Raw genomic sequence first — 40735 nt, 5'->3', positions numbered from 1 at the left:
TCCTGCCCGATATCATTCAGGCGCGGAGTCGCAGGTCAGGCAAAAACTGGGAAGGTGCCGCCCAGGAAACGCTTACGGATACGGTCCGGTTGACGCAGATGAAGCAGTGGCCTGTGCGGGAGATAGGGCAACCTTCTGGGCGACAGGAGAAGTCGGGCCCGAGCAAAGGGTGCCGATCTCGATACCTATACCGGCAGCATACGGCGGCAAACCGAGGCCGCACTCATTCTCAGCCACGCTGGCGTGGTTTACGCCCGTCGCTGCGGCGCGCCGGTCTTACCGGTCTGTCAGGATGAAGATACTGGACCCGGATGGGATTGCGCAGCTCAGCGTAAAAGCGCACCCGGATCAGCCAGATTTCAACCAGACCAACCGCGGCACTGTGTACACTCGCTCCTGGCGCGGCGAAAAAGCGGCGATTGTAACGGCAGATATGACCATCCCGCTTTGGATACAGCGCGAACCGGATCAGGGAGAGCGGTTGGATGAACCTGTTACCTTCGGTCTGGCCGTAACCATCGCAATGCCCGGGGTCACAGAGATCTACGAGCAGGTGAGGGACCGCTTGCGCGACGAACAGCGTGCTCAGGCAAGATAGAAGCTACACGCGCTTCTGATGCAGCGCTAAGGCCGGGCAACGGCTTCCAGAAGGTGGAGGAATGTCAGCCGCGTTTTCAAAGCCAGTGCGAAATAGGCCTCTCTCAGCCGACTTCTTTCTCCGCACATGTGTTGATCAGAAACGAAGCTGCGGTTTAAAGGATCGCAGCGGGTATCGGGCGAAGCCAAAGTGAGCTTGAGCAGCTTCGAAGGCTCCTGGCTGAAAAGCTTCGAAATTTGAACAAATTTTGAAACACTCAGGCTGTTAACCCCGGCTTCATATTTCTGCATTTGTTGGTAGCTGACACCGACTTCGTCTCCCAGATCTGCAAGCGATATCCCTTGTGCACGACGAAGATCGCGGATTTGCTCGCCCAATATGATGTCGATGTCTCTGTGCATGCCCTCGCTCATCTGGTTGATCGGGTAGATGCTGCGAAAACGGTTTGCCATTTCGCTCCCCTGATCTGTGATCGGGGAGTTGAGAAGTCTTCAAGACAGAAAGACCGCTTACACCTTTGGGCCGCGAGGCCTTGGACATGCGCGTAAGCCTCCCCGACCGAAGAGGTCGAGGAGTGCGGGTAACGGCTGCACTACAGAGAGCCGCTGTCTTGAAGGGGTTCTCACGCCCCGAGCCGCACGTGAGGTGCGACCCGAGCGATACAATACCAATCACCGCGCAGTGTTCAAGGGAGCCGGTTGGTCAGAGAACTGCCGCCAACGCGCAATCACATAGGGTGAGCCGACCTTGATCGGTCGTTCTCCTTATTGAAATGTACCGTTTTGCCACCATCGTTTTCCGACCTGGTTGGCCTTCGAGTTGGCGGATAGGGTTGCCCCGCCGCCGCTGCTCGCAACGATATCCTCCGCCCGATCCTACGCTTGGGTCGAGCCGCCTGTAGACGCTGGACAGGATGTCATGCCGAAAGTCGGGTCGAAGCGAAGATGAGGTCCTTGAAAGCGTTCGGTGAACGGATCGCATCACGAGATCCGGACCGTCTGGCGGCCGCTATTCGCGGCGCAACCTCTCCGGGGCAGTTCAGGACATCGAGCACAGTGCAGGGGTGCCGAGCAGCGCCACACCCATCAAGACCGGGTTCAATGCGGAGCTGACCAATCCGGTGCTTGGTTCATCGCTCCAGGCCAGAAACTTGGCGGCCCGACTGGCACCGAGGGGGTTATGCACCGAGATCGAGGTGACGACCAGAATGCTACGTGTCGGCTTAACATAGAGCATTTCCGTTACCATCACGTCGCCGTTTGCCCGAGGGTTGAGCAGATACAGCGAGACGGAGTTCGCCGTCCCGATGACGCCGGGATGGCTCGCCAGGAACAGCGTGTGTGAGGGCTATGTCGATGCCCATGTCCGCCGACTGGAGGCGCTGCGCCGGGCCGGGATCGTCGAACGGATCGACGCAGACCAATGGCGCATCCCCGATGATCTGGTCAACCGCGCCGCCGCCTACGATGCCGGCCGCGACCGGCAGGCCAGCGTTCGCGTCCTGTCCCCGGTTGATCTAGGCAAGCAGATCGGATCGGACGGCGCGACCTGGCTGGACCGGCGGCTGATCCATGGCGAGACGGCCGACCTTGCCCCGACCGGCTTCGGCCAGCAGGTGCGCGAAGCGATGGACCAGCGCCGCGAGCATCATATCGAACAGGGCGACGCCACCCGAGCGCGGAACGGCCGCATCTTCTATCGGCGCAGCCTTCTCGCCACTCTGCGCGAGCGCGAGGTTGCCCGCGTCGGCGCAGAGATGGCCGAGAGCAAGGGGCTGCCGTTCCGCGCCGCCACGGACGGCGAGAACGTCAGCGGCAAGTTCACAGGCACCGTGCAGCTATCAAGTGGCAAGTTTGCCGTGGTCGAGAAATCCCATGAATTTACTTTAGTCCCGTGGCGGCCGGTCATCGACCGCCAGCTCGGCCGCGAGGTCATGGGCGTCGTGCAGGGCGGTTCAGTGTCGTGGCAGTTGGGCCGGCAGAGGGGGATTTCGCTGTAACGAAAGACCACTTCGGGGAGACAGAGAAGTGACAGCTCATCCTTCTCATTATAGCTGTCAAAATATAGTTTCAGGAAACTGGCGCATGACAACGTCAGGTCATAAGGTTCGTAGATTATCGATAACAAAGTCGGCACGCTGCTCGACCCCCACCAGCGGGAGCTTGACTATCTGATAGCCAAGCCTGCTGTAAGTCTCTGCCATAACCTTGGCGGTCGCCTCGGCCTCTTGCCTGCCCTGTTTGCGCTCAGTGTCCTGCGTGAAGATGGCGTCCCAATACGGGGCGAGGAAAACCCGCTTATTGTAAGGGTAGGTTTTGGCCGCCGCTTCGAAATGAGCAGGCACAGGTAGCCCGCAGAGTGTGAGATAACCAACAACATCCGGTATTCCACGATCCATAAGGACAGGCTCATCACTTTGAAGAGCGTCCTGATAGGAACGCAACTCCCAGCCCAACATGAGTTCGGCGAAGAGTGCGCGATCCGCCCAAGGCAAAGCTTTACCGCCGATCTTGATCTGGTCTCGAATGATCGCCCTGCCGGCCTCGGGCATGGTGCGTAAGCCACGCTGTGCCATGGCATCGATCAGACTGCTTTTGCCGGAACCGGGACCACCAGTCACGACGATCATGTGTTCAGCATTTGTCATCTATGCCACGAAGATCGGATAGAGTGAGACAACCAGCAGCGTTGCCATGGTGAGATTGAAGGCGCGCAGCTTCATAGGCTCCGTAAGAAGCCGGCGGAGGCCGACACCGAACGCCGCCCAGATGCCGACGCAGGGCGCGTTGATCACTGCCATCAGCAGCGCAGCTGCGGCCACGGACGACAGCGAGGGGGAACCCGGAAGATAAGTGGCGACGGCACCGAGCGCCATGACCCATGCCTTGGGGTTGAACCATTGGAACGCAGCAGCGCCAATGAAGCCCAAGGGTCTGGCAGCCGATCTTTCTGCATCCTCCGGTGCTGCGGCCCCGGCGATCTTCCATGCCAGATACAGAAGATAGGCGCCGCCTACCCACCGCAGGACGATGTTGAGCATGGGATACGCCTCGAAAATCACTCCAAGGCCCATCCCGATGATGACGACCATCGCGGCGAAACCAATGCTGATGCCCGCAATATGTGGCAATGTCCGCCGAATGCCGAAATTAACACCGGATGCGAGCACCATCATGTTGTTCGGTCCGGGCGTGACCGATGTTACGGCTGTGTAGAGACACAGCGCCAGAAATGCTTGCAAGCCGAACAAGTTGGGCGCGGTTAATTGTGAAACATCTGTCATGACTTGACGCGATCCGCGACGTCAAAAGGAAGTTTTTGGCGCGACTGGCACCAATGCTTCGACCGGCCGCCATCCTCCATTTTCATGATCCGCCTCATTGTTGAGGCTTCAGAAATCGGCCGACCATGGTCGTGATCAATTTGCGGCTCTCCTCGAAGTCAAGGTCCGCTGTCATCAACGGCAGCATCGGCGCGGCATCAAGGACCGCCACCAAAACCGCGCTCGTGTGCTTTGGATCAAGACCGGAATCGACTTCGCCACGTGCCTGGCCGGCTGTCAGCGCTTCTGTCAGCAATGTTCGAACACCATCGGTGTTCTCTTTGAGGATGGCTCTGATTCTTTCGTTGCGTCCCGCTTCTGCCAACAACTCGAACAGAATGCGGCAATGACCGAGATCATCCCACCCCTTCATGCTCCACAATTCCGATAGCAGAACAGTTGCCGTCTGTTCGCCTTCAGGGTGGCCGCTGAAATGGCTGTGGAGGCTGGCAAGGTAATCATCCGCCATCTGCTCAATGATCGCGTCCTTGCTAGGGAAGTAGTGATAGAGGTGGCCGGGGCTCATTGCCGCCTCTTTGCAGATCATCGAAATCGACGCGCCTTGCAGACCATGGCGCAGGAAGCACCGATGTGCCGCTGCGAGAATCTCCTGCCGTCTGCCTTCATGCTGCTCGGGAACGCGCTTGCGGACCATGGGACCTCCATAAAGATAGAATGATCGCTCTAATATATCTTGACCGCACGCCGATCATAACTAGAGTGAGCATTCAATCTATGTCGGAACGGCTGGTGAGTCCAGTCCTATGCTGCCTCAGCCGGTCCGATTTCCAAGGTGCGAGGCCACATGAACAGACCCCTTCCGATCATAGCGACCAGCCTGGCTTGGCTACTGGCGGCTTTCTTTCTCTTCGGCGCTTACGGCAACATCTTCATCTCAGAGGAAAATGCGGCGGCCTATGTGGCTTGGGGTTACCCCGACTGGTTCCATTACATCACCGCCATTCTCGAGCTGGCCGCTGGGCTGTTGCTGATTCGCGCTGGCTCGCGGCCCTATGGAGCCGGGCTTGGGGCGATAGTGATGGCTGCCGCGTCTCTCACAACACTGGTGAACGCCGATTACGGCCATGCAGTCGCTCCCAGCATTGTCCTGCTCGTCTCGCTGGTCGTGCTGGGCCTGTCCTTGGCCGTCCGGCGCGCAGCCGACTGAACCTTCCCCTTTCGGAGAATCCCCGATGAATAGCTCACCTACTCCGGCCGGTTCGGCCGATCCCGCAAATGCGCCTGCGGCGCATCTGGACGGATGGTCCGATCTTCTGTCCGGCCGCCACCTCGCCATTGTTCTGGTCATGGCAAGCGGCGTGCTGCTCTATGCCATGAACCTCTATTTCACCGCCGCACTGATGCCCTCCATCGTCGCGGATATTGGCGGGCAGCAATATTATGCGTGGGTGACGACTGCGTTCGTTATCTCGGCAATCGTAGCCTCGCTGTTTGTCAGCCGTATCCTCGACTGGAAGGGGCCGGCGCTTGCCTATGTTACGGCGTTCGTCGTCTTCGCGCTCGGCGCAGCGGCCAATGCCGCCAGCCCAACGATGGAACTGCTGATCGTCGGTCGCGTCGTGCAAGGACTGGGCGGCGGTTTGCTGGCAGGGCTTGGCTACGCGGTGATCCGTGCCGCACTCCCCGAACGCCATTGGGCGCGAGCAACCGGCGTCGTGTCAGCCATGTGGGGCTTGGGAACGCTGTTCGGGCCGGCCCTTGGCGGTGTGTTCGCGGAACTCGGACTCTGGCGCTGGTCCTACGGTGCGCTTGCGGTGGTTTCGCTGCTGTTTGGAATCATCGCTCAGCGCGCGTTCGGCCGCATGGCCGGCTCGGGGCATCGTTCGCCTGTTCCCGTTGCCTCTCTCATTCCGCTTGTCCTTGCCACCATCGCTATCAGCCTCAGCGCCATCGTGCCGATAGGCTGGCCGACGCTGGCAATGGTCGGGATCGGTCTAGTGCTGCTCTGGCTGTTCGTCGTCGTGGAGCGGCGGGCAAAAGAGACCATCCTTCCGCACATCACCTATCGGCGCGGCAACTCCCTGAAATGGGTCTATCTCACGGTTGCTGCCTTGAGCGCGGGCGTGATGGTGGAGAACTTCATTCCGCTGTTCGGCCAACAATTGGCTGGCCTCTCCCCGCTGATCGCAGGATTTCTCGGCGCGGTTCTCTCGTTGGCGTGGGTCATCGCTCAGCTTTTCGTGGTGTCGGTCAAGAGTGAGAGCGGCCGCCGCCGGGCTATCCGCGTCGGCCCATTGCTGCTGACGGCCGGGCTGATCGGATATGGGCTTCTACAGGTCGCCGGTGCCGATATTGCGATGGTGCTGATTTGGGCGGCCGTCCTCGCATTCGCTGGCATCGGCATCGGACTGGCATGGCCGCTGCTCGGTGTGGCCGCGATGAGCAGTACCCACGACTCCGCCGAAGGGGGTAAGGCTGCCGCTGCGATCACCATCACACAACTTATTGCTTTCTCGATCACCTCTGCGCTCGCCGGCACGCTGATGGCGGCAGGCGGGGAATCTGCGGTGGATTCCGCTCGCTATGTTACGCTCGGCATCGCGCTTCTTACCCTGTTAGGCATCTTCGCCGCTGGCGTGGCAACGAAAAAGTAGCCTGCCACCATGCGACGGCGGCGTCTGAAAAATGCGCATCCGGATAGATCGTCTCAAATTCTCGGCGGTCGCATTCCCCTCGCGTCACTGATTCAGACGCTTGCCGTCGCCGAACATCTGAACTTCCGCCACGCCGCCAATGCGCTCGGCGTAGCGCAATCCAGCGTCAGCGCCCGCGTGAAGGCGCTGGAGGAAGACCTTGGCATCCTTCTGTTCGAGCGTCACGCACGCGGCGTCAGGCTGACCGAGGCAGGACGCCTTTTCGTCGAGCGGATAGCTGCCGGCGTCGATCATCTTGACCATGCGGTGAAGACAGCAGGCATGGCAGCGACAGGGAAATGTGGTCGCATCCGTATCGGCATCCATGCCCTGATCCCCGGCAGCTTCCTCGCCGAGCTGATCGCGCAGTATCGCAAAACCCATCCCGGCATCGAGGTCGAGATGAACGAAGGCACGGCCCGCGATGCGGTCATCCAGCTTCGCGCCGACCGGCTGGATGTGGTGTTCGTCGCGGGCAAGCTTGAATTGCCCGACTGCCATACCCGCCCGATCTGGACCGAACCGCTGGTGGCGGTGCTGCCGGAACAGCATCGTCTTGCCGGGCAATCGGCAATTACATGGGCCGATCTGGTGGGCGAGACCTTTCTCGTCCGCCATGGCGGCACTGGCCCGCAGGTTCATGACCACATTATGCTGCGCTTCGCCGGACGCTGGCCTGCGCCGCCAATCCTGCGTTTCGACGTAGGGCGCGGCATGCTGCTGTCCATGGTTGGGCAGGGCTTCGGCATCACCATCGTCGGGGCAGCCACGGCACTGCTGCCGACGACCGGCATCGCCTTCCGATCGTTATCCGACGAGCTGGAGCCGGTTGCCTTTACCGCCGTCTGGTCGCCGTTCAACCGCAGCACCGCGCTTCACAATCTGCTGTCGCTCGCCAGCGAAATGGGACGATCGGTTCGGGCGGACCGATTTTAGCCGCGATTCGATCCGGTCAGCCAGCATAGACCGAGCGACGTGCAGGGTGCTCGGCATCGTGGCCCCTGGGTAGAGGGCTATGAGAGTGGTATTGCGCCCGGCCAGTAGAAGGCATCATCGGTCGGACGCGGGCCGAAGATGGCCTGACCGACGCGCACCACATCCGCACCTTCCTCGATGGCCAGTTCGTAATCACCCGACATGCCCATGGACAGCCTGGTCAGCCCCGGATGGACAGCCAGCGCGCGGTCACGCAACTCGCGCAGCAGGCGGAAGCACGGCCGCACCCGCTCGGCGTCGGAGCTGAAGACCGCCAGCGTCATAAGCCCTTGTGGCTTGAGGCGCGGATAGTCGACCAGTCGCTCGACGAAGGGCAGAAAATCATCGGGATGCAGGCCGAATTTGCTCTCCTCGCCCGAGGTGTTGACCTGCACGAAGACATCGAGGTTGCGGTCCAGCGCGTCAAGGCGGCGGTTCAGTTCCTCGGCCAGCCGGATACTGTCCAGCGCATGGAACTCGGACGCGAAACGAACAAGGTATTTCACCTTGTTGGTCTGAAGGTGGCCGATGATGTTCCAGCGGATCGCCAGATCGGCCAGCGCAGCCTGCTTGTCACGCGCCTCCTGCAACTTGTTCTCGCCGAAATCGGTGATCCCGGCGGTGAAGGCGAAACGCAGGATATGGGCCGGAACCGTCTTGGTGACGGGCAGCAGGCGCACCGCATCGGCGCTGCGACCGCTGCGCAGGCTGGCGGCTGCGATGCGCTCCTGAACATTTTTCAAATTGGCGGCGAAGCGACTGGCGGGATCGTCGCCGAAGCGGGCGATGTCCTTTGGCGAAAGATCCGGCATCGGGGTGGCGGTCATTTAAGTGCTGGCCTCACTCATGCTGTTCAATATGGCAGCGGAAAACGCGCGACCAGTTGGCGCACACGGCCGGCGATCTGCCCGCGCTCGGAATCGAGCGTTCCTGCGCGTACGCCGTGAAGCGTATCGAGGATCAGGGATGCGATTTGGCGATACTCATCGGGACCAAAACCGCGCGAGGTGCCGGCAGCGCTTCCCACACGGATGCCGGAGGTCACCATCGGCTTTTCCGGATCGAAGGGAATGGCATTCTTGTTGAGCGTGATGCCGACCGACTCCAGCGCCTTCTCGGCGATATTGCCGGTCACACCCAGAGGACGCAGATCGACGACAGCGAGATGGCAATCGGTGCCGCCTGTGGTGATTGCCAGACCACCCTGGATCAGGACTTCCGCAAGTGTGCGGCAGTTCTCGACCACGCGTTGCGTATAAATCTTGAAGGATGGTTGCAGGGCTTCGCCGAAAGCCACCGCCTTGGCCGCGATCACATGCATGAGCGGGCCGCCCTGAAGGCCGGGAAACACCGCAGAGTCGATCTTTTTCGCGATCCCGGCATCATTGGTCAGAACGAAGCCGCCACGCGGGCCCCTCAGCGTCTTGTGCGTGGTGGACGTGACAATATCGGCATGGGGCATTGGCGAAGGATAGGCGCCACCAGCGACCAGCCCCGCGAAATGGGCCATGTCGACCATCAGGATGGCGCCGACATCGTCAGCGATCTCACGGAACCGTGCGAAGTCGAGTTCGCGCGGATAGGCTGACCCGCCGACGATCAGCAGCTTGGGGCGGTGTTCGCGTGCCGCTTCTGCGACCCGGTCCATGTTGATGAGGTGGCTGTCGGGCTCTACGCCATAGCTCGCCACGTTGAACCATCGCCCCGATATGTTGACCGGCGCTCCATGGGTGAGATGCCCGCCGGCCTTCAGGTCGAGACCGAGGATCGTGTCGCCGGGATTGAGGAGCGCGAGGAATACCGCCTGATTGGCCTGGCTGCCCGAATGCGGCTGCACATTGGCATGGGCGCTGCCGAAAAGCTGCTTCAGCCGCTCGATGGCGAGGTCTTCCACCACATCGACATTGGCACAGCCGCCATAATAGCGCCGGTGCGGATAGCCTTCGGCATATTTGTTCGTGAGGATCGAACCTTGCGCTTCCAAGACGCCGGGGCTGACGAAGTTCTCCGAGGCTATCAGTTCGATGCAATTACGCTGGCGGTTCTGTTCATCAGCAATAGCGGCGAATACCGGACTATCTCCACCCGACAGACTGATGCTTCCAACACTTCCTTCGGCAAGGGGCTGGCTCGGGGCGTAGGCTGTCGATGTTGCCATCGCTGATCTCCTTCAAGGTTCAGGCAGGGAGCGGCTCACCACATGGGCATCATGCGGAAGCCGGTTTGCCGGTCCCTATCACGAAAGTGGTCTGATATTCCCATCCACTTATGGGATCATATCCAGACCATTTAGGTAGGCATCCTCACCGACTGGAGTGCGTTCGCCAGTTTTCTGACTGCAACCTCAAGCTCCGCCGGCGTGTATGCGGCAAAGCCCATCAGGAAACCGGCCTTGCCGCCGCCCGTGGCATGTAGCGGCGACAGTCCCAACAACTCCACGCCGACACGGCGCGCGGCATCCACGGCCACGCGCTCGGGAATGTCGCAGGTCAGAACGCAGGGCATCTGCAAACCACCGATAGGAACACGAGGTTCGACAAAATCGGAAAGGTGTTTGCGGACCAAGCTAGAAAGCGCATCAAGCCGTTGCGCATAGATGCCGCGCATAGCCCGCACATGCGCGCCGAAATGCCCGCCTTCCATGAAACGTGCGAGAGTAAGTTGCGCTATGGACGCGGTGTGACCATCAAGCAGCGTGCGTGCGACCGTCATCGGCTTGACCAGTTGCGGCGGCAGCACGAGATAGCCGATCCGCAAGCCCGGAAAGAGCGACTTGGTGAAGGTGCCGATGTAGATGGTCCGATCATGCGGATCGAGGCCCTGAACGCAGGCGGTGGGCTTACCCGCATAATGGAACTCGCTGTCGTAATCGTCCTCGATGATCCATGCCTGATGCCGGGCCGCCCATTCGATCAGCGCAAGCCGACGATCCAGCGCTAGCGTCACACCGGTCGGGAACTGGTGTGAAGGTGTAAGGAAAACGGACTTCGCCCGACGCGGGTCGTCGATGATCGGCTCAACGACGATGCCCTGTCGGTCCACACGAACGGGTACGCATTCCAGCCCCGCCGCGTCGAACGCCTTACGTGCGCCGTAATAGGCCGGGTCTTCGATGAAGATGCGATCACCGGGATCAAGCAGCATGTTCGCGCAGAGCGTCAATGCCTGTTGCGAACTGGTCAGCACCAGCACGCGGTCGGCCGTGGCGCGCGCCCCGCGTTCGAGATTCACATAGTCGGCGATAGCCCGGCGCAGCGGCTCAGCCCCCTGCGGATCGCCATGCAGCAGCGCCAACGTGCCGGTTTCCTTCAACACCTGTCGTTCCAGCCGTTCCCAAAGCGGGAGGGGAAAGCTGCGCGTATCCGGCACTCCGGGTGCGAAGGGGCGCGGCATGAGTATCTCACGCACACCACCACTGCGGAACGTAGCGTCGCCGCGCTTACTAAGGTTTGGCGCTTGGTTGCGCATGAGAGCGTCGCGCTTGGAGCGCCGATGTCCGGGTGCGAACTCCGTCATTTCCGCCACGAAGCTGCCGCTGCCGACGCGCCGTTCAATGAAGCCCTCGGCATGAAGCTGCGCATAGGCGGATTCTATCGTGTCGCGCGAAACGCCCAGCGACGCCGCAAGCGCGCGAGAGGCTGGGAGCGCCTTTCCGGGGCCAATCGCGCCGTCAAGGATCAGTTGCCGGATCGCCCGCTGTATCCGCGCATGGAGCGGCATCGCCGAATGGGCAGGATGGGCGAGCCATGCCTTCACGGATTCGAGCTGTGAGTGCTTGAACAAATGGTCTGATCCTCTGGAAATAATTGGCGGGGAACATCAGGCCATTGACCGGCTAAATGTCAAGGCATGTTCGCGGCCTCGTGCCCTGTCGCCCTGCCTTGGAGAATTTTCGGAACCATGTCGTCCAGTCCGTCACCATCGCCTATCCGGTTGAATGATCTTACCCACCCCATCGTCGCCGGGCTGATCTCCGTCATCGTCAACTATGGCGGGACGTTCATTCTTGTGTTCCAAGCCGCGCGGGTTGCGGGCCTTAGCCCGGAATTGACGGCATCATGGGTATGGTCGGTATCGATTGGCGTCGGGCTGACCGGGCTGTTCCTGAGCTGGCGCTACCGCGAGCCGATCATTACGGCCTGGTCAACACCGGCTGCCGCCTTTCTTGTCACGGCGCTTGCCAGCACGTCCTATGCGGAAGCGGTCGGAGCCTACATCATCTCCGCTGCTGCCTTCGTTCTGCTCGGCATGTCGGGATATTTCGAGAAGGTCATCCGATTGATCCCGCCCGGCATCGCCTCGGGCCTGCTCGCGGGCATATTGCTGCAATTCGGAATTGGGGCCTTTGGTGGTGCGAGCGTCGATCCGCTGCTGGTTGGCCTGCTGATCCTTGCCTATGTGCTGCTCAAACGCATTTCCGCGCGTTATGCCGTGGTCGGCATCCTCGTAATCGGGCTTGTGTTTCTGCTCTTGCAGAATCGCGTCGATCTGTCGGGCCTGCAATTGAAGTTCGCCATGCCGATATTCACCATGCCGGAGTTCACGCTGAACGCGGCATTGAGCGTGGCGCTGCCCTTGTTCCTCATCACACTGACCGGCCAGTATATGCCGGGTATGCTGGTGCTTCGGAATGACGGGTTTAAGACGAGCGCCAACCCCATCGTGACCGTGACCGGCCTTGGCTCGCTTGTCATGGCCCCTTTCGGCTCCCATGCGTTCAACATCGCCGCCATCACGGCCGCCATCGCTACGGGCCGCGAAGCGCATGAAGACCCGTCGAAGCGGTGGATCGCTGGTATCGCGGCAGGCTGCTTCTATGTTCTGGTCGGCGTGTTCGGCGTGACCCTTGCGGCGGTATTCATGGCGTTCCCCGCCACGTTCATCACCACGCTCGCGGGCCTCGCGCTACTCGGCACCATCGGCGGCAGCCTCGCGGGAGCCATGGCGGAACCGGCATCGCGCGAAGCGGCGCTCATTACGTTCCTCGCCTCGGCCGCCAACATCAACATGCTCGGTGTAGGAGGCGCTTTCTGGGGGCTGGTGATCGGCCTCATCGCATACATGGTGCTGAACGGACAGCTTCCCCGCAAACGGCCTGTCGAAACTGCGATCAGCGAAGGCGCGGCAGAGTGATGACCATGCAGACCTCTATCATCTCGATCCAGAGTCAGGTTGTTCATGGGCATGTCGGCAACAGCGCCGCCGTCCTGCCCATGCAGGCGCGCGGGCTAAACGTGGCGGCGGTGCCGACAACCCTTCTTTCCAACAATCCGCATTTCGAGACTATGCGCGGGCGCGTGTTGGAACCGGAATTGGTGGGCGACCTGCTACGCGGCGTCGAGGAACGGGGGTTGATCGAAACGAGCCGCTACATCGTTTCGGGTTATCTCGGCTCGCGCGCCAATGGCGAGGTGGTCGCGGCGTTCGTGGAACGCGCCCGCCAGCTCAATCCCGACATCACCTATATCTGCGATCCGGTCATGGGCGACTCCAATCTCGGGGTATTCGTCGCCGAGCAGGTCATCGAATGTCTGCTGGACCATTTGGTGCCGCTCGCCGACCTCTTGACCCCCAATCAGTTCGAGCTTGGCTTGCTGACACAGAGCCAACCGACATCATGGCCGATACTGAAAGCAGAGGCAGCGAAGGTTCAGGCAATCCGGGGGGCGCGGCTCATTGTTACCGGCTGCACATTCCCAGACACCCCGGCCGGTTCGCTGGAAAATGTCGTGTTTGAGGATGGCACGTTCATGCGCCTGACCTCTCCCCGCCTGCCTATCGTACCGGTCGGCACGGGCGATTTGTTCACCGGGCTTCTAACCGCCAACCTTGCGCACGGCCGCAATCTGGTAGGGGCCGCCCGAAATGCTGCCGCCGTGGTTCTCGAAGTCCTCGGGCGCACCATCGCCGAGGGCGAACATGAAATGCAGCTCGGCAGCGTCATCGACGCACTGGTGGAGAACATCGAATGACGAGCGCACTTCTTGCCGTATTCCAACCGGCGTCCATGGTGTTCGAGCAGGGTGACGGCGCATGGCTTACGGCAACCGATGGACAACGCTATCTCGATTTCGGCGCGGGAATTGCCGTCAACGCCTTGGGTTATTCGCATCCTCATATCGTCGCGGCACTGGAGCAGCAGGGTCGCAAGCTAGGTGTTCAGTCCCGGCATCTGGTGGATCGGGTTTAGGATGAATCGATCCGGCTCTGATGTCCAGATTTTGCAGATGTATTCGTAGGGCGTGAGGCCGCTCAGCGTCTTGAGCCTTCGGGCGAAGTTGTAGGCTGCCAAGAAATCCGCGAGGTGCGTTCGAAGCTGGTCGTGGCTGTCGTAGTGGTATCGCTTGACGGTTGCGTCTTTGATCGTGCGGTTCATCCTCTCGACTTGGCCGTTCGTCCACGGATGGTTCGGCTTGGTCAGCCGGTGCTCGATCCCGTTGGCCTCGCAGATCATGTCGAAACGCATCGGCCGCGAATAGATGGTGTTCCTGTTGCGCGGCTGCTCTGCGAACTGGATGCCATTGTCAGTGAGAATGGTGTGGACCTGGTAGGGCACGGCTTCGAGCATGTGCTGCAGGAACTCCCAGGCGGTCTTTCTGTCAGCCGTTGCAACGAGTTGGGCGACCGCGAACTTGGCCGTTCGGTCAATGCCCACAAAGAGATAGAGCTTGCCCTCACCCGTCTGCACCTCGGCGATGTCGATATGGAAGAACCCGATGGGGTAGCGCTTGAACTTCTGCCGCTTGGGCTTTTCGCCCTCGACATCCGGCAGGCGCGAGATTCCATGGCGCTGCAGACACCGATGAAGCGCTGACCGCGTCAGATGCGGGACAGACGGCTGCAGGGCATAGAGGCAGTCGTCCAGCGGCAGCAACGTGTGGCGCCGGAATGCAACAACCATCGCCTCTTCTGCCTCGGTCAGCACCGTTGAGCGCGGTTCCGTCGGCCCGGTCTTCCTATCCTCGACCGTCGCACGCTTGCGCCACTTCGCGACCGTCTTGGGGTTGATGCCCAATTCCCGGCTCAGCTGCGCGAGCGAAGCCTGCGATCGCTGTATTGCAGTTCTGACGGCGTGCGTGGTCGTGGCGCTCCCGTGACGAACTTGTCCCATGCTGCATCCTTCCATTCCAGAGAAAGGATCGCACCATCAAACCGTGGGATCAAACACCTAGGGGACGGCTCTGTATCATCGGCATGGCGTGGATGCTTGCGCTGCTACATTCTCCGAGCAACGAGGAACCGTGATGCTGAGAGACCACCGCCCCGATTTGGTTTTCGTTGTCACAGGGGAGGTGTGGCTCGAGTTCCTGCGGGTTCGTGAGGAAACGGGCGATGCTCTATGCCTTGGCTTTTTGCAGACTTGCGAGGCCCATATGAAGGAAGCCGAAGACGCCGGGGACGATGAACGGCTGTGGCACTGGCGGGCCGTCATGAGCCTGGGCTGCCAATATGGTCTGTCGTTCGTCAGCGCCGTTGAGGTGGACGGCGAGGTTATGAGGGAAATGGAGAAAACCCCGATATTTACCTATCCCAACGATGCGGATCTGACCCGCGTGGTGATCGACGGGAAGCAGTTGGACTACGTTGCGCTCCGATCCGATGTTGCTTTACCGTTTTTCGAAACGATTGCTACACGTGAACCCGACCACACCGTCCGCATCACTCATAAAACAGACAAGGAGCAGTTCTATACCGTTATTGCTGAGGCCGATATCGCGGCGCTGAACGCGGCAATTCTGCGCCATATGCCAATCATCCCTGTCAAATTCGCCGCCGATACTTTGGTTCTGCTCCGGGAGAAATTCACCGCGCAATTCGACGACGCGGAACCGCATCAAGACGTTCGGGCATTTATGACGGCGGAAGGTATCCCCTATCAAACATCCGGACATAGCTATTACATACAGTTCGCAAGGGTGGCGGAATAGCGAAAGGCGGGGGATGCGGATGGATCGTGTTGTCCTTTACAGTGAGGAAGCGACTGCCAGTACCAGGAAATGGTGGAGGACAGACGCGGGATTGGACGGCAACGGCGACATCCGCATCATCAGCGGAGACGGCAAGATTGAGTGGCATATGACCATTGCCGCCAAGGACGTGCCATTAATGAGATCCGCTCTTTCCTGCCAACTACAGGATGCCGCGGATCGCGATGCCCTTACACTCCTGGCTCAGAGGTTCACCGTCAGCGCAGGTGGTGGCAATCCCTACGATGAGATCCAAGTTTTCTTAGAGAGGGAAAACATCAGCCACAACATCACCACCTGGTGAAACGGAGAACAATCAGGCCAAGCGCGTCAGCGCGAGGCCGCGCCGGCTGTCGCGTGACAAAAGATACACCGGACGGTAGGGGGAGGTGCCGTCCGGTGCGGTCGGTGTAACCGCTCGCGGGGTTGGCCAGATATGGGATGCGGGGCAATGGCCCTTCGCTAACCGATCTCATGCCTCCCCGCTATCGGATCGCTTCAAGCCTTCAGCGCGTCCTTCACGGCCTTTGCCGGGGCGAAGGTCAGCTTTTTCGAGGCCGCGATGGTCACGGTGGCGCCGGTGGCGGGATTGCGGCCTTCGCGTTCGGCGGTTTCTTTCACCTTGAACTTGCCAAAGCCGGGGATTGAGGTTTCCTCGCCGGCGATGGCTGCTTCCGTCACGGCTTTGAAGACAGCCTCGACGGCCGCTTTGGCCTGAAATTTCGTCAAGCCGTTCTCTTCGGCGATCTTGCCCGCAATGTCATTGATCGTGGTCATCCTAGTTTACTCCTGTTGGATTGTGACGACCATTGCAGCTTTGGCCGCGAAGCGGAATCGTCAAATTCGAGGCCTGATAGAACCTTACACAGATTCTTGGCGTTGGATTTCGAGAACGTCTGCGCGCTCTTCGGCAGGAGTGGGCACGTAATCTTTCATCAGGTCCATCGTCTGCTGACAGGCCTCATCACGTGCTTGCAGGGGTGCGGCAACCAGTCCCCGAAGCGCATCGAAACTCTCGAACTGCGCCCTCTGACTGGTGGCTAGAAGCCTGATCGTGCCGATTGGCCTATGGCTTTGCATGAACATTTCCAGCCAGGCACCGAGATAGTCGGTTCCATCACCGATCGGGGAGCCGCTGGCTTCCAACCTGTAGACAAGAACGGCGTCTGTGATTGCCTCGCCACTGGTCGGTTCAAAAGGACCAAGCTCCCGGCGTTCCAGTAGCCACTGCAGAGTGATGTCCGGGATTGCGTGAAGCACCCGAGGGATGTCCTCGGGACCTGGCATTGGCACAGACAGCAGGGCGGTGTCGAGGCACCGCCACTGACTGGTGGTCGCGGAATAGAATGCAAGCAGATAGCGCATTGTCAGCATGCCCATATGTTCTTGTTGTCGCTGGCATCGTCGCCCGACCTGCAGGTAGGGATGGCGTCTTCTGCTCGCAAGGATCTGCGATTGAGGCTGGGCGACATGTCGCCCATGGGCGGTTGCCGCTCATGGCGATAAGCGACTATCTCCGCCGAAACAGGCGGCTCAGCCATCCACTCTCACTTGCCGCTTTGCGCCGCTTCAGCCCCGGTAAACCGGCGAGAACTGCACGACCAGCCTCTGTCAACTGATAACGTCTTGCGCTGGCCACCTTGAAGAAGCCGCGGTCAGTCAGGCGCTCAGCTATCTGGTCGATGGTCGGATTCCCGTCCGCGTCAACCAGGGACAGAACCCCATCAGGTCGACCTTCGGCACGGCGAAGAAGATCGACCCATGATGAGGGAAGGTCATCGGGCACCGCATTGCTCCCAAAGCAGGGGCACTCGGGAAACCCGACCGGTTCGCAGGATCTTCACGTCTGCCGTACCTCAGCGGACCACCAGGACCGGCACCTGGCTGTGGGCCAGAACTTCGGCAGTCTGGCTGCCGAGCAGCAAGCGGCCTAGACCTCGCCGACCATGTGAGGACATACAGATTAGGCTGCAATCGCGGGTCTTTGCGGTCTCGACGATGGCCTCTGCCGGAAACCCGTTCGGGACATGCAGAACTTCGGCCGACACGCCGATCTTGTCGGCGGCCTCTTTCGCGGCCTTCAGGATGCCATCGGCCAGTTCTTTCTGGCTCTCTTCATAGCTGCCATTCATCTCGATAGGTGCGACCCATGCGCCGCCTGCAGCTGCGGCATAGACCGGGAACGGCTCGGTGATGGTGACGATGGTGACCTTTGCGCCAAGCGCCTTCGCGAGCGTCAGACCATGGTCGAGGCCCTTGGTGGCAGTTTCGGATCCATCGGTGGAGATCAGGATGTGATGATACATGACCATTCCTTATCAAGTGACGGGGCAGATCTGGTGTAAGGCGGGATCGTCTTCTTGTCGCACAGCCGTGGACGGGGGCCAAGGAAATCCCGACAAATCAATACGCCAGGGTGTGTCCAGCATCCTTCACCCACGCCCGTCCGAGATCTCCGTCCAGGAGAGGGAGAGAGGGGAGGGGGGGTCCATGACGGGTTGGTAGCCGGAGAGAGGGTCTCCCCGGCGCCCGTCCTGGAGTATCTGACATGGTCACTGCCGTTCAGAAGATCACGCTGTCGTCCTCGCGCGATATCCCCTTCAACAAGCTGGTGTTGAGCCAGTCCAACGTCCGGCGCGTCAAGGCCGGCGTTTCGGGCGATGAACTGGCCGAGTCCATCGCGCGGCGCGGGCTGATCCAGTCCCTGCATGTCCGCCCGGTTCTGGGCGAGGATGGTGCCGAGACCGGCCTGTTCGAGGTGCCCGCCGGCGGTCGCCGCTTCCGGGCGCTGGAACTGCTGGTGAAACAGAAGCGCCTCGCCAAGACTGCACCGGTCCCCTGCATCGTGTCGAACGCTACCGACGATGTGCTGATCGACGAGGTGTCGCTGGCCGAGAATATCGAGCGCGCGCCGCTGCATCCGGTCGACCAGTTCCGCGCCTTCCAGGCCATGCGCGAGAAGGGCATGACCGAGGAGGCGATTGCAGCTGCCTTCTTCGTCGACGCCAAGGTGGTGAAACAGCGCCTGCGGCTGGTCTCGGTCGCGCCGGCGCTACTCGAGATCTATGCCGAGGACGGCATGACTTTGGAGCAGCTGATGGCCTTCACCATCTCTTCGGACCATGAGCGCCAGGTTCAGGTCTGGGACGCGGTGAAGGACAACTGGTCGAAGGAGCCCTACAATATCCGCCGCCTGCTGACCGAGACCACGATCCGGGCCTCCGACAAGCGCGTCACCTTCGTTGGCATTGAGGCCTACGAGGCTGCGGGCGGCTATGTGCTGCGCGATCTCTTCCAGCAGGATGATGGCGGCTGGCTGCAGGATCCGGTGCTGCTCGACCGGCTGGTGAACGAGAAACTGAAGGTGGAGGCCGAGACCATCGCCGCCGAGGGCTGGAAATGGATCGAGGTCGCGGTCAGCTTCCCCTACAGCCACGCCTACGGCATGCGGCAGATCATCGGCACCACGGTCGACCTGACCGAGGAGGAGCGCGCGACGCGCGGGGCGCTTCGCGACGAATATGACCGTCTCGAGGCAGAACATGCCGAGGCAGAGGAATATCCCGATGAGGTTGATGCCCGCCTGGGCGAGATCGAGAAGACCCTTGGCGCATTCGAGATGCGGCCGATGACCTATGAGCCGGCGCAGATGGCGCGGGCCGGGGTCTTCGTCAGTCTCGATGTCGATGGCACGCTGCTGATCGAGCGCGGCTATGTGCGGGCCGAGGACGAAGCGCCGCTGGAGCCGGAACCCGAGATTGTCGACCCCGAGACCGGTGAGGTGCTGCAACGGGCGGAGCCCGATGTCTGTCACCAACGCACGGTCATCACCCTTGGCGGTGAACCCAGCACGCCGCCGGAGGAGGAGGAGGAAGACGACGCCGATGCGATTAAGCCGCTGCCCGAGCGGTTGGTGATCGAGTTGACGGCGCATCGGACGCTGGCACTGCGCGATGCGGTGGCGAACAATCCGCGCATCGCGATGACGGCGCTCTTGCACCGGCTTGTCCTCGACTGCTTCGGCATCCGCAGTGCCGGCCATGCGTTGCAGGCCCGGGTTCAGGACGTGCATCTGTCGGTGCAGGCCCCGGATCTCGGTGACTCGCTGCCGGCGCAGGCTATCGACGAACGGCATACGGCCTGGAGGGCGGATATCCCGCTCGAAGACCATGATGACCGGCTTTGGGATTGGCTGCATGCTCTGGATGAGGCCAGCCGACAGGCGCTTCTGGCTCATTGCCTGAGCTTCGGGGTCAACGCGCTTTATGAGCGGCCCAATCCCTATAGCGGCAATGGCATCAGCCAACATGGTCTTGATCGCCGATTGCAGGAGGCGGATCGTCTGGCGCGCATCACGGGTCTCGATCTTGTCGAAGCGGGCTGGAGGCCAACGGTCGCTAACTACCTCGGCCGCGTGACCAAGGCCCGCATCCTTGAGGCTGTGCGCGAAGGGGTTGGCGAGCAGGCTGTGGAGTTGATCGGCCATCTCAAGAAGGGCGAGATGGCCACGGAAGCCGAACGCCTGCTTGCGGGCAGCGGCTGGCTGCCGGAGCCCCTGCGGATGGACGGCGCTCAGGCCACCGAGGATGCGGGCGCGGGCGAGAGCTCGGAATTCGATTCGCTGCCTGACTTCCTCTCGGACGATGGCGAGGACGACGATGCACTCGAGGAAGAAGAGCAGGAACCGCCGCACAGCATCGCTGCGGAATGATCTTCAGCTGCGGGGCGGCCTCGGTCGCCTCGCAGCTTGATTACCCAACCCCTCAGTCTGCCCGGTCCTTATGACCGGGCTTTTCTTTTGGAGCTTTCGCCCATGCCCGGAACGATCACCATCGACGCGATCTTCGCAGAAGACCGTATGAATCCACCGGCAGAGCGTTGTCTGCCATGGATCGAGAGCCGCGACGGCATCACGGTCGTCATTGAACCCAAGCCCCATTGGGCCGAGGATCTGCGGGTCTTCCGCCTTGAACGCCGTGAATACTGCCGCTATGCCGACTGGCTGGTCGATGTTGGGCGGGCGCGCTTCTACGGCCATATCGACACCAGCGGCGATGATGTGATGCAGAACGCCCGCGCGATGATTGCCCGCGAAATCACGGAAGGCTTATGGGATGCGGTCCGGTGAGCCGACCGCGGCCTTTCGAACCGAGGCCCTGGTGGGGATTCAACGCACCGTGCCGCCGTGGCCGGGTAGGGATCAGGCCTTTCCTCGTTCCGGCCTCGGCCATCACGGGTTCGGAGGACCGGTCGCCCGCATTGATCGCGCATCAGGTTCACTGTCTCTTCCCGGTCGAGCGTTGCGGCGGCTTGTGCCCTCCCGGCCGCCGATCAGGTCCAGTGTGGCATTGCGCCGCTAGGGCCGCAGGTCGGTGAAGGGGGCGCAACCGTAGCTGCCCGCTAACAAGTTGATATCGCCGGAGGTTGCCTGTCGGGTCCTCCCGACGGTTCCTTCAGGGTCGCCGCTGTCTCCTGTCTCTCTGGTGGGGTTGGGACCGCTCGCATGCGTCCTCTGTGATGGGCTGATCTGGCCGAAGAGCAGCGCTATGCGCTTCGACCGCTTTGACGCAACAGCGTTGTCCCAACTTTCTTCCCCTGTCGGCGATGCCGCCATTCCGCGCGGAGCAAGAAAGTTCCTCCTGTGCTGTCGGGCCCCCTGCGGGGGTGCGTCATCGGTCGTCTCCGGCCCTTCGATCGCCATCGAGGCCGCACTGGAGCGGGCCCGAACACGAGAGAATGGAGACAGACAATGGCGACCATCGGCACCTTCAAGAAGACCGGCAACGAATACACCGGCGAGATCGTCACCCTGAGCGTGCAGGCCAAGGGCGTGCGCATCATCCCCGATCTGCGGGCCTCGGGCGAGAACGCCCCCTCGCACCGGATCCTGGTCGGCCGCGCGGAGATCGGTGCCGCCTGGACGAAACGCTCGAACGAGGGGCGTGAGTATCTGGGCCTGAAGCTGGACGATCCGAGCTTCGCGCATCCGATCTACGCCAACCTCTTCGCTGACGAGGATGGCGAGGCGTACAGCTTGATCTGGTCGCGGCCCAACAGCCGCCGGGGGGACTGACCCCCCCACCAGGGCCCCGGTCGAAAAGACCGGGGCCTGATGTGCGCAAATTCGGAACCGGGCCGGTTGCGGCATCCCGTCTTTGCATCCGGGATTGCGTTTGCGCATCTCGTGAGAGGTGCAAATCCCGACTGCGATGGGGTTACGGTTGAATGAACCGGCTATACTGACCTCCGGTACGCAGCGTCAGGGTAACTGGCGCATCGCTCCGGTTTCGCCAGAACCAGCCATGATTTCCGGTAAAGTTTGCTGTAAGTTCGCCCACCTCACCTGAGATGCCCCGCCCCTGTGCATAGGTCACATTCTGTCCTCCACCATCGCCATGGGTGTCGTGATTCAAAACGCCACCGTTTGCTGACCACTCGAACCTGGCAATCTGTCCTCCCGTCATTGCCAGTTTGATTTCGATTCCTTCCCCTGGTGCAAGAACTACCGAAAGGTCGTCCCGCCATGTTCCGTCGTTTGCAGATGGGGGCATCTCATCAGTGGCCACAGCATTTGGTGCCGATGCCCCGGCGGGATCGACTACCGGAGCGACTTGCGGTGGAGTTAATGGCGCTGAAATCAGCAGTGCTGCTATGTCGCTCAACTGGGCGTCAATTGCGTCCAGGCGCGCTGCAATTTGCGGGTTGGTTGCCGCTGCAGCTTCATCGGCAGCTGCTTCTGCCGCGAGTTGCCCCTTGATTTCGCCCATCTCCTTCAGGCCAAGAGCGCGACCCACCCCTGTAAAATCTATCCCGAATTCTGCAGGCAGCACGAAGAGGACCAGGATCACAGCGGCGCCGGCCCCTGCCTTCAACGTTGAACGGATCAATCCCCTGCCAGAAATACCGGATGGCAGGTCAGTTGATGGCTGATCGGATTTCCGGCCATTGCTGTGACGTGGTTCCGCGCGCAGGCCGCCGGTTTGCGGGATCGGCGGGGCCTCATGTATGTTGAAACGGTTCATGTTCTTCCCCTATGCCACAAAAAATCCGGTAATCTGATAGCCCATGAGAACAAAGCCGGCGGTCATCATCAGTATATTGGCTGTGTAGGCCTGCCGGCCGAAGGCGCGGGTCGCGCGCCAGTGGTTCATGAACAGCAGGATCGCCAGCAGGGCAATGATCTGTCCGATCTCGACCCCGACATTGAATGCCAGAAGATTGGGGACCAGACCGTCCCGGGCAATATTGTAGTCAAGGACTTTTGACGCCAGGCCGAAGCCATGCATGAAGCCGAACAGCAGTGTGGCTGCTTTGGTATTTGGTTGGAACCCGAACCAGAGCGGGAAGGCCCCCAGATTGTCGAGAGCCTTGTAGACGACGGAAAAGCCGATGAGGGCGTCGATGATGTAGCCGTTGATGCCAATGCCGAAATAGACCCCGGCGAGCATCGTGGTCGAGTGACCTATGGCGAACAGGCTGACATAGCCCGCGATTTGCTTCGCTCCGTGGAGGAAGAAGATCACCCCGAACAGAAACAGGAGGTGATCGTATCCTGTGACCATGTGTTTGGCCCCGAGATACATGAACGGGAGTATTTTTACTCCGTATATTTCAGATATATAGCCCTGATCCCCTAATGTGACGCCATGCGCCAGCACAGTTTGGGTGAGAGCCAGAAGTCCGGCCACAGCCAGAGCGAGCACAGGCCAAAGCCTGGCCCCCATGCTCCTGGTGGCCGACTTCCTGCCGAAGTCGAGTTTCATTGAGTGGTCCTTTGTATCCGAATTTCCCGAAAGCGCGGATGATGCGCGGTTTCATTCAGATACGCGGAGGTCGTCGTAGCCCCTCTTGCCTGTCAGGCCCTGCCGTTCGTTCTGTCAGCGCGACTGGAGCACGATCTCTGAAGCTCTCGCTTGCGACAGGCGGCGGCACCAGCGCGGAAAGCTGATGTTCGTGATCTGTGGCGTCGTGGCCACCGGCCTTATCGGAAGCGATATGGGAATGTCCGTGGGCCAGGGTTTCGGCTGATGCCGCGCCAACGGCTGGGCCGTGCGTCAAAGAAACAATGATCGGAGCCAGTGCAAAGCACAGCAGTGTCGCAATCACGATCCATCTGGCCATGATTGCGCGCATGCCTGAGCTCTGTGACTTTCCTGGCGTCATCGATCCGGTTCATTCGACACTTGCTATATCCCCCCGGGGGGGATACGCATTGTGATATGACAGAACCGCACCGCCATGCAACCCATCCTGACCTCATCAAGAGGTTGAAACGTGCCGAAGGGCATATGCGGCACGTCATCGCCATGATCGAGGGAGGCGAGCCGTGTCTGGACATCGCGCGCCAACTGACTGCGGTCGAGAGCGCGGTGACTGCCGCTAAGCGGATGCTGATCCATGACCATATTGATCACTGTCTGGACCACGATGCGGGTGAGGTCCTGGCTGAAATGAAAGCGCTCACCAAACTTCTCTAGAGGATCGCAGATGCTCGGCATCCTGAAGAACCGCACCTATCGGCATCTGTTCACAGCGCAGGTGATTGCGCTGGTCGGAACGGGGTTGATGACGGTGGCTCTCGGTTTGCTTGCCTATGAGATGGCGGGGGCAAATGCCGGTGCGGTGTTGGGCACTGCATTGGCCATCAAGATGATCGCATACGTCGGGGTTGCCCCCGTCGCTCAGGCGCTGTCCGACCGTTTGCCTCGCCGATCCCTGATGGTCGCGCTCGATCTGGTCCGAGCCGCCGTGGCGATCTGTCTGCCGTTCGTTACGGAAATTTGGCAGATTTACCTGCTGATTTTCGCGCTACAAGCGGCCTCTGCCGGGTTTACCCCGACCTTTCAGGCTGCCATTCCTGACATCCTCCCTGAAGAGGAAGACTATACTCGCGCATTGTCGCTTTCGCGGTTGGCCTATGATCTGGAAAGCCTTGTTTCTCCCGTTTTGGCCGCAGCTCTTTTGACAATTATCAGCTTTCACAGCTTGTTTGCCGGGACGGTTATTGGCTTTCTCGTATCTGCGGCGCTGGTCGTTAGTGTTAGGATTCCGACCCCCGACCCCGGCCCGCGCCGCAGGATCTGGGACAAGACAACGCGTGGCCTCAGGCTTTACCTGGCGACGCCGCGCCTTCGTGGCTTGTTGGCGATCAATCTGGCGGTTGCTGCGGCCGGTGCCATGGTCATCGTGAACACTGTGGTGATCGTGAAATCCGGCTTCGGCCTGACTGAATCAGAGGTTGCCTTTGCGCTTGCCGCCTTTGGTGGAGGCTCGATGATCGCGGCGTTTGCGCTGCCGCCGTTACTTGATCGGATCGCCGATCGCCCGGTTATGATAGCCGGGGCGGCGGTCGTGGTGGCGGGTACGGCTTTGGGAGCGGTGGTTCAGTCTTATCCCGTTCTGCTTGCGCTCTGGCTGTTGATCGGCTTTGGCTACAGCGCGGCGCAGACGCCCTCGGGCCGTCTGCTGCGGCGTTCCTCTCACGCCCAGGACCGACCCGCGATTTTCGCGGCACAATTCGCGCTGTCTCATGCGTGCTGGCTGATAACCTACCCGCTTGCCGGCCGCTTCGGAGCGGCGTTTGGCCTGCAGTCGACCTCTATTGTCCTGTCTTTGATTGGACTCGGGGGCGTTCTGCTGGCGCTACGTCTATGGCCGGCCGGTGATCCATCCGATCTCGTGCATGAACATCCCGAACTGCCCGAGAATCATCCGCATCTGTGTGACCATGGCGTAACTGGTCAACATCGGCACGACCTGATTATCGATGATTTGCACCGTCGCTGGGCAAGCACATAAGCATCTAGGACAAAGGTCTGAGCGGCAGGCTCGCCTCCTGGCCCTGTCAGGCAGGGGTCGGGAGTAACCGCTTCTTCGCATCTGCTGCCTGTGCCTTGGCCGAAAGGCCGGTGGCTTCGGCTTTATTGTACCAGTCGATGCCCGAGTGCGGCAACATCTCGTCAGGCGTTCACATCATCCTCGAACTGCCGCAGGCGGGTGATGATGGTCGATTGGGCAATCGACAGGGCCCGCACCTAGTAACGCAAGTGCGGCTTCGATCACGGCTGGTATGACGCCGCCGATGAGGATTTCCAGCGCATCGCAGAAATCCTCGGTCTTGACCTCAGGACCCGGCCCACCCGCCTCATGGGCGGCGGCACACGTCATGACCCCTGCATCTGGTTCAGTGGTTTCTGGTCGCAAGGCGACGGGGCTTGCTTCGAAGCATACCTTTCTTACCGGAAGGGCGCGCCTTGCCGGATCAGGGAGTACGCGCCGCAAGGCGCGGAACTGCACCGCATCGCCGATGCGCTGCAGACGGCCCAGCGATGCAATTTCTACCAATTGCGCGCCGATGTCCGCCATCGAAGCCACTATAACCACGAGTACGGCATGGCGATCTCGGTGGCGCGGTACAGCGCATCGCATCAGGATATGACGGCCGACGCAGAAGAAGCGGTGATCGAGGCACTGCACGATCTGGCCCGTTGGCTCTACCACCAGTTGGAGCGCGAATACGACTATCTGTCCTCGGGTGAGACCATCGCTGCTAACGACTGCACCTTCACCGAGACCGGCCGCCGCTTCGGGTGATCGCCGGCATCCTGGTGACACTTGCAACTGGCGCGGTACTCGTCGAGGGGATGAGTTCCTGCGCAATCTTCTACGCAGGAGGTCGGGATCTGGCCTGAAATGTTGGTCGCGGGCAACGAAACGGTCAAGGGGCTTCGGAACCAGATCGCATGGCGGTTGCCTGTGAGCGAGGCTCAAGGATGAGAGGCCCCAGGGTACGAATATCAATTCACGTGAGGCGCTCGTGCGTGGCGATCATGGGCTCTCGCCCATGCCACTGGCGTCGCTCGGGCTGGAACGGCACCAGTATATCGAGGCAACCGGTGAGCCGCAGGCCGAGGCATATGAGGATTATTATGCTGAAAGCAGCCATCTCGCACACGATGACATCGACGCTGTGATTGGCGGATGGCACGAATTATGGGCGGGTGATGATTTCTACCTTCCTCTGGAAATGCGGCTGGCCTTGCTCACACTACGGGACGCAGAGCCTTGGTATGAACTGATGCGTTCAGCAGGGCTCGGTACCTGGAGGGTGCGGGAGCATATCACCTGAGCATGGTCCGCATCATGCAGATCACATATCATGCAAGGGCTCAGCGAAAGCTTGTTGCCGAGCAAGCAGGAGTATAGCAGCGATGAACCGCTTGTTTGAGCATGTTGCCGAAAAAGCCGAACGCGTGATCGATGACCCGGACGCGCGGTGCCAATATTGTGAGCGAGCGGATGTGCCTGTCTTCGGCTATCCGGGCGTGATCGTCGATCCGTCACGCGCGGCCAACCCCGAACTCGCCACCACCGACCCCGAAGTGTTCGAGCTTTGCGCAGACTGCATCAACAGCAGCGCGGTCGAACGGAACGACGACTTCGAGGCTAGTCGGCTCATCGCCCATTTCGCAACCGATCCGAAGGCAGCCTTGGCCGCCTACCACCGTCTCCCCGATATCCCGCTCTTCCTCCAGCGCTTTGATTGGCCGATATGCTGCGGCACATGGTGCGTGTTCACTGGTTCACCAACCGATCATGCCGCATTGGTGGCGGTACAGAGTTCCCTCCGATACTGGCAACAGGGACCGGCCCTAAGAGGGCGCGACTTCGCGAGCGAAGGAGAGCCGGAATTGATGACGGAGATCTCCTGCTTTCGCTGCGATACCTGCGGTGAGCGCTACTACACCGATCAATTCACCTAACACGACTTTGCCAGAAGTGAAGCGGGTTCGCCGCAGTTTTCGCAGAGGCCCCCGGCTTCGGATTTGATCAATGATGCCCTTGAACTGCCCCGGGTGTTGAATGGATGCCTGACACGGCCGCCGCCAGAACATCGTGCCAGATGCTGTGCCGGAGGGCGCAGCATAGCTGTACTCCAGTTCTATTGCGTGATCGCCGTCCTATTCCTTCAGAAAATTCAGCCCATCGATGACCAGAAGTTCGTCGGAACCGATATCGGGGGCGAAGATGCTCAGCATCTGGATGGTGCCGTCATCTCCTTCAAGCGTCAGGGTATTGTCCTCGAGGCCGTAGCGACCCCGTTCGGCGGGCCGGTCGCCCGAGACGGTTGCACCGCCGGTCTCGGATGTCGTGGTTGCGCCGAACCAGCCTTCGCGACTGAATGTGCCGTCGGGCCGCAGCGTCAGACTGCGCTGGCTCGCCATGCTGGTCGAGGATCCGATCCCATTGCCGCTGGCGGCCCAAAGATGGGTCCATGTGCCGTTCAGGGTCGTTCCGGCGGGAAAGGGCGGCACGCGGAAATGGGTCTCTCCGTCGATCAGCAGATCATCTCCGTCCGGGGCGAAGGGCAGAACCTCTTCCTCGAGAAGACCATAGGCATTGGCGACGCTGCGCAGGGTGATGCGATCACCCGCCACGGAATAGAGACCACAGGGAAGTGGGTCATCGACGCAATATTCCGACACCGTGCGCCCGCCGGTGGGCAGTTCCGTGCTGAATCTGCCGCGGCGGTCAAAGACGAGGATCTCGCTTTCCGACACGAAATCCATGCCGCCGAAGACATTGATCTGAAGACCGGAACTGAGATGGGTGTAGACGCCCTCCAGCCCGCCATCGCCCGGTGCCGGGATCAGAGCAAAACCCTCATCGCCGGGGTTCAGCTTCAGCGACCGCACCAGCCCCGAGAAATCTGCTTCGGCCGCCTCGCGGTTGATGCCGCGCAGGCCGCCAGTCACCAGCATCAGAAACATCTGTCGCCGGTCATCATGGATACCGACCAGTGTCTGGGCAAAGCTGACCCCATCGCGGCGGGTGCAGCAGCGCGCATCAACGCGGATGCCCTGGCCAGAGGTTGTGACGCCTTGCTCGGCAGTATCGGGGTCTTCCGTTGCAAGGTCAGGCAGGCCGCTGCGGACCACGGTCAGAAAGTTCGTGTCGAAAGCTACCCCGGCCTCATTGAACGGGCCAAGGATGACAATGGTCGCCATGCCCGAACCGCGCTCATCCGCGGCCTCGGGAAAGCTGCGGGTCAATTGCCGGGTTGTGCCATCGGCCGAAAGATCCCAGCCCGCAGGCAAATTCAGGCTGGCACCGTCAATCCGGATCTCCTCGGCCAGGGCGGGGCTGCCGAGAAGACAGAGCCAGAGACACAGGTGCCGCATGGCTCGAGCGATCATTTCGAAACACGTTCCAGCGTCAGAAGCGCCTGGTCGAACCACCAGAGTTCCATGACGCCCGGCGCAGTTGACAGATAGACCGTCCCCGGTCCCCAGGCCTGTCCATCGCCGCACAGCACGGCCAATGCTCCGGGTGCGACATGGATCGGGTCGGGCGTCTCGGCCGCGGGCAGGATGATCGGCCCGGGGCAATCCTCAAGCGCAGTATTTGCCGGCACTGATCCGTTCGGTCGCCAGATCATGGACTCGTCTGTGATGGACAGAACCACCCCCATATAGCTGGGATCGTCTTCGACAATCGCGGTGATCCTTTGCGAAGGATCCTGCAACCGGACGGCGGTGACCTCCCAATCGCCAAGGGGCAGGTTGCCTTGGGCGAGTGCCGTTGCGGTCGATGCGATCAATGCGCAGGCGGTCAGGGGCAGAAGATGTTTCATGCTTTTTCCTCTCAGCGCATCAGCACGCTGTCTTGCGTGGCCTTGTCATAGGAAAGACCGAAGGCTTGGAGTGCGCCTGATTGCAGCCGGATACCGTCATGGATTGTCGCCGCGTCAAACAGCCATTGATAAAGGCGGCCCTGGTCATGCGGCGGCTCGGTTTGCAGTGCGGTGGCGAGGGTCAGAAACCCGGCCTCGCGTTCGGACGCCTGCGCAAGCGCCGCGCCGACTTCGCCGATGAATGTGCCCGCCGCATCGGCCAGCGGATACCACAACCCGCCATCCCGGCTCTCCGATACAGCAAGTGCGGTCAGGGGCGAAGCCTGCGGGTCGCCGCCCCTCAGCACGAGATATGCCTGTCTGCCGAGAGTGTCGGCTCTATCTGCGGCAACCATAGCAATCGTATAGGCCTTGAGTGCTGCGCCGCCGCTCTGGTCCAGCGCGTCGATCATCTGAGCGGGATCGCGGTTGATCGCAGCCTGCAACGCGTCGAGCAGCCTGTCGCGCTCGGCCGGGCGCTGGCCCTCGAGATGAGCAGCCAACTGCGAGAAGACCTGCGGCGTGATTGCCGCCGTGTCGGGGATGGCCGGCATAGAGGGGGCAGGGCTGCGCCATAAGGAGGCCACCAACAGGGCAAGCACAAGAGCGCCGAAGCCGATGACGAGGCGGCGGTATGGCAGCATGACCGGATCCCTTCAGTGCCTCGACCTGCATGAGGTCTGCAAGGCACAGAGGTAAGACATTCCACGCTGAAAAGGCATCCTCACGCAGGCCCTCAGGCCTATTGCGGCGATACTCCGCCGCATCGCGGGTCGAGGCGAGTGGCGCCGCAACGAGACGCCAGGGTCGGGCTATCGTTGCGGCTCTGACAGCAATGCCAGCAATGCAGGATTGATATAGAGGTTCTCGCGCCCGATCTTGACCTCTTCCAGAAGCCCTTCAGAAACCATCGCCTTGAGATAGACGGCGGCTGTCTGGCGTTTGGCGACGCCGGAATCGACCAGATCGCTGATCCGGCAATAGGGGTTCACGAAGATCAGTTCGACCAGTTCCCGTGAATAGATCTTCGGCTGACTCTGGCGCAGCTGTGCCGCCGTCTGTTCCAGAAGGTCACGGATCGCCCTGATCCTGCCGGTTGTCCATTCCGCCGTTGTGCGGACCGCCTCCAGCATGAACAGCAGCCATTGTTCCCAGGCACCCTGTGTGGTGACCTCAAGGAGATACCGATAATAGCTGGCCTTGTTCTGGATGATGTGACGGCTGAGGTACAGCACCGGGATATCCAGCAGCCCCTTGTCGACCAGATAGAGCAGGTTCAGTACGCGCCCGGTCCGACCGTTGCCGTCGATGAAGGGATGGATCGCCTCGAACTGATAGTGCATCACGGCCAGGCGGATCAGCGGATCGATCTCCTCGGCCTCGTGGATATAGCGTTCCCAGTTGGCGAGCTTGGCGCGCAGCAGGTCTTCGCCTTCGGGCGGGGTGTAGATCACGGCGCCGGTGGTGTCGTTCATCAGGGCGGTGCCGGGTGTATTGCGGATGTCGAGCGCAACTCCCTTGATCGTGCGGCAGACTTCGACCGCGATGGCTGACGAGAGCGGGCGCTGCTCCAGCATGCCGAACCCCCGGTGTAAGGCCGTGCGATAACGCAACGCCTCCTTGGTCGCAGGGTCGGCCTGTCCGCCGGTATCATTGGCAAAGCGGAACAGGCGGTCGGTGGTCGTGACGATATTCTCGATCTCCGAACTCGCCTGCGCTTCAAGCAGCGGGATTGAGTTGATGAGCACGGCCTGATTGGGGATGATCTGGCCGGAGACTCGCAGTTCAGCCAATGCCGCGCGCGCCGCGATACAGGCTTTCAGGACCGCTTTGGTCTCGATGTCCTGCTTTGGTGGAAGCGCAGGGAGGTCATTGAAGGGACGGTCGGGATGGAAGGCCATGTCGATCACCTGAGTTCTGATCGACATACAAAGCTGATGTGTCGATGCTATCGACAGGTATGGATATCGTGTCGATTTATTCCACTTCTATCGACGCATCGTGGATTTTGCAAGTCGCGAGATCGTGCCCGGATACCCGCTCGCTGCCGTATCGACGCATGGTGCTGTCGGAGCAAGCGCCCCTCAGTTTACCCGCAGGTTACGACGGGCAGTCTCACGCGCGAGGATCTCACGGGCCGGATGGCTCGCGATTGGCACCGAAAGATCCGTCGAGATCTCACCCGCAGCGATCAGCGCATGATAGCGGTTGCAACAGACCCGCAGGAACGAGGTGAAATTGCCGAGGTCGTGATCGGCATCCATCGCCTCATGCCAGAGCCGAGTGATGAGTTGCGCGACAGTCATCCCGTCGCGCGCCCCGATTTCGGTCAGGGTGTCCCAGAAATGGTTCTCGATCCGGATCGAGGTGGCGACCCCGTCGATGCGCAAGCTGTGGGTGCGGCTTTGCCACTGTTCGGCATCGGCCTTGATGAAGAGTTCGCACATCGCGGGGCCTCCCTTCTCGCCCAAGTCAGAGGATCGTCATGAACTGTTTCAGCCAGGCGGGATGCGCAGGCCAGGCGGGCGCTGTCACCAGATTGCCATCGGTGACGGCTTCTGTCACCGCAATATCGGCGAAGGTGCCGCCTGATGCGGTGACTTCATAGGCGCAGGCCGGATAGGCCGAACAGGTGCGGCCCTCGAGAACTCCGGCGGCGGCCAGAAGTTGTGCGCCGTGGCAGATCGCCGCGACGGGTTTGTTCGCTTCGAAGAAATGCCGGACCTTGGCCAGAACCTCCGGGTTCAGCCGCAGATATTCCGGCGCACGGCCACCGGGCACCACCAACGCATCATAGCTTGCAGCATCTGCGCCGTCGAAATCGGCGTTCAGCGCGAAATTGTGGCCGGGCTTCTCGGAATAGGTCTGATCGCCCTCGAAATCATGGATCGCGGTCTTGACCGTGTCGCCCGCCTTTTTGCCCGGGCAAACCGCATCGACGCTGTGGCCGCAGGCCAGCAACGTCTGGAACGGGACCATTGTTTCATAGTCTTCGGTGAAATCGCCGGTGATCATCAGGATCTTCGCCATCTCGCATCCTCCCTTTGCTGACGGTGCTGGGAGGATAGGGCAGGGGGCGGTGCCGCGGGTGTTAGCGGAATACTACAGCCGCCCCGCCACAGATGCGGCGGGGCGATATGCGGATATCAGCCCTTCTGCGGGGCGAAGGGTGCCCGATACTGAGACTGCCGTTCCAGCATCCAGCCGGGATATTCGGGCGGCAGTTTCGTCACCGCGTCGAGTGCGGCCAGGTCCTCGGTGGATAGGGCGACTTCGGTCGAACGGATATTGTCCTGCAACTGCTCGATCCGTTTGGCGCCGACGATCACGCTGGTCACCACAGGCTGGTGCAGCAACCAGGCGAGGGCCACCTGCGCCACTGAGACGCCCTTGGCAGAGGCGATCTCACGCATCAGCGAAATCGCCGCATCGCCCCGATCCAGATCAACGGGCGGAAAGTTGAAGCTCGCCCGGCGACCGTCATTTGCGGTGGTGCCGGTGCTGTATTTGCCCGACAGGAAGCCGCCGGCCAGCGGGCTCCAGACCATCAGCCCGAGGCCTTCGGCGCGCAGCATAGGTGCGATCTCGCGCTCCAGGTCGCGGCCGACCAGCGTGTAATAGGCCTGAAGCGACAGGATCGGTGCCAGCTTGCGGGCCTCGGCAATGCCGATGGCCTTGACGATCTGCCAGGCCGCCCAGTTCGACAGGCCGATATATCGGACATGGCCCTGCCGGATGAGCGTGTCGAGTGCTTCCAGCGTCTCGGCAATCGGCGTCACCGGGTCGAAGCCGTGGATCTGGTAGAGGTCGATATGGTCCATCTGCAACCGCGACAGGCTGGCCTTGGCCTGCGTCATGATATGCGCGCGCGAGGCGCCCCGGGCATTCGGGCCATCGCCCATCGGGCCGAGCACCTTGGTCGCGATCACCACATCGTCGCGCGGGATGCCGAGATTGCGGATCGCCTGACCCAGGATCCGCTCGCTCGCGCCGCCCGCATAGACATTGGCGGTGTCGATGAAATTGATACCGGCATCAATGGCCGCCTTGACCAGCCCGTCTGCCTCCTCCTGCTGCAACTGGCCGATCTGGCCCCACATGCCGTCCGACCCGCCAAACGTCATGGTGCCGAGGCAGAGTTCCGAGACCAGAAGGCCGCTTGGGCCGAGAGTGCGATACCGCATAGGTGTTCCTTTCGCGTCGCGATGGTGACCGAAGGCGCAACGCCGCCGGTTCACCGCGAAGATAGGGCAGCCCTCCTCAGCGCAGCGACGCGGATCCTCGCATATCCTTGCACGATCCTCTCATTCGCGTGGAATTCGGGGTGCGACTTGCAGATCCGAGGGCTAGATTGCGGGACATGGACACCTATGACATCTCGCCGCTCAAGGACCTGATCGCCCGCCAGTGGCGAGCGCATGGCCGGGAAACCCCGATTGATGGGCTTCTGCTGACCTCGGTCACGGCACCGACCGGCCCGATCCATGCGGTCTATCGCCCCTCGCTCTGTGTTGTGGTGCAGGGGGCCAAGACCAGCATGCTCGGTGATCGTGCCTATCGCTATGACGAAGGGAAATGCCTGATCGCGTCGATGGAAGTGCCGATCCGGGCCGAGATCACCCGCGCGACGCCGGACCGCCCCTATCTGGCCTTCAGCCTTGCCCTCGATCCCGGAACGATCTCCGACCTGCTGCTGGAGTTGGGGGGAGCAGACGAGACGCCGGCCAGGGCAGCGCTGGCGGTTCATGCCTTTGAGCTGGAGCTTGTCGACCCTCTCTGCCGCCTGCTGGCGCTCTGCGACCGGCCGCGCGACACTGCGATCCTTGCGCCCATGATCCGACGGGAGATCACCTGGCTCTTGCTGAACGGATCGATGGGACCGGCGCTGCGCCAGATCGGCCTTGCCGGCAGTCATATGGCGCGGATCGGTCGTGCCATCGCCTGCATCCGCGAGGGCTTTGCGGATCAGTTGAACGTGCGGCAACTGGCCGATGTCGCGGGAATGAGCCCCGCAACATTCCACCGGCACTTCAAAGCCGTGACGGCGATGACGCCGGTGCAGTATCAGAAGCAGTTGCGCCTTCAGGAGGCGCGCCGGCTGCTGCTGTCCGACGGCACGGATGTGGCGCGGGTGGGCTATGCCATCGGCTATGAAAGCCCGTCGCAGTTCAGTCGCGAGTATCGCCGCCTGTTTGGATCGCCACCTGGGCGGGATGGGCAAGAGATCCGGCGAAGCCTCACGCCGCAGGTCGATGTGTAAGGCGTTCTTTAGGCTTTGGGGGCGAATCCGGCCCCGGCCTTTCGAGCGAGACCTGTCGAGTACTCCTCGCACACGTCCTGCGCTGGCGGGCAGTGACCAGATCAGGCCTGATCTCGCTCCGGCTATGTCCATCGTGGTTCTGAAGGCCAGCGGCCCGCATTGATCGCGCATCAGGCCCACTGTCTCTTGCCGGTTGAGCGTTACGGCGGTCTGTGCCGCTCTCCGCGCGGCCGATCAGGTATGGTGTGATATGGCGCGTACCGAAGCCGCAGATCGGTCAGGCATGGGCGCAACCATGCCTTTTCGCAGTTGGATTGGCCATCGCCTGTGGTCGCCTGTCGGGTCCTCCCGACGGTTCCTTCAGGGGCGCCGCTGTCTCCTGTCTCTCTGGTGATGTTGGGACCGCTCGCATGTGTCCTCTGTGATGGGCTGATCTGGCCGAAGAGCAGCGCTATGCGCTTCGACCGCTTTGACGCAACAGCGTCGTCCCAACTTTCTTCCCCTGTCGGCGATGCCGCCATTCCGCGCGGAGCAAGAAAGTTCCTCCTGTGCTGTCGGGCCCCCTGCGGGGGTGCGTCATCGGTCGTCTCCGGCCTTTCGATCGCCATCGAGGCCGCACTGGAGCGGACCCGAACACAAGAGAATGGAGACAGACAATGGCGACCATCGGCACCTTCAAGAAGACCGGCAACGACTACACCGGCGAAATCGTCACCCTGAGCGTGCAAGCCAAGGGCGTGCGCATCGTCCCCGACCTGCGGGCCAATGGCGAGAACGCGCCCTCGCACCGGATCCTGGTCGGCCGCGCGGAGATCGGTGCCGCCTGGACGAAACGCTCGAACGAAGGGCGCGAGTATCTGGGCCTGAAGCTGGACGATCCGAGCTTCTCGCATCCGATCTTCGCCAACCTCTTCGATGACGAGGACGGCGAGAGCTACAGCTTGATCTGGTCGCGGCCCAACAGCCGCCGGGGGGACTGACCCCCCAACTAGGGCCCCGGCCAAAAGGCCGGGGCCCTGGCTTTACAGCACAGCGGGCCAGTGACGTTGCGACCCATTCATCGGTCATTGCCATCGTTGCTGACCGTATTTCGATCACGTTCGTGACCGTATCTGTCTTTCTCCCATACGTTGCGTCATAATACGCGTATGCAGCCCGATGACCGCATATGCCGCGCAGCACTTTTCCCGCTGCTGATCGGATCCAGAGCCCGCCATGTGCGCGGGTTGTCCCTGCACTGAAGCAACGGACAGCCCCAATCCTTTACGACATCAATGACCAGCCGCCCCTTGGGCGCTGAAGGGATACGCCATGACACTCTGGACCGAACTGGACCGCGCCATGATGGCGGCGGGGGACGACATCATTTTGCGACAACGCGGCGAGATCTATGAGATCCGCTTCAACGGCATCGAACTGATGTCGAACCTGACCTGGCGTTCCGAGGCCGTCCTTGCCGAGCGCAGCATCCGGCGGCATGGCGATGCCGAAGCCTCAGTCCTGATTGGCGGCCTGGGCATGGGCTTTACTCTGCGCGCTGCGCTGGATCTGCTGGGGCTAGAGGCCCGCGTGACCGTCTGCGAACTCATTCCGGCGATTGGCGCGTGGAATGCGGGGCCTCTGGCGCATCTGGCGGGCAACCCCTTGGACGATCCACGCACAGATCTGCGCATCATGGATGTGATGGACCTGCTGCAGGTCAGCCCCGCTGCATTTGATGTTATCCTGATGGATACCGACAACGGGCCGGATTTCACCGTACGGGCGGACAACACTCGGCTCTATGCGCAAACGGGGCTCGCAGCCGTGCGGCGTGCCCTGCGCCCCGGCGGGATCGCGGCGTTCTGGTCCGCCGAGATTTCCGATCCGTTCGAGGATCGTCTCGATGCGGATGGCTGGGACTGGAGCCGTGAGGATGTGCAATTGCCCGGCGGACGGGTTGACGCCTTCCACCACATCTATCTGGCCAAAGTGCCGGCGGTCGCGGCGCGTCCGGCCACTCCCCACCCGCTCAGGGAACCCGCGTTTCCATAGCCTCGGGGAGCACCATCAGCACGACACCCTCTGCGCGCAGGCGGGCGTCGATCCGGCTGAAGACCTCGTCTCGGCATGCTGCCTCCAGGTCATGCCGGGGCACCCAGTATTTTACCCGGAACGTGATGCCCTGCAGACCAAAGCGCGCAACCTGTATCTCGGGCTTCTTGCCCGGCAATATGGTCTCGGCCCCCTGCAAAGCGGCATCGATCTGGCTGCGGGCCTCAGCCACCGGCAGCGTCACGGGCAGGGTCAACTCGACATGATCGCGGTATTCCGGGCGCGGTGCGCTGAAATTGGTGATCTTCTGGCGCGAGATCTGGCTGTTGGGCAGGATGACATGTGTACTGTCACGGGTGATCAGCCGGGTGCTGCGCCAGCCGATCTCCTGCACCCGGCCCTGAGCCAACCCGTCGATGCTGACCCAGTCGCCGATGCGGAACGGTGCCTCCAACCCAAGTGCGAGGCCGGAAAATGTATCGGCCACGACATTGCGGATCGCAAAGCCGAGGACTGCCAGCACCAACCCCGATCCGGTCAGGATCCCTGACAGATCGTGACGGAAGAACAGCGACAGACTGGCCAGCGTCGCCACAGCAAAGAGCGCGACACGCAGCAGGTCTAACGCCACCTTGGGCACAGGCCGGACACCCTTCTTCCTGCGGGTCAGCCGCGCGGCGCTACCGGCATGGACAAGATATGCGCCAAGGAACAGCACGAGCGCCATGGCACTGTTTCGCGACAGCGACCACCAGCGCTCGCCTTCCGGAAGCAGGCGCAGTAGCGGCTCCCCGAACATAGCGAACAGCGCCAGTGCTGCAGTCAATGCGACAAGTCTCAGCGAAGGGATCGGTGCCTCTGCCTTTGTCATTCCGTATCCCCCGCCCGATGAGGTCTTGCGGCTTCGAGCCGTGAGGGCCGGATCGGTCGCGGGCGCTTTATTTGGGTCGATGCCCCCGCGAAGGGGATCAGGCAGATCGGACAACGATGGGCGGCGGCACGGGGCACATCCTCGCCGCAGGCGGGACAAACGGGAGGCAACAGGGCGCGATACATGGTGGGAACCTTCAGGCTGGGTCTGGAACGGGAGAAGAACCCCGGCCTCGCCGTCCGCCATCAGGTCGGGCTATCGAAGCCGGGGTGATCCATGCGCCTGTTCGGTGCGCATATTCGTTAAGTTGAAGCCGGAGCGGCTCATCGACATACCTCTGGTCGGGGGGTGACGGGCCTTCTGCCCGTAAAGCCTATATGGGACTTTTTGAAATTATTTCAATGCCTTGATCTATTAGTGCTTTTGCCAGATCGGCAGGTGGAATGCCTGGGCGCCCGGGGAAGAGGCTGCTGCGTATGAGCCATGCCAGGGATCGCCAGTTGGAAGCTTCACCTCCATCATATTCAACAGCAAAGTGGGATGGCCCCCAGCAGGCCCGAAACATCGACTCCCTGATCAGCGTGGTGTCAGGACTGGCGGCTGCTGCGGCATCCTGTGACGGGATCTGGCTCCTGTCCGATGCAATGCCCCATTCCCGCTTCCATTCGCTAACCTTGGTCTGATCCGCCTCTTAGAAATCAACCCGCAAGGGGTCGGCTTGACGCTTTGCGTGCCGCCCTCGGGGATTCGGAAAGAGTCCGAACGCCCGAGGGTGATTGCAGATCCGGTCAGACACTTCGGGCGCCTGTCGAGCGGGGGATGGTCCCTCGTCTCCAAAGACAGGAGCCAGTCCCATGTCCAAGAAAGATGCCACCGCTTTCGCCGCCAGCCTCGCCACCACGCTGATGGTCTCGATCGTCGTGTTTCAGGCTGGCGATGGCAGCCATGCCGCCATGCCCGCTGATGAATACGATGGCGATGAGAGCCTCATCACCCTCGAAATCGACCCCTGGCAGTGAGGCGCGAGAAGCGCCTCACCCCTTCCGGGTGCGCAGACAGCACTGCGCACCCGGAGACCGGTCGCACGGCCTTGCGTGCCGTCCGGCAACGGAGCCGGATTGGATCCGGCGGAGGAGAGGTCGAGGAGGGATCCGGGACGGGCGAGCCTTCCGGTTCCAGAGAGAGCGCCGGTCGGCTTCGCCCTTCCCTTCGCTCTCAGGAGAAACCCCATGACCCATGATCTAGCCGTAAAGTCCGAGATCAGCCTGACCGCCACCATGGCGCGTTTCGAGGCCGCGCAGATGGAGCATCAGACGCTTAGCACCACCGCGGTGGCGCAAAACAAGGAGACCCTGTTTGCGGCCATGCGGGCTGCGGGCATCACCGAGATCATCGTGACCTTCGACGGTGGCGGTGACAGCGGACAAATCGAAGACATCGACGCCAGGCAGGGCGATGTCGTGGTGCCGATTCCGGAAGGGGAGATTGCGCTTGCCCGCGTCAGTTGGGGTATCAGCGAGATCGCAACCAGCACCATGTCACTGGCCGAGGCGGTCGAGACCCTCGCCTATGATCTCCTGTCAGACAGCCATGGCGGTTGGGAGAACTGCGATGGCGCCTTCGGAGAGTTCCACTTCGACGCTGCGGCCGGAACGATCCTGCTCGATTACAACGAGCGGTTCACCAGCAGCGAACTCTACAGCCACCGATTCTGAGGGAGGGCACCATGGCACATCCTTATCATCATGCGCTGTCCTCGGTGAAGAAATGGGGCGGCGCGGTCGAAGATTACCTGCCGGTTCACAACTGGTTCGATGCCTCGAAGGAAATCCTGGCGGACTTCCGGCATCGCGCCCTGCGCCATCATGCGGAGGGCATATTCATGGCAGAGACGATCTTCGGCCCGACGATCACACTCTCGTCCGGGCGGGTTATCCCGACCCGGTGGGTCGGTGAGCAGCATGTCCGCGAGGATCTGCGGCATATCCCGAGTTTCGCCGACTGGGCTCGGGCGATCCAGCCCGCACCCTGGATGGGGCGGACGGTGCAGATCAAGGCGGAGGTGGAGCCAGCCCTTCCAGCCTCCGGTTCTAAGACGGACCCCATTTACGATGTTCTCGGGGTCTCGGCTGATGCGGGCAGGTTCACTGTGCTGCGTGCTGCCGCCCGGGCCATGCACCCTTCGATCCGACGGGATTCATCTTTGCGCCTCTCGCGACGCCGGTTCTATCGCCAGATGCTGGCAGCCCATGCGGCAGCAGGCGCCGGGAATAGTCAGGAGGCGGAGATTGGTCCCGACTGAGGGGTGAGGCAGAGGTCGGGTGGTTCAGCCGTGACGGGTTCAGGGCTGGAGAGAGAGGCTTTCCGGCGCCCGTCATGGAGTGCTCCCGATGACCTTTGCCCGCCCCGACAGCTTCCGTTCCATTGGCCAGATCGTTACGACCAAGGTACTGCCTGCGCTCCGGCAGGCGCAAAAGATGCCGCTGCGCATCTCCTGCCTTGGGCAGGCCAGCCATGATGATGGTGACGATGCCCAAAGTTTTGACCGGGTGATCCTGCTCGAAGAAACTTCGTCGCCCCAGGAGGCGATGCAGTTTGCAGCCCTGCACCTGTCGAGCGGCGACATCTGCACAGCGCCTGACGGCTTCCGGCAGTTCAACCCGCGCCTCATGCTGATCCAGGACCATGAGCACGGCCTGGTCCTCTCCGGCGAAATCCGCGCCGGTCTCATCCTCTGGCAGCCGCCAGTCGCTTCAGATTCCGAGGCCCGCCAGATCGTGACCGAGGCCAGCCGGTTGCGCGGCATGGCGTTCCGCGCCTCGGACCCGGTGGAGGCTTGCGTCCTGCGCCACCGCGCTGCGGTGCTGGAGGCGCGGCTGGTCGATCCTGCCTGGCGCGAGATTGCCGCCGATCTGCTGCGCCTGCCGCAGGCCGCCTGAGCATCACCCTGTTTCCCATCCCCCCGGCCCGGTCCAGCACCGGGCCTTATACTGTCTGGAGATCACCATGGCCGACTATTTCACCCATTTTTCCTGCTTGCTCGACATAGGCTCTTCCGAGAATGCTGTCCGCGCGCTGGAACTCTACACCGCGCTTTCCGACGAGAACGCGGCTGAGGACCCGCCTGCCAACGGGTTTCTGCTTTCGATCCAGCCGGAGCAGGGCGGCACCTGGCTCTGGATCCACGATGGCGGCAATGGCGACGCCGAGCACGTCCTCAAATTCGTGCTGCGCTGTGCGAAAGAGTTCGGCCTGACCGGTCTGTGGGGGATGCAATACGCCTTATGCCGAATTCGGCATAAGGCATATTATGCCGGGATCAGGATTATGCCGCATGGCCAGTGCCCACGCTTTAGAGCGTTGGCCTTGGCCATGCGGTCAT

Annotated in this window: 47 protein-coding genes and 2 pseudogenes; 27 read left to right on the top strand and 22 right to left on the bottom strand. The window is 61.5% G+C overall.

Annotated elements, in window-relative coordinates:
* Window positions 1-292: 292 nt before the first annotated feature.
* Complete coding sequence (locus tag HS053_RS20170; protein ID WP_174213041.1) at window positions 293-598, top strand: hypothetical protein; 306 nt, start codon at window positions 293-295, stop codon at window positions 596-598.
* Between the two features lie 26 nt (window positions 599-624).
* On the opposite strand, the gene HS053_RS20165 is transcribed toward HS053_RS20170, so the two are convergent.
* Window positions 625-1050 carry a helix-turn-helix domain-containing protein gene (locus tag HS053_RS20165; protein WP_174213040.1) on the bottom strand — a complete coding sequence of 142 codons (426 nt, stop codon included), beginning with the start codon at window positions 1048-1050 and terminating at the stop codon, window positions 625-627.
* 381 nt (window positions 1051-1431) lie between these two features.
* On the opposite strand from HS053_RS20165, the pseudogene HS053_RS20160 reads away from it, so the two are divergent.
* Window positions 1432-1611: pseudogene (locus HS053_RS20160) on the top strand (IS5/IS1182 family transposase); the annotation flags it as partial.
* 25 nt (window positions 1612-1636) lie between these two features.
* Here HS053_RS20160 and HS053_RS20155 read toward each other — a convergent pair.
* Entirely contained in the window at window positions 1637-1846 is a 210-nt protein-coding gene (locus HS053_RS20155) for a hypothetical protein (protein WP_174213039.1), read from the bottom strand.
* Between the two features lie 58 nt (window positions 1847-1904).
* Between HS053_RS20155 and HS053_RS22420 the strand changes: the two genes are divergently transcribed.
* Entirely contained in the window at window positions 1905-2597 is a 693-nt protein-coding gene (locus tag HS053_RS22420) for a DUF3363 domain-containing protein (RefSeq protein ID WP_174213038.1), read from the top strand.
* 99 nt (window positions 2598-2696) lie between these two features.
* On the opposite strand, the gene HS053_RS20145 is transcribed toward HS053_RS22420, so the two are convergent.
* The 3 genes from HS053_RS20145 to HS053_RS20135 all read right to left on the bottom strand — a co-directional run bounded on the left by HS053_RS20145 (window position 2697) and on the right by HS053_RS20135 (window position 4575).
* On the bottom strand, window positions 2697-3227 hold the full coding sequence (locus tag HS053_RS20145) for an AAA family ATPase (protein ID WP_174213037.1): 531 nt from the start codon (window positions 3225-3227) through the stop codon (window positions 2697-2699).
* Between the two features lie 18 nt (window positions 3228-3245).
* Entirely contained in the window at window positions 3246-3881 is a 636-nt protein-coding gene (locus HS053_RS20140) for a LysE family translocator (RefSeq protein ID WP_198838571.1), read from the bottom strand.
* 94 nt (window positions 3882-3975) lie between these two features.
* The gene (locus HS053_RS20135) at window positions 3976-4575 is read right to left on the bottom strand and encodes a TetR/AcrR family transcriptional regulator (RefSeq protein WP_174213036.1); all 600 of its coding nucleotides are present in this window, start codon (window positions 4573-4575) and stop codon (window positions 3976-3978) included.
* 150 nt (window positions 4576-4725) lie between these two features.
* Between HS053_RS20135 and HS053_RS20130 the strand changes: the two genes are divergently transcribed.
* From HS053_RS20130 to HS053_RS20120, 3 genes are read left to right on the top strand one after another with little or no spacing between them, the layout of a single operon-like run.
* A complete protein-coding gene (locus HS053_RS20130; RefSeq protein ID WP_174213035.1) occupies window positions 4726-5088 on the top strand; it encodes a DoxX family protein in 363 nt (120 codons plus the stop codon).
* A 25-nt stretch (window positions 5089-5113) separates the two neighbouring features.
* Complete coding sequence (locus tag HS053_RS20125; RefSeq protein ID WP_174213034.1) at window positions 5114-6535, top strand: MFS transporter; 1422 nt, start codon at window positions 5114-5116, stop codon at window positions 6533-6535.
* Between the two features lie 9 nt (window positions 6536-6544).
* On the top strand, window positions 6545-7510 hold the full coding sequence (locus HS053_RS20120) for a LysR family transcriptional regulator (protein WP_174213033.1): 966 nt from the start codon (window positions 6545-6547) through the stop codon (window positions 7508-7510).
* Between the two features lie 77 nt (window positions 7511-7587).
* Here HS053_RS20120 and HS053_RS20115 read toward each other — a convergent pair whose 3' ends face one another.
* From HS053_RS20115 to pdxR, 3 genes are all read right to left on the bottom strand, one after another.
* Window positions 7588-8376, bottom strand: coding sequence for a YggS family pyridoxal phosphate-dependent enzyme (locus tag HS053_RS20115; RefSeq protein WP_174213032.1), 789 nt, complete (start codon window positions 8374-8376; stop codon window positions 7588-7590).
* A gap of 26 nt (window positions 8377-8402) precedes the next feature.
* Entirely contained in the window at window positions 8403-9707 is a 1305-nt protein-coding gene (gene glyA, locus HS053_RS20110; RefSeq protein ID WP_174213031.1) for a serine hydroxymethyltransferase, read from the bottom strand.
* A 131-nt stretch (window positions 9708-9838) separates the two neighbouring features.
* Window positions 9839-11332, bottom strand: coding sequence for a MocR-like pyridoxine biosynthesis transcription factor PdxR (pdxR, locus tag HS053_RS20105; RefSeq protein ID WP_174213030.1), 1494 nt, complete (start codon window positions 11330-11332; stop codon window positions 9839-9841).
* Window positions 11333-11482: 150 nt separating this feature from the next.
* Here pdxR and HS053_RS20100 point away from each other — a divergent pair, with 150 nt between their 5' ends.
* Genes HS053_RS20100 through HS053_RS20090 form a run of 3 tightly spaced genes read left to right on the top strand, consistent with a single transcriptional unit; the run spans window position 11483 to window position 13739 of the window.
* Window positions 11483-12682 carry a benzoate/H(+) symporter BenE family transporter gene (locus HS053_RS20100; protein WP_198838573.1) on the top strand — a complete coding sequence of 400 codons (1200 nt, stop codon included), beginning with the start codon at window positions 11483-11485 and terminating at the stop codon, window positions 12680-12682.
* Window positions 12682-13521, top strand: coding sequence for a pyridoxal kinase (pdxY, locus tag HS053_RS20095; RefSeq protein WP_174213028.1), 840 nt, complete (start codon window positions 12682-12684; stop codon window positions 13519-13521). The genes HS053_RS20100 and pdxY overlap by 1 nt, the downstream gene beginning before the upstream one ends.
* Window positions 13518-13739, top strand: a complete 222-nt coding sequence (locus HS053_RS20090) for an aminotransferase class III-fold pyridoxal phosphate-dependent enzyme (RefSeq protein ID WP_198838574.1) — start codon at window positions 13518-13520, stop codon at window positions 13737-13739. Before pdxY ends, HS053_RS20090 begins: the two co-directional genes overlap by 4 nt.
* Here the strand turns inward: HS053_RS20090 and HS053_RS20085 are convergent.
* Window positions 13701-14660 (bottom strand): IS481 family transposase, encoded by a 960-nt coding sequence (locus tag HS053_RS20085; protein ID WP_174213027.1) that lies wholly within the window; start codon window positions 14658-14660, stop codon window positions 13701-13703. The two genes, HS053_RS20090 and HS053_RS20085, sit on opposite strands and share 39 nt — an antisense overlap.
* A gap of 133 nt (window positions 14661-14793) precedes the next feature.
* Here HS053_RS20085 and HS053_RS20080 point away from each other — a divergent pair, with 133 nt between their 5' ends.
* Window positions 14794-15477 (top strand): hypothetical protein, encoded by a 684-nt coding sequence (locus HS053_RS20080; RefSeq protein ID WP_174213026.1) that lies wholly within the window; start codon window positions 14794-14796, stop codon window positions 15475-15477.
* Between the two features lie 19 nt (window positions 15478-15496).
* Window positions 15497-15820, top strand: coding sequence for a hypothetical protein (locus tag HS053_RS20075; RefSeq protein WP_174213025.1), 324 nt, complete (start codon window positions 15497-15499; stop codon window positions 15818-15820).
* Between the two features lie 194 nt (window positions 15821-16014).
* Here the strand turns inward: HS053_RS20075 and HS053_RS20070 are convergent, their stop codons facing one another.
* The 3 genes from HS053_RS20070 to HS053_RS20060 all read right to left on the bottom strand — a co-directional run bounded on the left by HS053_RS20070 (window position 16015) and on the right by HS053_RS20060 (window position 17822).
* Entirely contained in the window at window positions 16015-16293 is a 279-nt protein-coding gene (locus HS053_RS20070; protein ID WP_174213024.1) for an HU family DNA-binding protein, read from the bottom strand.
* A gap of 84 nt (window positions 16294-16377) precedes the next feature.
* Window positions 16378-16881 carry a hypothetical protein gene (locus tag HS053_RS20065; protein WP_174213023.1) on the bottom strand — a complete coding sequence of 168 codons (504 nt, stop codon included), beginning with the start codon at window positions 16879-16881 and terminating at the stop codon, window positions 16378-16380.
* 491 nt (window positions 16882-17372) lie between these two features.
* Complete coding sequence (locus tag HS053_RS20060; RefSeq protein ID WP_174213022.1) at window positions 17373-17822, bottom strand: universal stress protein; 450 nt, start codon at window positions 17820-17822, stop codon at window positions 17373-17375.
* Between the two features lie 242 nt (window positions 17823-18064).
* Between HS053_RS20060 and HS053_RS20055 the strand changes: the two genes are divergently transcribed.
* The 3 genes from HS053_RS20055 to HS053_RS20045 all read left to right on the top strand — a co-directional run bounded on the left by HS053_RS20055 (window position 18065) and on the right by HS053_RS20045 (window position 21589).
* The gene (locus HS053_RS20055; RefSeq protein WP_174213021.1) at window positions 18065-20227 is read left to right on the top strand and encodes a ParB/RepB/Spo0J family partition protein; all 2163 of its coding nucleotides are present in this window, start codon (window positions 18065-18067) and stop codon (window positions 20225-20227) included.
* 102 nt (window positions 20228-20329) lie between these two features.
* Entirely contained in the window at window positions 20330-20644 is a 315-nt protein-coding gene (locus tag HS053_RS20050) for a hypothetical protein (protein ID WP_174213020.1), read from the top strand.
* 621 nt (window positions 20645-21265) lie between these two features.
* Window positions 21266-21589, top strand: a complete 324-nt coding sequence (locus HS053_RS20045) for a DUF736 domain-containing protein (RefSeq protein ID WP_174213019.1) — start codon at window positions 21266-21268, stop codon at window positions 21587-21589.
* Window positions 21590-21731: 142 nt separating this feature from the next.
* Here HS053_RS20045 and HS053_RS20040 read toward each other — a convergent pair whose 3' ends face one another.
* Window positions 21732-22538 carry a hypothetical protein gene (locus tag HS053_RS20040; protein ID WP_233093034.1) on the bottom strand — a complete coding sequence of 269 codons (807 nt, stop codon included), beginning with the start codon at window positions 22536-22538 and terminating at the stop codon, window positions 21732-21734.
* A 9-nt stretch (window positions 22539-22547) separates the two neighbouring features.
* On the bottom strand, window positions 22548-23279 hold the full coding sequence (locus HS053_RS20035; RefSeq protein ID WP_370584896.1) for a HupE/UreJ family protein: 732 nt from the start codon (window positions 23277-23279) through the stop codon (window positions 22548-22550).
* A 456-nt stretch (window positions 23280-23735) separates the two neighbouring features.
* Here HS053_RS20035 and HS053_RS20030 point away from each other — a divergent pair, with 456 nt between their 5' ends.
* The 5 genes from HS053_RS20030 (at window position 23736) to HS053_RS20010 (ending at window position 27278) form a co-directional block, all read left to right on the top strand.
* Window positions 23736-23993, top strand: a complete 258-nt coding sequence (locus HS053_RS20030; RefSeq protein WP_174213018.1) for a metal-sensing transcriptional repressor — start codon at window positions 23736-23738, stop codon at window positions 23991-23993.
* A 10-nt stretch (window positions 23994-24003) separates the two neighbouring features.
* Window positions 24004-25314: an MFS transporter gene (locus HS053_RS20025; protein ID WP_174213017.1), complete on the top strand. Its 1311-nt coding sequence runs from the start codon at window positions 24004-24006 to the stop codon at window positions 25312-25314.
* 300 nt (window positions 25315-25614) lie between these two features.
* Window positions 25615-26109 carry an antitoxin of toxin-antitoxin stability system gene (locus tag HS053_RS20020; RefSeq protein WP_458358912.1) on the top strand — a complete coding sequence of 165 codons (495 nt, stop codon included), beginning with the start codon at window positions 25615-25617 and terminating at the stop codon, window positions 26107-26109.
* A 250-nt stretch (window positions 26110-26359) separates the two neighbouring features.
* Entirely contained in the window at window positions 26360-26644 is a 285-nt protein-coding gene (locus HS053_RS20015; RefSeq protein WP_174213016.1) for a hypothetical protein, read from the top strand.
* Window positions 26645-26726: 82 nt separating this feature from the next.
* Window positions 26727-27278: a hypothetical protein gene (locus tag HS053_RS20010; RefSeq protein ID WP_174213015.1), complete on the top strand. Its 552-nt coding sequence runs from the start codon at window positions 26727-26729 to the stop codon at window positions 27276-27278.
* A 198-nt stretch (window positions 27279-27476) separates the two neighbouring features.
* Here HS053_RS20010 and HS053_RS20005 read toward each other — a convergent pair whose 3' ends face one another.
* The 7 genes from HS053_RS20005 to HS053_RS19975 all read right to left on the bottom strand — a co-directional run bounded on the left by HS053_RS20005 (window position 27477) and on the right by HS053_RS19975 (window position 33372).
* Window positions 27477-28697 (bottom strand): hypothetical protein, encoded by a 1221-nt coding sequence (locus HS053_RS20005; protein WP_174213014.1) that lies wholly within the window; start codon window positions 28695-28697, stop codon window positions 27477-27479.
* A gap of 11 nt (window positions 28698-28708) precedes the next feature.
* Complete coding sequence (locus HS053_RS20000; protein WP_174213013.1) at window positions 28709-29149, bottom strand: hypothetical protein; 441 nt, start codon at window positions 29147-29149, stop codon at window positions 28709-28711.
* 11 nt (window positions 29150-29160) lie between these two features.
* Window positions 29161-29832 carry a hypothetical protein gene (locus HS053_RS19995; protein ID WP_174213012.1) on the bottom strand — a complete coding sequence of 224 codons (672 nt, stop codon included), beginning with the start codon at window positions 29830-29832 and terminating at the stop codon, window positions 29161-29163.
* Window positions 29833-30000: 168 nt separating this feature from the next.
* Window positions 30001-31116 carry a protein adenylyltransferase Fic gene (gene fic, locus HS053_RS19990; RefSeq protein ID WP_198838575.1) on the bottom strand — a complete coding sequence of 372 codons (1116 nt, stop codon included), beginning with the start codon at window positions 31114-31116 and terminating at the stop codon, window positions 30001-30003.
* A gap of 156 nt (window positions 31117-31272) precedes the next feature.
* Window positions 31273-31635 carry a ribbon-helix-helix domain-containing protein gene (locus HS053_RS19985; protein WP_174213011.1) on the bottom strand — a complete coding sequence of 121 codons (363 nt, stop codon included), beginning with the start codon at window positions 31633-31635 and terminating at the stop codon, window positions 31273-31275.
* 25 nt (window positions 31636-31660) lie between these two features.
* Window positions 31661-32218 carry a DJ-1/PfpI family protein gene (locus HS053_RS19980; RefSeq protein WP_174213010.1) on the bottom strand — a complete coding sequence of 186 codons (558 nt, stop codon included), beginning with the start codon at window positions 32216-32218 and terminating at the stop codon, window positions 31661-31663.
* Window positions 32219-32334: 116 nt separating this feature from the next.
* Window positions 32335-33372, bottom strand: coding sequence for an aldo/keto reductase (locus tag HS053_RS19975; protein WP_174213009.1), 1038 nt, complete (start codon window positions 33370-33372; stop codon window positions 32335-32337).
* 176 nt (window positions 33373-33548) lie between these two features.
* Here HS053_RS19975 and HS053_RS19970 point away from each other — a divergent pair, with 176 nt between their 5' ends.
* The 3 genes from HS053_RS19970 to HS053_RS19960 all read left to right on the top strand — a co-directional run bounded on the left by HS053_RS19970 (window position 33549) and on the right by HS053_RS19960 (window position 36482).
* Window positions 33549-34448: an AraC family transcriptional regulator gene (locus tag HS053_RS19970; RefSeq protein ID WP_174213008.1), complete on the top strand. Its 900-nt coding sequence runs from the start codon at window positions 33549-33551 to the stop codon at window positions 34446-34448.
* Window positions 34449-35104: 656 nt separating this feature from the next.
* A complete protein-coding gene (locus HS053_RS19965; RefSeq protein WP_174213007.1) occupies window positions 35105-35428 on the top strand; it encodes a DUF736 domain-containing protein in 324 nt (107 codons plus the stop codon).
* A gap of 331 nt (window positions 35429-35759) precedes the next feature.
* On the top strand, window positions 35760-36482 hold the full coding sequence (locus HS053_RS19960; RefSeq protein WP_174213006.1) for a spermidine synthase family protein: 723 nt from the start codon (window positions 35760-35762) through the stop codon (window positions 36480-36482).
* Here the strand turns inward: HS053_RS19960 and HS053_RS19955 are convergent.
* A complete protein-coding gene (locus HS053_RS19955) occupies window positions 36460-37353 on the bottom strand; it encodes a mechanosensitive ion channel family protein (protein ID WP_174213005.1) in 894 nt (297 codons plus the stop codon). The genes HS053_RS19960 and HS053_RS19955 overlap by 23 nt on opposite strands.
* An 854-nt stretch (window positions 37354-38207) precedes the next feature.
* Between HS053_RS19955 and HS053_RS19950 the strand changes: the two genes are divergently transcribed.
* The 5 genes and pseudogenes from HS053_RS19950 to HS053_RS19925 all read left to right on the top strand — a co-directional run.
* Window positions 38208-38372: a hypothetical protein gene (locus tag HS053_RS19950; RefSeq protein WP_174213004.1), complete on the top strand. Its 165-nt coding sequence runs from the start codon at window positions 38208-38210 to the stop codon at window positions 38370-38372.
* Window positions 38373-38582: 210 nt separating this feature from the next.
* On the top strand, window positions 38583-39068 hold the full coding sequence (locus HS053_RS19945) for a DUF6878 family protein (RefSeq protein ID WP_174213003.1): 486 nt from the start codon (window positions 38583-38585) through the stop codon (window positions 39066-39068).
* Between the two features lie 11 nt (window positions 39069-39079).
* Window positions 39080-39430 (top strand): annotated as a pseudogene (locus HS053_RS19940) (DUF6915 family protein); the annotation flags it as partial.
* Window positions 39431-39743: 313 nt separating this feature from the next.
* On the top strand, window positions 39744-40292 hold the full coding sequence (locus tag HS053_RS19930; protein ID WP_174213002.1) for a hypothetical protein: 549 nt from the start codon (window positions 39744-39746) through the stop codon (window positions 40290-40292).
* Between the two features lie 67 nt (window positions 40293-40359).
* Window positions 40360-40735: hypothetical protein (locus HS053_RS19925; RefSeq protein WP_241699959.1), on the top strand; the 376-nt coding region annotated here is incomplete at its 3' end.

Origin of the sequence: Tabrizicola fusiformis (assembly GCF_013328815.1) — a bacterium.
Taxonomy (GTDB): domain Bacteria; phylum Pseudomonadota; class Alphaproteobacteria; order Rhodobacterales; family Rhodobacteraceae; genus Fuscibacter.
This window is presented reverse-complemented; position numbering and strand designations above follow the sequence as displayed.

Bases quoted from the DNA above. Each gene is read 5' to 3' on its own strand.
- HS053_RS20170 (WP_174213041.1), top strand. From the start codon at position 293: ATGAAGATACTGGACCCGGATGGGATTGCGCAGCTCAGCGTAAAAGCG.
- HS053_RS20165 (WP_174213040.1), bottom strand. From the start codon at position 1,050: ATGGCAAACCGTTTTCGCAGCATCTACCCGATCAACCAGATGAGCGAG.
- HS053_RS20155 (WP_174213039.1), bottom strand. From the start codon at position 1,846: ATGGTAACGGAAATGCTCTATGTTAAGCCGACACGTAGCATTCTGGTC.
- HS053_RS22420 (WP_174213038.1), top strand. From the start codon at position 1,905: ATGACGCCGGGATGGCTCGCCAGGAACAGCGTGTGTGAGGGCTATGTC.
- HS053_RS20145 (WP_174213037.1), bottom strand. From the start codon at position 3,227: ATGATCGTCGTGACTGGTGGTCCCGGTTCCGGCAAAAGCAGTCTGATC.
- HS053_RS20140 (WP_198838571.1), bottom strand. From the start codon at position 3,881: ATGACAGATGTTTCACAATTAACCGCGCCCAACTTGTTCGGCTTGCAA.
- HS053_RS20135 (WP_174213036.1), bottom strand. From the start codon at position 4,575: ATGGTCCGCAAGCGCGTTCCCGAGCAGCATGAAGGCAGACGGCAGGAG.
- HS053_RS20130 (WP_174213035.1), top strand. From the start codon at position 4,726: ATGAACAGACCCCTTCCGATCATAGCGACCAGCCTGGCTTGGCTACTG.
- HS053_RS20125 (WP_174213034.1), top strand. From the start codon at position 5,114: ATGAATAGCTCACCTACTCCGGCCGGTTCGGCCGATCCCGCAAATGCG.
- HS053_RS20120 (WP_174213033.1), top strand. From the start codon at position 6,545: ATGCGACGGCGGCGTCTGAAAAATGCGCATCCGGATAGATCGTCTCAA.
- HS053_RS20115 (WP_174213032.1), bottom strand. From the start codon at position 8,376: ATGACCGCCACCCCGATGCCGGATCTTTCGCCAAAGGACATCGCCCGC.
- glyA (WP_174213031.1), bottom strand. From the start codon at position 9,707: ATGGCAACATCGACAGCCTACGCCCCGAGCCAGCCCCTTGCCGAAGGA.
- pdxY (WP_174213028.1), top strand. From the start codon at position 12,682: ATGACCATGCAGACCTCTATCATCTCGATCCAGAGTCAGGTTGTTCAT.
- HS053_RS20090 (WP_198838574.1), top strand. From the start codon at position 13,518: ATGACGAGCGCACTTCTTGCCGTATTCCAACCGGCGTCCATGGTGTTC.
- HS053_RS20085 (WP_174213027.1), bottom strand. From the start codon at position 14,660: ATGGGACAAGTTCGTCACGGGAGCGCCACGACCACGCACGCCGTCAGA.
- HS053_RS20080 (WP_174213026.1), top strand. From the start codon at position 14,794: ATGCTGAGAGACCACCGCCCCGATTTGGTTTTCGTTGTCACAGGGGAG.
- HS053_RS20075 (WP_174213025.1), top strand. From the start codon at position 15,497: ATGGATCGTGTTGTCCTTTACAGTGAGGAAGCGACTGCCAGTACCAGG.
- HS053_RS20070 (WP_174213024.1), bottom strand. From the start codon at position 16,293: ATGACCACGATCAATGACATTGCGGGCAAGATCGCCGAAGAGAACGGC.
- HS053_RS20065 (WP_174213023.1), bottom strand. From the start codon at position 16,881: ATGCGCTATCTGCTTGCATTCTATTCCGCGACCACCAGTCAGTGGCGG.
- HS053_RS20060 (WP_174213022.1), bottom strand. From the start codon at position 17,822: ATGTATCATCACATCCTGATCTCCACCGATGGATCCGAAACTGCCACC.
- HS053_RS20055 (WP_174213021.1), top strand. From the start codon at position 18,065: ATGGTCACTGCCGTTCAGAAGATCACGCTGTCGTCCTCGCGCGATATC.
- HS053_RS20050 (WP_174213020.1), top strand. From the start codon at position 20,330: ATGCCCGGAACGATCACCATCGACGCGATCTTCGCAGAAGACCGTATG.
- HS053_RS20045 (WP_174213019.1), top strand. From the start codon at position 21,266: ATGGCGACCATCGGCACCTTCAAGAAGACCGGCAACGAATACACCGGC.
- HS053_RS20040 (WP_233093034.1), bottom strand. From the start codon at position 22,538: ATGAACCGTTTCAACATACATGAGGCCCCGCCGATCCCGCAAACCGGC.
- HS053_RS20035 (WP_370584896.1), bottom strand. From the start codon at position 23,279: ATGAAACTCGACTTCGGCAGGAAGTCGGCCACCAGGAGCATGGGGGCC.
- HS053_RS20030 (WP_174213018.1), top strand. From the start codon at position 23,736: ATGACAGAACCGCACCGCCATGCAACCCATCCTGACCTCATCAAGAGG.
- HS053_RS20025 (WP_174213017.1), top strand. From the start codon at position 24,004: ATGCTCGGCATCCTGAAGAACCGCACCTATCGGCATCTGTTCACAGCG.
- HS053_RS20015 (WP_174213016.1), top strand. From the start codon at position 26,360: ATGCCACTGGCGTCGCTCGGGCTGGAACGGCACCAGTATATCGAGGCA.
- HS053_RS20010 (WP_174213015.1), top strand. From the start codon at position 26,727: ATGAACCGCTTGTTTGAGCATGTTGCCGAAAAAGCCGAACGCGTGATC.
- HS053_RS20005 (WP_174213014.1), bottom strand. From the start codon at position 28,697: ATGCGGCACCTGTGTCTCTGGCTCTGTCTTCTCGGCAGCCCCGCCCTG.
- HS053_RS20000 (WP_174213013.1), bottom strand. From the start codon at position 29,149: ATGAAACATCTTCTGCCCCTGACCGCCTGCGCATTGATCGCATCGACC.
- HS053_RS19995 (WP_174213012.1), bottom strand. From the start codon at position 29,832: ATGCTGCCATACCGCCGCCTCGTCATCGGCTTCGGCGCTCTTGTGCTT.
- fic (WP_198838575.1), bottom strand. From the start codon at position 31,116: ATGTCGATCAGAACTCAGGTGATCGACATGGCCTTCCATCCCGACCGT.
- HS053_RS19985 (WP_174213011.1), bottom strand. From the start codon at position 31,635: ATGTGCGAACTCTTCATCAAGGCCGATGCCGAACAGTGGCAAAGCCGC.
- HS053_RS19980 (WP_174213010.1), bottom strand. From the start codon at position 32,218: ATGGCGAAGATCCTGATGATCACCGGCGATTTCACCGAAGACTATGAA.
- HS053_RS19975 (WP_174213009.1), bottom strand. From the start codon at position 33,372: ATGCGGTATCGCACTCTCGGCCCAAGCGGCCTTCTGGTCTCGGAACTC.
- HS053_RS19970 (WP_174213008.1), top strand. From the start codon at position 33,549: ATGGACACCTATGACATCTCGCCGCTCAAGGACCTGATCGCCCGCCAG.
- HS053_RS19965 (WP_174213007.1), top strand. From the start codon at position 35,105: ATGGCGACCATCGGCACCTTCAAGAAGACCGGCAACGACTACACCGGC.
- HS053_RS19960 (WP_174213006.1), top strand. From the start codon at position 35,760: ATGACACTCTGGACCGAACTGGACCGCGCCATGATGGCGGCGGGGGAC.
- HS053_RS19955 (WP_174213005.1), bottom strand. From the start codon at position 37,353: ATGACAAAGGCAGAGGCACCGATCCCTTCGCTGAGACTTGTCGCATTG.
- HS053_RS19950 (WP_174213004.1), top strand. From the start codon at position 38,208: ATGTCCAAGAAAGATGCCACCGCTTTCGCCGCCAGCCTCGCCACCACG.
- HS053_RS19945 (WP_174213003.1), top strand. From the start codon at position 38,583: ATGACCCATGATCTAGCCGTAAAGTCCGAGATCAGCCTGACCGCCACC.
- HS053_RS19930 (WP_174213002.1), top strand. From the start codon at position 39,744: ATGACCTTTGCCCGCCCCGACAGCTTCCGTTCCATTGGCCAGATCGTT.